The organism is Vibrio sp. Vb1026, from assembly GCF_033338745.1.
Taxonomy (GTDB): Bacteria; Pseudomonadota; Gammaproteobacteria; order Enterobacterales; family Vibrionaceae; genus Vibrio; species Vibrio alginolyticus.
The window spans coordinates 589,328-646,998 of record NZ_JAWOTH010000001.1 but is presented as its reverse complement, the minus strand read 5'-3'; the positions used below and the strand labels follow the sequence as shown (position 1 = coordinate 646,998).

The 57,671-nt window shown below is 45.0% G+C and carries 48 protein-coding genes (2 of these 48 running past the window's edge); 25 read left to right on the top strand and 23 right to left on the bottom strand.

From position 1 onward, the window contains the following. A protein-coding gene (locus R7E47_RS02965; protein WP_186585179.1) for an SgrR family transcriptional regulator crosses the window boundary here: on the bottom strand, positions 1-345 show its 5' portion. It extends 1,413 nt beyond the left edge of the window; the window shows 345 of its 1,758 coding nt (coding positions 1-345); the start codon lies at positions 343-345; its stop codon lies beyond the left edge, outside the window. Between the two features lie 564 nt (positions 346-909). Here R7E47_RS02965 and R7E47_RS02960 point away from each other — a divergent pair. After that, positions 910-1,449: a redoxin domain-containing protein gene (locus R7E47_RS02960; protein WP_005375460.1), complete on the top strand. Its 540-nt coding sequence runs from the start codon at positions 910-912 to the stop codon at positions 1,447-1,449. Between the two features lie 512 nt (positions 1,450-1,961). Further along, complete coding sequence (locus R7E47_RS02955) at positions 1,962-2,645, top strand: hypothetical protein (protein ID WP_025768479.1); 684 nt, start codon at positions 1,962-1,964, stop codon at positions 2,643-2,645. Between the two features lie 195 nt (positions 2,646-2,840). Here the strand turns inward: R7E47_RS02955 and R7E47_RS02950 are convergent, their stop codons facing one another. Together R7E47_RS02950 and R7E47_RS02945 are read right to left on the bottom strand one after the other, a co-directional pair. Then, positions 2,841-3,206: a winged helix-turn-helix transcriptional regulator gene (locus R7E47_RS02950; protein WP_005375456.1), complete on the bottom strand. Its 366-nt coding sequence runs from the start codon at positions 3,204-3,206 to the stop codon at positions 2,841-2,843. A gap of 167 nt (positions 3,207-3,373) precedes the next feature. After that, positions 3,374-3,958, bottom strand: coding sequence for an NAD(P)H-dependent oxidoreductase (locus tag R7E47_RS02945; protein ID WP_017635228.1), 585 nt, complete (start codon positions 3,956-3,958; stop codon positions 3,374-3,376). Positions 3,959-4,228: 270 nt separating this feature from the next. Between R7E47_RS02945 and R7E47_RS02940 the strand changes: the two genes are divergently transcribed. Together R7E47_RS02940 and arsB are read left to right on the top strand one after the other, a co-directional pair. After that, entirely contained in the window at positions 4,229-4,570 is a 342-nt protein-coding gene (locus R7E47_RS02940; protein WP_005375451.1) for an ArsR/SmtB family transcription factor, read from the top strand. A gap of 85 nt (positions 4,571-4,655) precedes the next feature. Next, on the top strand, positions 4,656-5,711 hold the full coding sequence (arsB, locus tag R7E47_RS02935; protein WP_005385145.1) for an ACR3 family arsenite efflux transporter: 1,056 nt from the start codon (positions 4,656-4,658) through the stop codon (positions 5,709-5,711). Positions 5,712-5,747: 36 nt separating this feature from the next. Here arsB and R7E47_RS02930 read toward each other — a convergent pair whose 3' ends face one another. After that, positions 5,748-6,527, bottom strand: coding sequence for an AraC family transcriptional regulator (locus tag R7E47_RS02930; protein WP_017635229.1), 780 nt, complete (start codon positions 6,525-6,527; stop codon positions 5,748-5,750). 19 nt (positions 6,528-6,546) lie between these two features. Continuing rightward, positions 6,547-7,080 carry a YbhB/YbcL family Raf kinase inhibitor-like protein gene (locus R7E47_RS02925; protein ID WP_158173167.1) on the bottom strand — a complete coding sequence of 178 codons (534 nt, stop codon included), beginning with the start codon at positions 7,078-7,080 and terminating at the stop codon, positions 6,547-6,549. Between the two features lie 187 nt (positions 7,081-7,267). Here R7E47_RS02925 and R7E47_RS02920 point away from each other — a divergent pair, with 187 nt between their 5' ends. The 4 genes from R7E47_RS02920 (at position 7,268) to R7E47_RS02905 (ending at position 11,245) form a co-directional block, all read left to right on the top strand. Then, the gene (locus R7E47_RS02920) at positions 7,268-8,059 is read left to right on the top strand and encodes a PhzF family phenazine biosynthesis protein (protein WP_017821512.1); all 792 of its coding nucleotides are present in this window, start codon (positions 7,268-7,270) and stop codon (positions 8,057-8,059) included. 207 nt (positions 8,060-8,266) lie between these two features. Further along, positions 8,267-9,217 (top strand): HlyD family secretion protein, encoded by a 951-nt coding sequence (locus R7E47_RS02915; protein WP_017821513.1) that lies wholly within the window; start codon positions 8,267-8,269, stop codon positions 9,215-9,217. A 4-nt stretch (positions 9,218-9,221) separates the two neighbouring features. Further along, positions 9,222-10,148, top strand: coding sequence for an ABC transporter ATP-binding protein (locus R7E47_RS02910; protein WP_054701300.1), 927 nt, complete (start codon positions 9,222-9,224; stop codon positions 10,146-10,148). Next, entirely contained in the window at positions 10,148-11,245 is a 1,098-nt protein-coding gene (locus R7E47_RS02905) for an ABC transporter permease (RefSeq protein WP_017635233.1), read from the top strand. Before R7E47_RS02910 ends, R7E47_RS02905 begins: the two co-directional genes overlap by 1 nt. 109 nt (positions 11,246-11,354) lie before the next feature. Here R7E47_RS02905 and R7E47_RS02900 read toward each other — a convergent pair whose 3' ends face one another. Together R7E47_RS02900 and fdhF are read right to left on the bottom strand one after the other, a co-directional pair. Beyond that, positions 11,355-11,726, bottom strand: a complete 372-nt coding sequence (locus R7E47_RS02900) for a hypothetical protein (RefSeq protein WP_005375433.1) — start codon at positions 11,724-11,726, stop codon at positions 11,355-11,357. A 391-nt stretch (positions 11,727-12,117) separates the two neighbouring features. Next, entirely contained in the window at positions 12,118-16,356 is a 4,239-nt protein-coding gene (gene fdhF, locus R7E47_RS02895; RefSeq protein WP_318083701.1) for a formate dehydrogenase subunit alpha, read from the bottom strand. Positions 16,357-16,667: 311 nt separating this feature from the next. Here fdhF and R7E47_RS02890 point away from each other — a divergent pair, with 311 nt between their 5' ends. The 7 genes from R7E47_RS02890 (at position 16,668) to R7E47_RS02860 (ending at position 26,825) form a co-directional block, all read left to right on the top strand. Further along, positions 16,668-17,090, top strand: a complete 423-nt coding sequence (locus R7E47_RS02890; RefSeq protein WP_318073897.1) for a hypothetical protein — start codon at positions 16,668-16,670, stop codon at positions 17,088-17,090. A gap of 135 nt (positions 17,091-17,225) precedes the next feature. After that, complete coding sequence (locus R7E47_RS02885; protein WP_318083700.1) at positions 17,226-18,617, top strand: TolC family protein; 1,392 nt, start codon at positions 17,226-17,228, stop codon at positions 18,615-18,617. A gap of 164 nt (positions 18,618-18,781) precedes the next feature. Then, positions 18,782-20,500 carry an efflux RND transporter periplasmic adaptor subunit gene (locus R7E47_RS02880; RefSeq protein WP_238970780.1) on the top strand — a complete coding sequence of 573 codons (1,719 nt, stop codon included), beginning with the start codon at positions 18,782-18,784 and terminating at the stop codon, positions 20,498-20,500. 2 nt (positions 20,501-20,502) lie between these two features. Beyond that, entirely contained in the window at positions 20,503-23,670 is a 3,168-nt protein-coding gene (locus R7E47_RS02875; protein ID WP_318083699.1) for an efflux RND transporter permease subunit, read from the top strand. 77 nt (positions 23,671-23,747) lie between these two features. Then, positions 23,748-24,314 (top strand): copper-resistant cuproprotein CopI, encoded by a 567-nt coding sequence (gene copI, locus R7E47_RS02870; protein WP_170897040.1) that lies wholly within the window; start codon positions 23,748-23,750, stop codon positions 24,312-24,314. 327 nt (positions 24,315-24,641) lie between these two features. Next, positions 24,642-25,493: a carbenicillin-hydrolyzing class A beta-lactamase CARB-42 gene (locus R7E47_RS02865; RefSeq protein WP_005375420.1), complete on the top strand. Its 852-nt coding sequence runs from the start codon at positions 24,642-24,644 to the stop codon at positions 25,491-25,493. 282 nt (positions 25,494-25,775) lie between these two features. Continuing rightward, positions 25,776-26,825, top strand: coding sequence for a sensor domain-containing diguanylate cyclase (locus R7E47_RS02860; protein WP_053303796.1), 1,050 nt, complete (start codon positions 25,776-25,778; stop codon positions 26,823-26,825). A 112-nt stretch (positions 26,826-26,937) separates the two neighbouring features. Here R7E47_RS02860 and R7E47_RS02855 read toward each other — a convergent pair whose 3' ends face one another. Next, positions 26,938-27,090 (bottom strand): hypothetical protein, encoded by a 153-nt coding sequence (locus R7E47_RS02855; protein WP_005375418.1) that lies wholly within the window; start codon positions 27,088-27,090, stop codon positions 26,938-26,940. A gap of 247 nt (positions 27,091-27,337) precedes the next feature. Here R7E47_RS02855 and speG point away from each other — a divergent pair, with 247 nt between their 5' ends. Further along, positions 27,338-27,877, top strand: coding sequence for a spermidine N1-acetyltransferase (gene speG / locus R7E47_RS02850; RefSeq protein ID WP_005375417.1), 540 nt, complete (start codon positions 27,338-27,340; stop codon positions 27,875-27,877). 47 nt (positions 27,878-27,924) lie between these two features. Here the strand turns inward: speG and R7E47_RS02845 are convergent, their stop codons facing one another. The 7 genes from R7E47_RS02845 to R7E47_RS02815 form a co-directional block, all read right to left on the bottom strand. Continuing rightward, on the bottom strand, positions 27,925-28,722 hold the full coding sequence (locus R7E47_RS02845) for a hypothetical protein (RefSeq protein ID WP_054701294.1): 798 nt from the start codon (positions 28,720-28,722) through the stop codon (positions 27,925-27,927). A gap of 176 nt (positions 28,723-28,898) precedes the next feature. Continuing rightward, a complete protein-coding gene (locus R7E47_RS02840) occupies positions 28,899-29,984 on the bottom strand; it encodes an OmpP1/FadL family transporter (RefSeq protein ID WP_318083698.1) in 1,086 nt (361 codons plus the stop codon). Between the two features lie 120 nt (positions 29,985-30,104). After that, positions 30,105-33,245, bottom strand: a complete 3,141-nt coding sequence (gene vmeQ / locus R7E47_RS02835) for an efflux RND transporter permease subunit VmeQ (RefSeq protein ID WP_182016428.1) — start codon at positions 33,243-33,245, stop codon at positions 30,105-30,107. A 10-nt stretch (positions 33,246-33,255) separates the two neighbouring features. After that, entirely contained in the window at positions 33,256-34,398 is a 1,143-nt protein-coding gene (vmeP, locus tag R7E47_RS02830) for an efflux RND transporter periplasmic adaptor subunit VmeP (protein WP_318083697.1), read from the bottom strand. 90 nt (positions 34,399-34,488) lie between these two features. Then, entirely contained in the window at positions 34,489-35,280 is a 792-nt protein-coding gene (locus R7E47_RS02825; RefSeq protein WP_318083696.1) for a hypothetical protein, read from the bottom strand. Between the two features lie 528 nt (positions 35,281-35,808). After that, positions 35,809-37,968, bottom strand: a complete 2,160-nt coding sequence (locus R7E47_RS02820; protein WP_258483889.1) for a prolyl oligopeptidase family serine peptidase — start codon at positions 37,966-37,968, stop codon at positions 35,809-35,811. Positions 37,969-38,174: 206 nt separating this feature from the next. After that, positions 38,175-39,746 carry an ATP-binding cassette domain-containing protein gene (locus tag R7E47_RS02815; protein ID WP_258483890.1) on the bottom strand — a complete coding sequence of 524 codons (1,572 nt, stop codon included), beginning with the start codon at positions 39,744-39,746 and terminating at the stop codon, positions 38,175-38,177. Between the two features lie 445 nt (positions 39,747-40,191). Between R7E47_RS02815 and R7E47_RS02810 the strand changes: the two genes are divergently transcribed. The 3 genes from R7E47_RS02810 (at position 40,192) to R7E47_RS02800 (ending at position 43,362) form a co-directional block, all read left to right on the top strand. Next, on the top strand, positions 40,192-40,617 hold the full coding sequence (locus tag R7E47_RS02810) for a universal stress protein (RefSeq protein ID WP_005375398.1): 426 nt from the start codon (positions 40,192-40,194) through the stop codon (positions 40,615-40,617). Positions 40,618-40,783: 166 nt separating this feature from the next. Next, the gene (locus tag R7E47_RS02805; RefSeq protein WP_005375391.1) at positions 40,784-41,401 is read left to right on the top strand and encodes an NAD(P)H-dependent oxidoreductase; all 618 of its coding nucleotides are present in this window, start codon (positions 40,784-40,786) and stop codon (positions 41,399-41,401) included. Then, on the top strand, positions 41,398-43,362 hold the full coding sequence (locus tag R7E47_RS02800; RefSeq protein ID WP_005375390.1) for a monovalent cation:proton antiporter-2 (CPA2) family protein: 1,965 nt from the start codon (positions 41,398-41,400) through the stop codon (positions 43,360-43,362). The genes R7E47_RS02805 and R7E47_RS02800 overlap by 4 nt, the downstream gene beginning before the upstream one ends. 92 nt (positions 43,363-43,454) lie before the next feature. Here R7E47_RS02800 and R7E47_RS02795 read toward each other — a convergent pair whose 3' ends face one another. After that, positions 43,455-43,748 carry a hypothetical protein gene (locus R7E47_RS02795; RefSeq protein ID WP_005375389.1) on the bottom strand — a complete coding sequence of 98 codons (294 nt, stop codon included), beginning with the start codon at positions 43,746-43,748 and terminating at the stop codon, positions 43,455-43,457. 245 nt (positions 43,749-43,993) lie between these two features. On the opposite strand from R7E47_RS02795, the gene R7E47_RS02790 reads away from it, so the two are divergent. Beyond that, complete coding sequence (locus R7E47_RS02790; protein WP_005375388.1) at positions 43,994-44,287, top strand: ArsR/SmtB family transcription factor; 294 nt, start codon at positions 43,994-43,996, stop codon at positions 44,285-44,287. 108 nt (positions 44,288-44,395) lie between these two features. Here the strand turns inward: R7E47_RS02790 and R7E47_RS02785 are convergent, their stop codons facing one another. Beyond that, entirely contained in the window at positions 44,396-45,745 is a 1,350-nt protein-coding gene (locus tag R7E47_RS02785; protein ID WP_033906794.1) for an alpha-amylase family protein, read from the bottom strand. A 519-nt stretch (positions 45,746-46,264) separates the two neighbouring features. Here R7E47_RS02785 and R7E47_RS02780 point away from each other — a divergent pair. Together R7E47_RS02780 and R7E47_RS02775 are read left to right on the top strand one after the other, a co-directional pair. After that, positions 46,265-46,621, top strand: coding sequence for a MerR family transcriptional regulator (locus R7E47_RS02780; protein ID WP_005375386.1), 357 nt, complete (start codon positions 46,265-46,267; stop codon positions 46,619-46,621). A gap of 58 nt (positions 46,622-46,679) precedes the next feature. After that, positions 46,680-47,057, top strand: coding sequence for a carboxymuconolactone decarboxylase family protein (locus tag R7E47_RS02775; protein ID WP_033906793.1), 378 nt, complete (start codon positions 46,680-46,682; stop codon positions 47,055-47,057). Positions 47,058-47,134: 77 nt separating this feature from the next. On the opposite strand, the gene R7E47_RS02770 is transcribed toward R7E47_RS02775, so the two are convergent. Further along, entirely contained in the window at positions 47,135-47,365 is a 231-nt protein-coding gene (locus tag R7E47_RS02770; protein ID WP_005375384.1) for a PAS factor family protein, read from the bottom strand. Between the two features lie 282 nt (positions 47,366-47,647). Further along, a complete protein-coding gene (locus R7E47_RS02765; protein WP_005385091.1) occupies positions 47,648-50,074 on the bottom strand; it encodes a M9 family metallopeptidase in 2,427 nt (808 codons plus the stop codon). A gap of 448 nt (positions 50,075-50,522) precedes the next feature. Between R7E47_RS02765 and R7E47_RS02760 the strand changes: the two genes are divergently transcribed. Next, complete coding sequence (locus R7E47_RS02760) at positions 50,523-51,500, top strand: hypothetical protein (protein ID WP_053303803.1); 978 nt, start codon at positions 50,523-50,525, stop codon at positions 51,498-51,500. 31 nt (positions 51,501-51,531) lie between these two features. Here R7E47_RS02760 and accD read toward each other — a convergent pair whose 3' ends face one another. After that, complete coding sequence (gene accD / locus R7E47_RS02755; RefSeq protein WP_017821534.1) at positions 51,532-52,395, bottom strand: acetyl-CoA carboxylase, carboxyltransferase subunit beta; 864 nt, start codon at positions 52,393-52,395, stop codon at positions 51,532-51,534. A gap of 141 nt (positions 52,396-52,536) precedes the next feature. Here accD and R7E47_RS02750 point away from each other — a divergent pair, with 141 nt between their 5' ends. Further along, complete coding sequence (locus tag R7E47_RS02750) at positions 52,537-53,436, top strand: LysR family transcriptional regulator (protein WP_053303804.1); 900 nt, start codon at positions 52,537-52,539, stop codon at positions 53,434-53,436. 148 nt (positions 53,437-53,584) lie between these two features. Here R7E47_RS02750 and R7E47_RS02745 read toward each other — a convergent pair whose 3' ends face one another. Then, complete coding sequence (locus R7E47_RS02745) at positions 53,585-55,144, bottom strand: methyl-accepting chemotaxis protein (protein WP_017635256.1); 1,560 nt, start codon at positions 55,142-55,144, stop codon at positions 53,585-53,587. Between the two features lie 550 nt (positions 55,145-55,694). Beyond that, a complete protein-coding gene (locus tag R7E47_RS02740; protein ID WP_115386755.1) occupies positions 55,695-56,771 on the bottom strand; it encodes a nickel/cobalt efflux protein RcnA in 1,077 nt (358 codons plus the stop codon). Positions 56,772-56,906: 135 nt separating this feature from the next. On the opposite strand from R7E47_RS02740, the gene rcnR reads away from it, so the two are divergent. Further along, positions 56,907-57,179: a Ni(II)/Co(II)-binding transcriptional repressor RcnR gene (gene rcnR / locus R7E47_RS02735; protein WP_005375370.1), complete on the top strand. Its 273-nt coding sequence runs from the start codon at positions 56,907-56,909 to the stop codon at positions 57,177-57,179. Positions 57,180-57,445: 266 nt separating this feature from the next. Here rcnR and R7E47_RS02730 read toward each other — a convergent pair whose 3' ends face one another. Beyond that, positions 57,446-57,671: the 3' end of a GntP family permease gene (locus tag R7E47_RS02730; protein ID WP_005375369.1), read on the bottom strand. The gene runs 1,268 nt beyond the window's last position; only the last 226 of its 1,494 coding nucleotides appear in the window; its start codon lies off the right edge, out of view; its stop codon occupies positions 57,446-57,448.

Genomic DNA, 57,671 nt, shown 5'->3' with positions numbered 1-57,671 from the left:
AGAAGCACCAGACGTTGTTTTTAACAAACGGCCAAATGCCATTTCGTCTTCATCTAATATCGCCAGTGCTTTTTCATACTTGCCTAACTTGATACGTTCAAGAGCCAAGCTCTCTTTTAAAACGTCTAACTCCATATTCAGAATAAGAGTCGATCGTTGGTTCCGCCCAGCTTTCGGGTGCCAGCTCAACCACGCCTTCTGCTGCATCTGCGTTAGCAGGCTACGAGCATGCCGAGAAGAAGTGAACATGATGTCGGCAATGTCCTGTAACGTGGTTTTTGTTTCATCACCAACGCTAAACGAGAGTAATCGTTGGTAATAGCGAAACAAATTGAGATCAGACACTGAATCAACCTTAGATCTGTGAAGTTTGTGGATAGGAATAGTTTACTTAAGTTGGCGGTAATAAAATAAGAAAACTTCCTAATTATCTGTTCCCCTTTTCCACAATTAACCTCCAAATTCGGCTTTAAAGCCCCATATATTTACGTTATTAGGAAAAAAGCCAACAAAAGCACTCTCTTTTTTATATCCCCTTTTATACACATAATTTACTCGTCAGCTAAAGGAGGAAAAAATGAAGAAGCCAATGATGGCGTACTTTTTTCAGCAACGCCTAGCTCAATCGAGTAATAAAATAGAAGTGATGACTCTGGTTTATCTTAACGATATGTTCCAGTGGTCATAGCCTAACCTCAAGCAGAACTTAGCTCCTGATACTACACCCCCACTTCGTTGTATCTTAAGTTCTGCTTTTTCATCTTTTGCACTCTACTACCTTATTGCAGGTTACTAAAAGTTAACTAGTTGAAACACCGCAAAACAGAGTCTACATTGAAGTCTCATCCCCCAATCGCTTTGTTGAGAAAGGGGCATTCATGGATATACACCACCAATTCGGGAGTCAATATGGCAACTTCAGTGAAACTTAAAGCGGGCGACAGCTTCCCTCATCTTCAAGCCACTTTGCTAGATGGTTCAAGCGTAACGTTGGGTCAGCCGCAAGGTGATGCGACTTGGCGAGCAGTATTCGTTTATCGTGGTAAACACTGCCCTCTTTGTACTAAGTACCTCAACGAGCTTGAGAGTTACAAACAGGCTTTCGCTGATGCTGGCGTCGATATTCTTGCCGTTTCTGGCGACTCAAAAGCACAGCTAGAGGGGCATCTAGAGAAACTCGAAATCAGCTTCTCTATCGCTTACGGCCTGACCGAAGAACAAATGAAAACGCTAGGCTTGTATGTATCTATTCCTCGATCTGAACAGGAAACCGATCATAATTTCGCAGAACCAGGTCTGTTTGTGGTGAATGAACACGGCGACTTACACGTGGTGGATATTTCAAACAACCCGTTTGTTCGCCCTGAGCTTGGCGCGCTATCACGCGGATTGGCATGGATTCGCGATCCAAACAATAACTACCCTATCCGTGGCACATTGGATTACTAATATCTTCTACACCCAAGTAAACTTTCTATCCTTAAATAAGCTAGGATTCTTGCCTTAGTGAGAATAACTTGGAATGCATATCAGATCCGTGAGATCTGATATGTATCAACAAGTTGGAAATAGAGTCCTTGTTCATTATACAACGCCTTGATGAAAAACAAGATCAGTGAAGCCCAGGCTCCCCTCAAACAACGTTAGTTATTTACTTCTAAGTCACTTTCACGATAAATACATGAAATTAAGACTAAAAACTTAGACTTAACGGATATATAAATCATAACGGTACCTACACAAGTAGTTGGCTAGCGATTATTATCCTATTGCAACTCACAATTGTGCAAATCTAATAATTCATACCATAAATGAAAACATAGATACCGTAAGAGACAAAATAAAAGCAAACGATTAAATTACCAATAAAACACCGTTCAATTAAAATAAAAAACATTTCACTTTATAAAAATGTAATTAATCGTTATTTACAATCACACATCTTAATTGAGAAATACAGTATGAATAAAATCTCTTTGCTTTATATGGCCGTTTGTATCGGATTAGTTGGATGCGGTTCAGGAGGAAGCGACAACGATCCAGCAAAAGATATACATCCCACCATTTCAAATCCGGAACAAGTCAACGCAATGACGGTGGACAAAGGTCATTTCTATTGTTCTGTAAACCAACAAAAACTGGAACACGGAGGGACATCTGCAAGCATGTCCTACCTGATTGAAAAGAAAAGAAATTCTACGGTTGTCGACGATTATGAATGTACCGAATACGGTTTAAAGAAAGGTGAGTCAATTATCGTCACTAAAAGTGCAATTGAAAACTTTTCATACTCAAAACATTATAAAAGCACGAAGAAGAATGACATTAATGGGTTTAAAATCATCTACCCTACAGGGCTTACGACTCCGATTAATAAAGATTATGAAAAAATTACGATCACGTATAATACGGAGAGACCTGACGTTAACATTAAGATAATTCAATATTTTGACGAAAAGTCTAAATTATATACCATCAAAAAATATGAAAACCACGTTAACGACAAATCACCAATAGGTTTAGTTGAGAAAGAGGAATTCGATAAATATTCCGATTTTGAAAAGAAACTGGAATTAAATAGTGCTTTTTTAAATTCAACTGAAGTGAGTGATTTATTCTACAACTTATTAAGTATGATAAAATAATAACTAAAAATCAAAAACTTAAAAAGTACGATTATGCTCAAGTAGCCTCGATATGCCTGACTCGAAAGAGTACGTTGTTTTACGAAACAAATTACGATTTAAATGAAGCACATCTAAGTTACTTGGGTATAAACGGCGATGTATTGTTAATCAGCTTTCAAAAGAGAGTAACGTTTGCGATTAACTACTTTGGTCTTAACGAAGCTCAATTTGATGCTTTTCAGACCAAATTCGCAAATCATCAAGAATCTTAAGTGCGGTACGGCCGAACTCTGTTAGTTCATAGCTGACTGCAATTGGGCGGTCGCTGATCACTTTACGCACCACCATACCTTCCGCTTCTAGCTCTTTAAGACGTTGGTCGATCATCTTTTTACTTGCACCGCCTAGCATGCGTGCTAAGTCATTGAAACGAACTGGGCCGTCTTTCAAATGATAAATCAGAGAACCTTTCCATTTACCACCAATTAAACGCATCCCTTTCTCGATAGCACATGGCTCCGCACATACGTTCGCCACTGACTTACGACCTTTGCTATCTACACTAATTCTGCTTTCCACAATACACCTCAAGATACGCACCTAATCTAGGTAACGAAAAGTAAGCTAGATACATTTAGTGCTTTAGAGTAATAAAAACGTCACCTCGCCGCAAACAAATAAAAATGGACCGCGTACAGCAGTCCATCTCAATTCATCATTCAGTTCGCACTATCTTTCTAAAAGGATTAGAAGTTTTCGTTAATGTGAGCTTCGAAACGAACAAAATCGTTTTCGATATCTGCGTTCTTCATCACGTCGTAGCAAGCGAATGTAGGTAATGCTGACATACCAAAGAAGCGGAAGTTAGCGTGCATGTGGAACATCAAATCATCCACGCCTTTACCTTGGAATAGGTATTCGCTCTCATCATCAAACGATTCTTCTGGCGCGTTGAATGTCAGTGAAAGCATGTATTTGCTGTTGGTTTGAGTACCGCCTGTACCATAGTTTTTCTTTGGTTCTTCTGCGCTACGGCCATCAAATGCACACAGTGCGCCGCCCATACCCGCAGTAAACACGTCGTCCATGTATTTTTTGAATGACCAAGGCACAGACATCCAGTTGATTGGGCTTTGGATGATCACGCGATCAGCCCATTCAAAGTGTGCGAGTTGCTCATCTACGTTGATCTCATCTTGCATTGTCACAACGCGAACTTCATGGCCTTTTGCTTGCAGAAGCGTCTGTGCTTTGTCGACAAGAGAAGCATTTAGACGACCTTCTGAATATGGTGATGGTTCGTGTGCATTGATGATCAGTACGTTGCTCATGGGATTACCTTTAAATAAGTTCACAAGATGACGCAGTAACCATTGTGCGTCGGATGTGGTTTATTATGGTAACCTAGAAATATAGTGCAATTAGTTAACTTTTAGTAACCTACTTAATTTTTAATTATATCACTGTTTTTAAAAGATATATTTTTTCAACTTTTTATCCATCGTTATTTCACGATTAATTTTTTCATCGATTTGTTGCATCTTCCACAGAGCAGGCGTACACTTTATCGCAATTCGACGATTAACTATTAAGGCCAGCGAATGAGTGATAAGTGCAAGGACACGTGCGAAGTCGTTTTTCAGACAACGCAACAACAGCTCGAGAAAGAACAAACTCTAGCAGCGCAAGCAAAAGCTTTGTCGCATCCAGCACGTTTGCGCATTCTGCATATCCTGCACACGCTCGATACCATGGGCGGTTGTTTGAACAGTGATTTGGTTTCTGAACTGGGTCTTGCGCAATCTACTGTTTCCGAGCACTTGCGTATTCTAAAGCAAGCAGGCTTTATCAGCGCCGAGCCAAACCCACCTAAGGTGTGTTACCGCATTCAACGCGACGCGTTTGATCAGTTCAATCTAGGATTTTCCAAGTTATTTGATTAATGCCCTTTGCACGCTGTTCAGGCGTGCAGAGATAAACTATACCTTTAACTATCGCCTTTCGACGATAAACGAATAAGAGAACACTATGACTACTCAAGTTTTAAATAGTGCCAGCGACAAAATGAGCTTCTTGGACCGTTACCTAACGGTGTGGATTTTTGTGGCAATGGCAATCGGTGTAGGTATTGGCGCAGCATTCCCTCAAGTTGCTGAGTGGAACGAGTCAATGTCAGTTGGTAGCACAAACGTACCGCTAGCGATTGGTTTGATTTTGATGATGTACCCGCCACTCGCAAAGGTGAACTACAACTTGCTAGGCACAGTGACGAAAGATAAAAAAGCGATCACGCTGTCTTTGGTCATGAACTGGATTGTCGGCCCTATTTTGATGTTCATCCTTGCATTGACTTTCCTAGGTGATCATCCGGGTTACATGGTTGGTATCATTCTGATTGGTCTTGCTCGTTGTATTGCCATGGTATTGGTATGGAACGATATCGGTGGCGGTAACAAAGAATACGGTGCAGCCCTAGTTGCACTAAACAGCGCTTTCCAAATCGTGACTTACAGTGTGATGGCATGGTTATTCATCACTGTGTTGCCACCAGTCTTTGGTTACGAAGGTTTCGTGGTTGATATCTCGATGATGGACATCGCGGAAAGCGTTCTGATTTACCTTGGTATCCCATTCCTAGCGGGCTTCCTAAGCCGTAAATGGCTGGTCGCTGCGAAAGGTGAGCAATGGTACAACGACGTATTCATCCCACGCATTTCACCAATTACGCTTATCGCCCTGCTTGCGACCATCGTACTGATGTTCAGCTTGAAAGGTGAAATGATTCTTGAACTGCCAATGGATGTATTCCGTGTAGCAATTCCACTGGCTATCTACTTTGTGTTGATGTTCTTTGTCAGCTTCTTCGTTGGTAAGAAAATGGGCATCGACTACGACAAAAACGCGTCAATTGCTTTCACGGCAACAGGCAACAACTTTGAATTGGCAATTGCGGTTTCTATCGCGGTGTTTGGCCTAAACTCAGACCAAGCTTTTGCTGGTGTCATTGGCCCGCTGATCGAAGTGCCTGTATTGATTGCTTTGGTGAATGTAGCATTGCGAATGAAAGCCAAATATTATGGCTAACCTAAAAAGCACAAAAAATACAAAAGCGGTAAAACATTAACTCACTACCGTTTTAATATACTCGCTGGGCGTTAGGCCGAACTTACTTTTAAAGCGTTGGCTAAAACGCCCCTCTGACTGATAACCACACAACTGTGCGAGCATAGCAACGTTATACGAGCCATTTTGCATCAAGTAAAGTGCGTGATTTAAGCGCACTTCTGCCAATACTTCACGATACTGGGTACCTTCTTGTTTCAGTTTGCGTATCAATGTTGCTCGGCTCATAGCAAAGTGCCCCGCGACCATGTCTAATGGATGCTCCTCCCCTGGAGAGCGCGATAAGTAACGACTAAGTTTCTGACTAAAAGAGATATGTGAACTCGAGAACAACCGATGCAATAACCCTCTCTCAGCTAGCTGCTGATATAGGCCCATAATCCAATAGCGTTGTGTCGCTTCACTTAAGCTTTCCCGCTCAAACGAAAACAAAGCATTTAACGTCGCTTTCAATGCTTTATCTGTCTCAACAACGGGTACATAGTTTCCTAATGCGTTGCTCATGCTTAGCTCCAACATTTCATCGCTAGGCACACAGTGAAAACTGAACATTCGAGAAAGAAATCGCCCTTGTAGAGGAAGGTTTTCAAAATTTAGGGATGCATTTGCTTCACAAAGCATGATATTTGGATCATGGATGTCGAGTACTTCATCTTTCCAGAAAAGATGTTTACTCCCCTTAACAATCTGAATAAGGCTTGGGGAGTGAATCCTGACATTACGAAGCTTCTGCTGCTGCTCCGCACGAAACAGCGTAACCTGATATTGGTGACCCATTCTCTCCCCTTATATTCAATTATCGCGTGTAAGTCGTGGTTAATGTCGCTTTACCCAAAGCAACACTATTCAAAGTAAACCCTACAATGGCTGGAGGCGTGTTTTCAGCCAAATTCAGTTCTTCAGTTGGCAATGACCACACCGTAAACTGGTAACGATGCATCCCATCATTCTTTGGAGGACACGCGCCGCCGAACCCCGTTGTGCCGTAGTCAATACGAGATTCTTTGCCGCCTAACTTGTTCATATCAATGCCTCGAGGCAGCTCGCTAACGGTGGATGGAATATTAAACGCTATCCAATGCCAAAAACCACTGCCTGTTGGCGCATCGGGGTCATACACGGTGATCGCAAAACTTTTTGTGCCCTTTGGAGCTTCTTTCCACATCAATTGTGGTGATTGATTCCCGCCATCACATCCCCAACCAGAGTATTCAAATGTCTTCGCCATCGGGTGGCCTTCTTGAATATCTCTACTCACGAGTTCAAATGCATGGGCAGAACCGACCGCAAAAACACTCAATACCAAAACTGATTTGTAGATCGCTTTCATGTTTTTCTTCCTTTCAATGAATTCAACACTAGTGTAAGTACCCAGCAGTCCGAATCCTTGTCAGTAAGTATCAAAAAACACAAAATAATCTATAATTTTGACACTTTAAGATTCTAACACAAATTTCTTACTCTCTTAATTGCACTTGGTTTATGCTAATTAATCGCTCACGGAACAAGGAAGGAAAATGGAATTGGATATCTACGTGGTGGACGCCTTCACCGATACGCAATTCAAAGGCAACTCAGCAGCGGTGATACCGTTAGAGGAATGGCTAGCCCCAGAATTGATGCAAAATATCGCGACAGAAAACAACTTATCAGAGACGGCTTTCCTAAAGTCCATTGGCGCAAACCAATATGAGATTCGTTGGTTCTCTCCGATTACTGAAATCGATTTCTGTGGACACGCAACACTGGCCTCTTCGTTAGTTCTGTTTGATGAGTTTGGCATTAATGGCACGATTGAATTTCATACTCTGGAAGTAGGGACCCTCACCGTAGAGAAGAATGCGCAAGGTAAGATCGAGATGACGTTCCCTGCTCGTCCTCCAAAAGCCGTTTCTGATATTCCCTCGGCATTGATTGAAGGCCTAAGTTGCGATGTGGAACGCGTACTGCTTAGCCCTCAAGCGTATTTCGTGGTGGTCGGCAACCAGCAGGAGGTACTTGAGGTTCAATACCGTTCAGAGCACCTCAAGACACTCGCTCCTTACGATGTGGTCGTTACCGCAAAAGGCGATCAACAAGACTTTGTATCTCGTTACTTTTGGCCTGCAAATGGTGGTGACGAAGACCCCGTAACTGGCTCGATTCACGCTGGGTTAGCACCGTTCTGGGCAGAAGCGTTAGGCAAAACATCACTGGTCGCTTACCAAGCTTCTCAGCGCGGAGGCATTTTGCACTGTGAAGTTACTGGCGAACAAGTAAGAGTATCTGGCGACGGCGTGCTCTACATGAAAGGCAAGATTTTTGTTTAAATGATTTTCATGTAATCAACTTAAAAGAGCCAAGTAAAGCACGGCTTCCGCAGGATCAAGCCAGCTTCAATAATTAATCAATTGATGAATATTGAAGGAATTAACTTCCTAGCCGGACAAAACTGACTCACGTTACACTGAATGCAGTCCCATACTCTTCTATAGCTTGATACGAGTTCGAGCTCACCTTCTTAGAGGAAGCGTCGCATGATGAAGCGAATCATTCTTGGCACCCTAGCCCTGACTCTTTTAACTGCCTGTTCCAAAGATGACGGACAGCAAGCCCTTGGCACATTAGAACGTGACCGCGTAACCTTCACTGCCACCTCTAGCGAGATAATTCGTGCCCTACCCATTAAGGAAGGCAGCCAAGTCACCGAAGGAGAAGTGCTGGTTCAGCTCGATACAAAGAACCAAGAAGCCGTTTTAGCTCACGCAGTTGCCGAACAAGCCAAGGCTGACGCCTATCTTTTGAAATTGACCAATGGTGAGCGACCAGAAGACATTGCCGCAGCGCAAGCACGCGTTGCCAGAGCGGAAGCTCAATTGGTTGAAGCGCAAAAGAACTACCAACGTAAAGCGGAGTTAGTCCGCAAGAAACTCATCAGCCAATCAGAAAAAGACACCGCTTTAGCAGCCAGAGATTCTGCCCGCGCTGAATTGGACTCCTCACAAGAAGAGTTCAGTAAACTGACGGCTGGCTCTCGCCCTGAAGATATTGAACAAGCGAAAGCCGCACTCATGGCTGCAAAAGCCGATGTAGCACTGCAAGAACAAAAGCTGGCAGAACTCACCATCACGGCCACGCGAGATGGCTTGTTAGATAACCTACCGTTTAACCTTGGTGAACGCGTTCCTGTTAATGGTATTGTTGCCGTAATTCAAGCCAGCCGCGTCCCATACGCTCGCGTTTATGTTCCTGCTAACTATCGAGTCGACTTTGTGCCGGGTAAAACGGTTAACGTGCATGTAGATGGCGTTGAGCAACCGTATAGCGGTACCGTTCGTTGGGTAGCAACTGAGCCTTCATTCACGCCTTATTTCGCGCTTACCGAGGAAGAACGTTCGCGTTTGATGTACTTAGCAGAAGTCGACCTTCAAGACTCCGCACAATCCTTGCCTTCAGGTATCCCAGCGCAAGTGGATTTGGTGGAGTAAGCCAATGACCGAATACGCGATTCAAGCTGAAAATGTAGTGAAAAAGTTTGGTGACTTCACCGCCATCAACAACATCACGCTTAATGTGCCCAAAGGCAGTATTTATGGTTTTCTTGGCCCCAACGGTTGCGGTAAATCGACAACCATTCGTGTGTTGACGGGCTTGCTTAGCCCAAGCGAGGGCAATGTCGATGTACTCGGGCTAGAGATCCCAAAACAATCTGAGCTTCTGCGCCTCAAGATTGGCTACATGACACAAAAGTTTTCCCTCTATGATGACCTGACGGTTCAAGAGAATCTTGAGTTTATTGGACAAATCTTTGGTATGGAAACCAAGACTCTGAAAGCTCGCATCGAAGAACAACTAGCCACCTACGGGCTCGACCAACTGCGTAAACAGCGCGTCGGCGGAATGAGTGGCGGCCAGAAACAACGCTTGTCTCTCGCCGCAGCCACTATGCACAAACCAGAGCTATTGTTTCTCGATGAACCCACATCTGCGGTTGACCCAGAAAACCGACGCGATTTCTGGGAGCAATTGTTTGATCTCTCTGACCAAGGTACGACGATTTTGGTCACTACGCACTACATGGATGAAGCAGAACGCTGCCATCGTCTGGCGATTATGGAAGCGGGCGAAATCCGCGCCGATGGTGAGCCAGAAGAACTCATGGCGCAAATGGGCGTTAACATCGTCGAAGTCAAAGCGGATAATTTACGCGAGCTAAAAGAGAAAGTCATTCGACGCGAAGAAGTACGCTCAGCCGCACAGCTCGGCATTCGCTTACGCATTTTAATCCACCAGCACATCGAAGAACCGATCGAATGGTTAACCCAGACCTTTCCTGAGCTTGATGGCTGCGAGATGAACATTGCTCGTCCTAGCTTGGAAGATGTGTTTGTCAGCGTTACGGGAGAAGGTCGCCAATGATGAAATCTATTGCCCGTATGAAAGCGGTAATGATCAAAGAGATCCGTCAGCTTTCACGTGACCGCATTACCTTTGGCATGGTCGTGATGATCCCGTTGATTCAGCTCCTGCTGTTCGGCTTTGCCATAAATACCGATATTCGCAACATTCCCGTTGGCGTCGTCGATCAAAGTGGCAGTACTGCCGGGCGTGTGATCACCGAGTCCGTCAAAGTCACGCAAGTGGTCGATGTGGTCGAAACCTTCGCTACCGCTTCAGAAGCCGAGCAAGCCATTCAAGACGGTTTGGTGCGAGCGGCTTTAATTCTGCCTAGCGACTTAACCCAACGTATGGTGCAAGGCAGAGAGCTTGGGCAGTGGATTGTGGATGGTTCAGACACCATGATCAGTTCTGCGATTCTCTCACTACAAACCATGCCGTTAACGGATTTTGATTTTGAGATACGCCCTGCCCCAACCAAAACCTTTGAAGTTGCGCTGTATTACAACCCGAGTCGGCGCTCGGCGGTAAACATTGTCCCTGGTTTGTTGGGTGTGATTCTGACCATGACGATGATCTTGTTCACCAGTGCAGCCATTGTCCGAGAACGAGAACGTGGCAATTTAGAGTTACTGATTACCACACCCATCCACTCCATCGAACTCATGGTGGCGAAGATCATTCCCTACATCTTTGTTGGTCTGATACAGGTGTTTATCATTTTAGGCTTGGGTCACTGGATATTTGGCGTGCCGATAAACGGCGCCATTAGTCAGATACTGTTTGGCACACTGTTGTTTATCGCCGCGAGTTTAACCTTAGGTTTGGTGATATCCACCATTGCAACGACACAGCTTCAGGCCATGCAGATGACGGTGTTTATTCTTTTGCCGTCGATTCTTCTGTCCGGATTTATGTTCCCTTATGAAGGAATGCCCGTCGCGGCACAATGGATATCAGAAGCCCTCCCAGCCACTCACTTTATGCGCATTATTCGTGGTGTGGTACTGCGCGGTGCAGATTTAATGGAGCTATGGCGAGATACAGTCTGGTTACTTGGATTCACTGTTATCGGCCTTATTGTCGCTTCATTTCGCTTCAAAAAATCACTCGACTAATCCCACGATATTGCGTTCATTCCTTAAAAACAAAAATAGCCCCAACGAAGGGCTATTTTTTGTTTGTGTATTCATACACTGTGCTATCGAGCTCAACTCTCAGACAATATTAATAGTACTCACCGTAGGAACAATCTCGTAAATCGGAAATATTGTAGTTTTTCAAAGAGTTTATTTTAAAGTTGAACACTACCTGTTTACAGACAACGCCTTCGCGATCCGTATACGTGATAATACCTTCACTGTACGCTCGCTGACCATCAGAGGATGTCACGTCAGCAACAAGTTCCAAATGGCCCTTATGCGCGTCTACGCGATTCATCATCTCAAACACATCTACCCACTCTTCGCGATTTGCCATTTGTATTAGCATCGATTTCGCCTGTGTTTCCAACTGCTGGGGGTATACATAATAACGGTTGTAACCAAAGTATGCGCACATAAGTAATAAAACGAGTGCAAATGAGGTTGTTCTTGTCATACAAGCTTCCTCTTGTTGTTATAAAAATCTTGCTTCGTTAATTCAGTATAGGAAGCGAGCAAAGTTTAGGTTATAGAACTTGCCCAAATAACAGGGGACAGTCAGAGACAGTCAATTCTATGACAAGCTCAACAACAAACTTTATTGCACTCTCATCATGGGCTTGAACAAAAATACGCCACAGAGACAGCAAGAAGTAAGAAGTAAGAAGTAAGAAGTAAGAAGTAAGAAAGGAAAACTAACCGGAGCGCGGTGATAACAGAAAAGTAAAAGGAGTTTGAAGAAAAAGACAATCCGAGTGAATGTAGTGAGAGCGGAAATCAAGAGTAGATTATCCGCCCATCAACTAGGCTCAAATTGTCAGTGCCCACAACAACGTGACTCGCCGAATTTAAACGTGTTGGTAACTATCTTCGAGAGACTCTGTCTGCGTTGTCTTTTCGCTCACTTCCACTTTAACCGCAGCGACCTTGAACTCAGGGATCTTCGCATGCGGGTCAGTCGCCGTTGTCGTTAAACGGTTCACCGGCGATTCAACAAAGTGGAATGGAATGAACACCACTCCTTTTTGAATACGCTTAGTCACAAAAGCATCAATCTCAATGCTGCCGCGACGTGTAGACACCGTCAGACGCTGACCATTACTGATGCCAAGCGCTTCTGCGTCTTCCACGCTCACCATCGCACGAGGGCCAGCAAGATTATCCAACCCTTTGGTTTTGCGCGTCATGGTGCCGGTGTGGAACTGCTCAAGCACACGACCAGTCGTTAACACAAGCGGATACTCCTCATCTGGCAGTTCAGCCGCATAACGGAACGGTACGCCCACCATTTGCCCTTTACCACGAGTAAACTGGGTTTGGTGCATGATGCGAGTACCGGCAGGGTTGTTCTTGTTGCTCGGCCATTGCACACCGTTTGGCGTAATGGCATCCCAACGAAGACCCGCGTATTGAGGCGTCACTCGTGCGATTTCATTGGTGATATCAGACACGCAATGGTAATCCCAATCACTGCCCATGGCATTGGCGATTTCTTGAATAATCCACCAATCCTCTTTCGCTTCACCCGGCGCCGTTACGACCGGATTCACACGCTGAACACGACGCTCCGTATTGGTGAAGTGGCCCGCTTTCTCTGCAAACGAGCAAGAAGGCAGAACTACATCCGCGTATTGCGCAGTTTCCGTTAGGAAGATGTCTTGAACCACCAAGAAATCGAGTGCTTCTAAACCTTCAATCACATGCGCTTGGTTCGGGTCGCTCAATACTGGGTTCTCACCCATGATGTACATACCACGAACGTCACGATGGCAAGCCGCATCAATGATTTCTGTCAGGGTTAGACCTTGTTCAGAAGGCAGATTTGGTGCGTTCCATTCAATCGCAAACTTCTGACGCACAATTGGGTTATATACCTTTTGGTAGCCCGGGAAGCTGTTTGGCAAAGCACCCATATCACACGCGCCTTGCACGTTTGATTGACCACGCAACGGGTTGATACCACCACCTTCAATACCGATGTTGCCACACAGTAATTGCAGGTTAGCGATAGAACGCACGTTGTCATGACCTGTCGTATGCTGAGTGATACCCATCGAATAGTAAACAGCCGTACGATCTGCCGTACCGATCATGCGCGCCATTGCTTGAATGTCTTCGGCTTTTACGCCCGTAACCAACTCCACTTTATCGAGGTTGTAAGCTGGCGACATCACCTCTTGCAACAAGGTATCAAAGCCGTCGACACGTTCTTCGATGTACTCTTGATCGTACCAACCGTTCTTGATGATCTGCTGCATGACGCCATTTAGGAGCATCACATCCGTACCCGGACGGTGCGCCATATACAGCTCAGCATGCTCTGCCATATCAACACGTTTCGGGTCAGCCACAATCAAACGAGCACCGTGGTGACGAATTGCTTGTTTGATATGTGAAGCGATAATCGGGTGCGCCGCTGTGGTATCCGAACCAATAATGAAGATCACATCCGAGTGCTTAATGCTTGGAATGTCGTTGGTCATTGCACCACTACCCAGTGACGCCTCAAGACCGGTTACACTCGATGCGTGGCACAAACGCGCACAATGGTCGACGTTGTTAGTGCCCAGTTCACGACGGACAAATTTTTGGAACGCGTAGTTGTCTTCGTTAGTGGTTTTCGCTGAAGAGAAACCCGCCAATGCGTTGCTGCCAAAATCTTGCTTGATGCCAGAGAACTTGCTCGCAATCAGTTGAATCGCCTCTTCCCAGCTCGCAGGCTGCAACCAACCATCTTTACGGATCAATGGCGTGGTAAGACGCTCTTCACTGCCAATGAAGTCAAAACCAAAGCGCCCTTTCACACACAGCATGCCTTGGTTAACCGGCGAGTCACCGCCTTTCACGTAACGAATCGTATTGGTTGCTTCGTCCACGAACATGGTCAACTTACAGCCCACACCACAGTATGTACAAATGGTGTCAACCGCTTTCAGATCTTCAGTACGGCCTTGCGAACGGTCACGACTATCGACCATTCCGCCCGTTGGACACACTTGAACGCACGCGCCACATTGCACGCAGTTCGAATCACCCATTAGGGTTAAGCCATTCTTGTTACTTCCAAAGTGTGGACGATCGTCAGGACGTAATGCCGGACGACCTTGTTTATCGCACACGAAGTTCAGTACACCGTGTACGGCTTTGTCGCGGCACGCTTGGATGCACTGACCACAGCTAATACAGCGGTTAGCATCAAACTCAATAAACTCAGAACTGCGGTCAACTTCGTACTTATGACGCAAGTCTTTCGCACGAAGATCTAACCAATCTTGATGCGATTTAATCTGCAAGGAGAAGTCAAAGCTTTGCTCAGCCTCATATTCGGTGGAGTAATCACGCAGCGCACAATCGGTATTTGCCTGACAGCCACATTCTAGACAGCGCGCTGCTTCTTTCATTGCTTCTTCGTTATCAAAACCCAACTCCACTTCAGCGAAGCTTTGCTCGCGTTGTGCTGGAGTCAGCTCAGGCATGATAGATCGAGCGACTTTCTGGATGTTCTCGAAGTGAAGCGGATCGACTTGAGAGAGCTTCTTCTCTTTACGCGAGTTGAACGCTGCCTTTGGCATATCCGCCATATCACCATTCAAAAACAGGTCAATCGCTTTTGCCGCAACGCGGCCATCACCCACCGCTTCAACTGCCGTTGCTGGACCACGGCGGAAATCACCAATACTGAAGATATTGCCCGTGCCGGTGTGCATGGTCTTTTCATCTGCATCAGAGGTGTTCCAGCGCGTAAGTGGAATCGACAAATCTTCACCTTCGAGGAAGCTCAGATCTGGCTTTTGCGATACTGCTGCAATCACGGTGTCGAACTCTTCGGTGAAGAACTCGCCGGTTGGTTTAGGGCTGCGACGACCAGATGCATCCGGCTCACCCAACGCCATGCGCTCTAGACGAATCGCATTCACGCGTCCGGTTTCATCGGCAAGGTTTTCTGCAGGATTGGTCAAGAAGTGGAATTTCACCCCTTCGTGTTCCGCTTCGACAATCTCGTAGTCTTCTGCCGGCATTTCGTCACGGGTACGACGGTAAATCAACGTGGTGTCTGCACCAGCACGACGCGCAGTACGAGCACAGTCAATTGCCGTGTTACCACCACCGATCACCGCGACTTTCTGACCCGTTACATAGTTTTGCTCGGTAACGTAATCTTTTAGGTAATCAACGCCTAAGTAGCATCCCTCAAGATCGCTGCCTGTGTAATGCATTTCGACCGCTTGAGACGCGCCGACAGCCAAACACACTGCGTCGTATTCTTCGCTCAATTGAGAAAGCGTGAAATCCACACCCAGCTTTTGATTGGTGTGAACTTGCATGCCATTGCGGCACATCAGTTCGATTTCTTTATCGAGAATGTCTTTTGGTAAACGGTATTCTGGAATGCCATAACGCAACCAACCACCCGCTTTTGGCATGGATTCAAAGACCGTAACGTCGTAGCCTTCGTTCGATAGGTAGTAGCCAGCTGTCAGACCACCAGGACCACTGCCGACGACAGCAATGTTCAAACCTTTGCTTGGTTTCTTTTCTGGTACGTAGGCTTCATGCGCAGACAAATCCGCATCCGCGGCATGACGTTTTAGCTGACGAATTGCAATAGGCTCATCGACTAACGAGCGGCGACATTCACTCTCACAAAATGCCGGGCACACACGGCCAATCGATAACGGCATAGGAAGCGTACGCTTAATCACTTCAATCGCTTTTTGATGATCGTTCTGTGCGATGTGATAAAGGTACGATTGGATATCCACGCCCGCAGGACACGCGGTTTTACATGGCGCTTCACAATCGGCGTAATGGTCCGTCATGATGCGGTTAAGTGCTTTTCTGCGGTGCTCGCTTAATTGTTCTGATTGCGTGACCACATTAAGGCCGCGGTAAACTTCGAGTTCACACGCACGCTTAGTACCGCCGCTTTCGACTTCAACTACACACAAGTCACACGGTACTTTTTCATTACTTTTGTTCATTCCGCACAGCGATGGGATCTCGACCCCACACACTTTTGCTGCTTCTAAAAGGGTTAGACCCTCTTCTACAATTCTATATTTTCCATCGATGACAATTTCTATCATGCAACCCCCGCAGCAAAGCAAATCCAAATCTGCACAAGCAAAACCATGCATTCTATAAGGATAATCATTTGTAAGACAAGTTAGTGTGATGTAAAACTTATAAACCACATTTTTCACGTGTCATAAAAAGCGAGAGCTTCTTTCGCTAACTTTCAACACTCGGTGTTTAACAAACGTTTTACTCCCTCGAAAGTGCGAAAACTGAAGGGGTGGACTATTTTGATAATAAAATAAATGATTGACCTTACCCTTAGGTTAACCTTTAGAATCGAAGGGTTTTCATCATTTTCATCAAACACATGGGAAAAGGTATGCACTTAAAATCGCTGCATACAATCTGGTTAACTCTCTTCACGACGCTAGTACTATTGGTATCTAGTGTGGCGAACAGTGAGCCGTTGATGAATATTCAAATGATGTCTACTGGCATGGCTCACCATCCTTCTATGATGAGTGACAGCGAACACTGCGGTATGCCTGGCATGATGGACGTCTCCATGACTGACGCTTCTATGTCCGAAGATGGCGATGCAAGAGAAACCAGCATGAACTGTGGTGGAGGCTCCGGCATGGTTCATACCTGCTGTACTGCCGCGTGTACGATAGTTTTCGTCTCCCTACCGAATCCTGTCAATAGCCCGATTCCCGTCGTCTATCGCGCAACTATTACTCCTGAAGTTGCTTCCCCAGTCGTACACGTCAGCCGCGACCTGTACCGACCTCCGATAGCCTAAATCCGTCCTAGCATTCGACCCTGCGTATATCTCGCAGGTTGTTTTAATGCGCCTGAACGATGAGGTAACAAGGCTTTACTGTTCCCGCAATAAAATCCGCACCTCCATCGATCCGGCGAACACTGGATTTAGATTATGGATATCAAACCATACCGCATAGCTGCACCTATTTTTATGGTGGCTCTGGTCGCTGCGCCAACCTTGGTTAACGCCGCAGATAAAGAGACGCAAGCAGCGCAAAATTCCGCTTCAAGTGAGCGAGCTTCAACGACCAAGCTTGCCCAACTGATCAACGTCGCTTTGGGTAACGATGGCAATCGTAAGCAATACTCTGCGCAATCTGCTGCCATGCGTGAAACGGGCGTCGCGAGCGCGACCTTGATGGACCCAAAACTGAAAGTGGGTTTTGGTGGCTTGCCTGTCGACAGCTTCAAATTCGATGAAGACCCAATGACCAATATCTCCGTTGGTTTAATGCAACAGTTTGAGCGTGGATCTACCCTTGATTTGCAACAGAAGAAAGCCAACCAACAAGCCGACGGCCTTGGGCTTCAAGTGCATGCTCGTGAGCTTGAGGTAGCCAACAGCATGACTCAACTTTGGTTAGAACTTGGTTACCAGCAACGCGCTGAACAAATCATGCTTGAGAACCGCAAGTTGATGAAGGAGATGGAAAGCTTTATTCAAACCAACTATTCGATTGGTAAGAGTGAAGCGCAAGATCTGCTTAACGCCCAACTTCAAGTCAGCAAGTTGGATGAGAAACTGCAAGCCAATGCACAAATGCAACGTCGTCTTATCTCTCAACTCTCCGAATGGTTGGGGTCAGATTGGTTGGCGAACGAAGAGGCTCTGCACGCGAGCAATCAACTTAATTGGGACACACTGAACAGCAAACTTGCTGCAAGTCAGGGTTCCACCAAGCATTATCAGCAACTCAGCCAACACCCGATGGTTAAGATGGCCGACGTCAGCATCTCTGCCAATAAAACTCAGGTGGAAATTGCTGAGCAAGCCTACAACCCACAATTTGGCGTCGAAGTAATGTACGCCTACCGCCAAGCCGACAACATGATGGGTGAACCCGCATCAGACTTGGTCAGCGCTTACCTCACCATGGACATTCCACTGTTCACCGGTGACCGCCAAGATCGCACTCTCGCGGCCGCTCAATACCAAGTTGGCGCGGCACAATCACAAAAGGACACCTTACTGACGCAGATGAATGCCAAGGTGAACACTTTGCTGGTTGATCGCGGCAACTTAACCCAGCGTTTAGAACGTTATCAATCCACCTTATTGCCTCAAGCGAAAGCGCGCATTCAAGCCGTTGAGCGAGGTTATCAAAACAACACAGCGCAGTTTAACGATGTGATTTCTGCCACGACTGACGAGTTGGCTCTGCAATTAGAGCAACAACGTCTGCTGACCGATCTCAATGTCGCAAACAGCAATTTAGCCACCCTACTCGGTGGTTTCGACTACCAAGTGGCTTCACCGGAAGCTCGCTCTATTTCGACATATTAATTTGTGATTCCCCAAGACAGTTGGGGCTACAGCTAGGCGGCAAACGAGAGAATCCCATGAGCACTTTCCCTAACAAACTAAGGGATCCTCTATGTGATTTGGGTGAACGAGAGCAGGCAACAACGCTGTAGCGTCAAATGTGAAGGGGAAAATAAGGTAAAACAATGAAAACATTTAAGATTGCAACCATCGCGCTGATTGTTGGTGGTGCTTTAGGGTTTGGTGCTAATCATTTTCTTACGGGCTCGGCTCACGACATGAGTGCGATGGGTGGCGAACCTGCTTCAAGCTCTAATGATCCGCTTTACTGGGTTGCCCCAATGGATCCGAACTACAAACGCGACAAGCCAGGTAAATCCCCAATGGGCATGGATTTGATTCCGGTTTACGCAGAAGACCTATCCGGTGAACAAGACGCACCGGGTACAGTGACTATTGACCCTTCAGTAGAAAACAACCTCGGGGTTAAAACCGCAAACGCGACACTACAACAGCTATCACCACGTATCGAAACGGTTGGCTATATTGCCTTTGATGAAAGTCTGTTATGGCAAACCAACGTTCGTGTGGCGGGTTGGGTAGAGAAGCTTTACATCAATGCTGTGGGTGAGAAAGTGAAGAAAGGCGATGTGCTTTTCACGCTCTACTCTCCAGAACTGGTTAAAGCACAAGAAGAATTGCTGAACGCTTACCGCACTGGCCGCAAAGGTCTTGTAAAAGGGGCGACCGAACGCTTGGTAACACTTGGTGTTGACCGTGCTCAAATCAAATCCATTACTCGTAGTGGTAAAGCATCACAAACAATTGAAATCAAAGCGCCTGCTGATGGCGTTATCGCGAGCTTAAACGTGCGTGAAGGTGGCTATTTGTCCCCTGCTCAAGCGGTGATCAGTGCAGGTCCCTTGGACAATGTTTGGGTTGATGCGGAAGTCTTTGAGCGTCAAGCGCACTGGATGAAAGCGGGCTCTCAAGCCACGATGACCCTTGACGCGATTCCGGGCAATGAATGGCAAGGTGTCGTAGATTACGTGTACCCAATCCTCGATCCGAAAACACGTACGTTACGTGTGCGTCTTAAATTCCCTAATCCAGATGGCGCATTGAAGCCAAATATGTTCGCCAATATTGCCCTGCAGCCTGTCACTGACGATGCAGTATTAACGATTCCTAAATCATCTGTTATCCGCTCTGGCGGTATGACTCGCGTTGTTCTGGCGGAAGGTGATGGCAAATACCGTTCTGCTCGAATTGAAGTTGGCCGCGAAGCCGGCGAACAAATCGAAGTATTACAAGGACTTAAGCAAGGCGATAAGATCGTTACTTCATCTCACTTCATGCTCGATTCTGAATCAAGCCAGTCGGCGGATCTGTCTCGCATCAATGGTGTAGAAGCAGCGGCAGAAACGGCATGGGCTAAAGGTGAGATCACGGATGTGATGAAAGATCACCGCATGCTGACCATCAACCACCAACCTGTACCAGAATGGGATTGGCCGGGCATGGTAATGAACTTCACTTTCGCAGATGGCGTTGAAATGGGTGACTTGAAAAAAGGTCAGGCTATCGAATTTGAAATGCAAAAGACGGAGTCCGGTCAGTACCAAATCGTTGACTATAAGGCAGACAACAGCGTCATTGCAGCAGAAGTTTGGCTAACTGGTGACATTAGCATGCTGATGGCTGATTTTGGCATGATCACCTTAAACCACCTACCGGTTGCAGAATGGAACTGGGATGCAGGTGAGATGAACTTCTCTGTGGGAGAAGACGTTGATCTATCGGGTTTTGAAGAAGGACAGAAAGTTCGGTTTCTAGTTGAAAAACAAGGATCTGACTACGTTCTTAAACAGCTAGTTCCTGCAACAACAGCCGTCGAGGGTTAATTATGATCAATGCTATTATTCGTTGGTCACTGAGCAACCGATTCCTAGTGTTGGTCGCGACCTTAGCCCTTGTATTAGGCGGACTTTACAGTGTAAAGAATACGCCTGTTGATGCGATTCCGGATCTTTCTGATGTGCAAGTGATCATCAAGACAAGCTATCCGGGTCAAGCTCCTCAAGTCGTCGAGGATCAAGTTACTTACCCACTCACCACCGCCATGCTTGCCGTGCCGGGTGCTGAGACGGTTCGTGGCTACTCCTTCTTTGGTGACTCTTACGTTTATATCATTTTCAACGATGATACCGACATGTACTGGGCACGTTCACGCGTGTTGGAGTACTTAAGCCAAGTAGCACCAAAGCTGCCACCGAACGCAAAACCGACGCTAGGTCCTGATGCAACGGGTGTGGGCTGGGTTTACAGCTACGTATTACAAGACAAAACCGGCAAGCATGATTTGGCGGATCTTAGCAGCCTGCAAGACTGGTTCTTGAAGTACGAATTGCAAACCGTTGATGGCGTTTCTGAAGTCGCGACCGTGGGCGGTATGGTGAAGCAGTATCAAGTGCAGATTGACCCTGCCAAGCTTCGTGCTTACAACCTCACTCTGCAACAAGTGAACATGGCAATCCAAAACGGTAACCAAGAAACCGGCGCGTCCGTTATCGAAGTGGCCGAAGCCGAGCACATGGTTCGTACCACGGGTTACCTAACCAGCATTGAAGACATAAAATCACTGCCGCTAAAAGTCACCGAGAAAGGCACGCCGTTGCTATTAGGAGACATCGCAGACATTAACCTTGGTCCACAAATGCGCCGTGGTATCTCAGAGCTGAATGGCGAAGGTGAAGCGGTCGGTGGCGTTATCGTGATGCGCTTTGGTGAAAACGCCAGTGAAGTGATTGCGAAAGTCAAAGACAAACTCGCAGACCTACAACGCAGCATGCCAGAAGGCGTGGAAATTGTTGCAACCTACGACCGCTCTACCCTTATCGATTCAGCGGTAGAAAACCTATGGAAAAAGCTTGCAGAGGAGTTCATCGTCGTTGCGATTGTGTGTGCGTTGTTCCTGTTCCACATTCGTTCTTCATTGGTTATCGCTCTGAGCCTACCGGTCGGTATTCTCACTGCGTTTATCGTAATGCATTGGCAAGGCATCAACGCCAACATCATGTCCCTTGGTGGTATCGCGATTGCCATCGGTGCGATGGTGGATGGTGCAATCGTGATGATTGAAAACGTTCACAAGCACATTGAACGAACGCCACTGACCGACAAAAACCGCTGGCAAGTAATAGGCAAAGCCGCAGAAGAAGTTGGCGCACCGCTGTTCTTCTCGTTGCTGATCATTACTCTTAGCTTCGTACCGGTGTTTGCCTTAGAAGGTCAGGAAGGCAAGATGTTCTCGCCGCTTGCGTTCACTAAGACGTACGCCATGGCAGCAGCAGCAGGTTTGGCAATCACACTCGTGCCTGTTCTTATGGGCTACTTCATTCGCGGTAAGGTGTTACCGGAACACAAAAACCCGGTTAACCGCGGCTTGGTCGCGCTGTATCGCCCGCTGTTAAACACCAGCTTAAAATACCCTAAGACCATGATTGTTATCGCATTAGGTCTAATGGCATCGGCTTACTACCCAACCAGTAAACTGGGTAGCGAGTTCATCCCGCCGCTGGATGAAGGCGACTTGATGTACATGCCAACGACCTATCCGGGTATCTCAATTGGTAAAGCGCGCGAGCTTCTACAACAAACCAATAAGCTGATCAAAACCGTTCCAGAAGTGAAAACCGTATGGGGCAAAATTGGCCGAGCTGAGACCGCAACCGATCCAGCGCCACTCACCATGATTGAAACCGTGATTCAGTTGAAGCCACGCGACCAATGGCGTGAAGGGGTAACAACCGAGTCACTGCGCAAAGAGTTCGACAAGCTGGTTCAGTTCCCTGGTCTTACTAACGCTTGGGTAATGCCGATCAAAACGCGTATCGACATGTTGGCAACGGGCATCAAAACCCCTATCGGCATTAAGATCGCCGGACCTGATCTGAAAGTGATTGAGAAGATCGGTTCTCAGCTAGAGCCAATTCTTAATGGTGTACAAGGCACGGCATCGGTTTATGCAGAACGTGTAGCAGGAGGCCGCTATGTCACGATCGACATTAAACGTCGTGCGGCAGCGCGTTACGGTTTAAGCATCAAATATGTTCAGCAGGTGATCTCGACCGCGGTGGGCGGCATGAATGTGGGTGAAACCATCGAAGGCTTGGAGCGTTACCCAATCAACGTTCGTTACCCACAAGACTACCGTGACTCAGTGGTAAAACTGCAAAACTTACCGTTAGTGACACCAAATGGCGCTCGTATTGCACTGGCTGACGTAGCAGACATTCGTTACGAAGACGGTCCTCCAATGATCAAGACGGAAAACGCACGTCCAAACGGCTGGGTGTTTGTCGACATCGATGGTCGTGACCTTGGTTCTTACGTCGTGGAAGCGCAACAGGTCGTGGCAGATCAACTGGAGCTTCCTGCAGGTTACTCGCTGGCTTGGTCTGGTCAATACGAATACATGGAGCGTGCGAAAGATCGCTTGAGTGTCGTGGTACCAATCACCATCGCCATCATTATGCTGCTGCTTTACTTCAGCTTCCGTCGTGTAGGTGAAGTGATGATCATCATGCTTACCCTACCACTCGCTATGGTTGGCGGTTTGTGGCTCATGCATATCCTCAACTACAACTTCTCGATTGCCGTTGGGGTCGGCTTTATTGCCCTAGCAGGCGTCGCGGTTGAAATTGGGGTCATCATGCTCGTCTACCTTAACCAAGCATGGCACTACAAAAAGCTGGATGCGGAAGAGAGCCAACAGAAGCTTGAGGCGAAAGACCTAACCGATGCCATTCGTGAAGGTGCAGGCCTTCGTGTTCGCCCAGTAATGATGACGGTACTGACGGTCATTATTGGTCTGATTCCGATCATGTACGGCGAAGGTACAGGATCAGAAGTCATGCAACGTATCGCTGCGCCAATGATTGGTGGTATGGCATCAGCACTGCTACTGACGCTGTTGGTGCTTCCAGCCATCTTCAAGCTGTGGAAACAAAGCGAGTTGCGCCAAAGCAATGCGACTAATCACCAAGCTAGTGATGTAAACAACAACGCTTAATCCCTACCTTTCTCTCAAACATGCCGTTTTGAGAGGAAGCAACCAAGTTATTAATGAAGTAAAACAAGGATATAAAAATGAAAAAGACACTAATCACTCTTGCTCTAGCCCTAACAACAACGACTGCGTTTGCCCAAATGGATCATTCAAACATGGATCACGCGAACATGGATCATAGCAACATGAAGCATAAAAATATGGACCACAGCAGCATGAAGATGGACCACAGTAAAATGGACCATTCAAACATGATGGATATGCCGGGCATGTCGGCAGTAGGTATGCCAGCAAAAGGCGCAAAACCAGACAAGGTGGTACACGTTATCTTGGGTGATGACATGACCATCAAGTTCAAGAAAGACGTAAAGATTGAACCAAACGATGTGGTGCAATTTGTCGTGATGAACACCGGTAAGATCAACCACGAGTTCACAATCGGTTCGGCCAAAGAGCAGCTAGAACATCGCGAAATGATGAAGACAATGAGCGGCGATCACATGCATGACTCAGGCAACGCTGTTACGGTAGAACCGGGGAAAGCGAAGCAGTTGTTGTGGCATTTCCACGGTGACAACAACGTTGAGTTCGCGTGCAACATTCCAGGCCATGCAGAAGCAGGCATGGTTAAAAAGATTGAACTGTAAGTAATTACCCAAAGAGACAAAAGGAGCTGATGATTCAGCTCCTTGTATTTCTCCGGAGCAAACTATTCGTTAGCTCATGACAAGAAATTCTGAGTCAGTGTCTCACGCTAAGATATTTTTGTGACCGAATCACTGACGTAATATATAAGCCAAACTACAGGCCTTGATAGCAACACTCTTCTCCCCATATTGAGACCGTTTAAGCGTATTGCAAAGAATACTACATAAAATAGACATAGATTTAACAGTGTTTAGAGTATTGGCTCGTTATAGTTTACGTGACATCGCTACCGTGCGAACTAAAACTAAAATTGAAGAACACGATCCATGAAAAAGTTATTTTTGTTGGCTGGGCTAATGGTTTGCTCAACCCTAAGTTACGCGTCCCAACTGAATGAGGACATTTCTCTCCTCGAGCAACAAACCTCAAGCAGAATTGGGGTTTCAGTTTGGGATACCCAAGCAGACGAGCGTTGGGATTACCGCGGCGATGAACGCTTCCCACTCATGAGCACATTCAAAACCCTAGCTTGTGCCAAAATGCTAAGTGATATGGACAGCGGTAAGCTAAGTAAAAATGCGACCGCAAAAGTCGATGAGCGCAGTATTGTTGTATGGTCTCCAGTGATGGATAAGCTCGCAGGCCAAAACACACGCATAGAGCACGCGTGTGAAGCCGCTATGTTAATGAGTGATAATACCGCAGCCAACTTAGTATTAAATGAAATTGGCGGCCCTAAGGCCGTAACAATGTTTCTGCGAACAATTGGAGATAAAGCAACGCGCCTAGACAGAATAGAACCTCGCTTGAACGAAGCCACACCAGGCGACAGCCGCGACACAACCACACCTAACGCCATACTAAACACTCTTCGAACTTTGGTCGAAGGCGAAACGTTGTCTTATGAGTCTCGTGTACAATTAAAAATCTGGATGCAGGACAACAAAGTTTCAGACTCGTTAATGCGTTCTGTATTACCAACAGGTTGGTCTATTGCAGACCGTTCTGGTGCGGGAGGTCATGGTTCGCGTGGCATTAACGCGATTATATGGAAGGAAAATCATCGACCTGTTTACATTAGTATTTATGTCACAGAAACCGAGCTCTCACTTCAAGCTAGGGACCAACTCGTTGCGCAGATAAGTCAGTTGATTTTACAAAAGTACAAAGACAATTAAGTCACCACTCACCTGACCCTATTTGTATCCTTTTCTAGCCCTTCTATTCCAGAAGGGCTCATTCTGTACTTCCATCTTAAAAACACCACTTATTGAGTAATGACTTACTTATAAATAGGTATAAGATTTACTTATTTAGGGTGAGTTAACGCCCACATTAAGCAACCAAATGCACACAGACGGCGATAATTGAACCATACTCTTACCAAGAAGCACATTTTCTACAAAATAGCTTCACGTAATTTATTGTTGGTATTTGCAACATTGCCAAGGAGATGTCTATTGAGACTTGAAAGAACTTTTAACCCTGATGACTTATCGATGCAAAACATGGAAAGTCCGATATGTATGCCGATAGGGTTTGTTCACTTTTTAGCTCAATCGGAAACACTACAGCAAGTACTTGATACGGTGGCAGAATGGATAAATCGTATATTTAATTCTGACCGTGCGAGTATCACACTTTATGAAAACAATGATCATTTAAAGGTCTACTCTTTCTCTGGTAGTAAAGCGATTCCCGCTGAATTTTTAGTGCCCATTCATCAAGCGTTTGTTGGCCGAGTGTTCAAAAAGCAACAACTGATGATCTGCGACGATGTTACGCAATCTGATGAGATCGATTGTGTGATGCTCGCATCCAATGGTATGGGTACGTGTATGGACGCGCCTTTAATGCACGGTAAAGTCTGCCTAGGAACGCTTAACGTTGCGCATCATCAAACGCACATTTACACAAACGAACAAGCGGCACAGCTTCAGTGCATCGCTAATTGGATTGCTTTAAACATTGCCCTTCATATACAGATTATGAAAATGGAGCACCTCGCCACGACGGATGATCTAACAGGTATTCCAAACCGCAGAGAGTTCATGCGACAAATCGAAAGCCGCCTAAATGAATACCGAACCCAGGGCATTGACTTCCATGTTGCTATTTTAGATCTCGACAATTTTAAAAGCCTCAATGACCGATTTGGTCATGACGCAGGCGATAAATCACTGATCCATGCAGTTAATACTATTAAAAGTCATCTACTTGATTGTGACTTACTTGCCAGAGTTGGTGGTGAAGAGTTTGCCATCGTATTAAGAAGTCGCTCATCACAGCAAGCTCTAGACACATTAGAAACAATTCGTAATGCACTAGAAACGACGACCGTTCAACATTCAGGTTGTGATATGAGCTTCACCGCGAGTATTGGGGTAACTCAAGTCTGTCGTCTCGACGACTCATTTGAACCATTAGTTAAACGCGCAGACTTAGCACTTTACAAGGCAAAGGAAACCGGAAGAAATCGCGTTGAGTTTCATATTGGTGAAGAAAGGTAGAAAAAATAAAAAAAGGTAGCGACTCATTGCGCTACCTTTTATCGATTCTAACCCGCTTAAAATAACTAGTACGAACTTTAAGCCAGTTAAAAATAAGAATGAGCAAATTTAATTATGCTTTCTTAAGATCTTTAGCTGGGTAAGTTAGTGTTTTTTCGCCTGCTTTTACATGTGTGTAAAAACCGCCACTGCTTAAACCTGTAACAACCATTTCGCCAAGATCGATACCTTTAGTCGCTACTACTACGTCACCGATTGAAAACATATTGAATACCTTGTTTGTTTAGATTAAGACACTAAGTCGTTGCGCGGTATTTAATACGATATTAGGTAAAGCACCTAATCGAGTTTTTTATCGTAAAGATTAATTTATATTTGTCGTGAACTCTAAGTTTCCACATTGAAAAATCACAGGATATTTTCCAAAAAAAGATGCGCTATTCTTGTGAAATACGGTAATATTTTCTAGCATCAAGTGCGGAGGTATTCTCCGCCCTCATTGGAGAAAAATGATGAAGAAAGGCCTAAAAATGCGTGCATTAGAGCGTTCTGATTTGCGCTTTATTCATGAACTGAATAACAACCGAAATATCATGGCCTACTGGTTCGAAGAACCTTACGAGTCTTATGACGAGCTCGAAGAACTTTATCGAAAACATATACATGATGACGCTGAAAGACGTTTTGTCGTCGAAGATGAAGACGGCATCGTAATTGGCTTAGTTGAGCTGATCGAGATTAACTACATTCACCGCAGCGCGGAATTTCAGATAATCATCGCCCCAGAGCATCAAGGCCGAGGTTATGCGACAGAGATGATTAATCGTGCGTTAGATTACTCATTCTCAATTCTTAATCTACGTAAAATCTACTTATTAGTCGCAGTGGATAACGAAGTCGCTATTCACTTATACAAAAAGTGCGGCTTTATCGAAGAAGGTCACCTTGTAGAAGAATACTTTATTAACGGCGCTTACAGCGATGTTAAGCGCATGTATATATTAAAACACCAGTACCAGAAAAAGATCGAAGAAAACAACTCAATTCACTAGTTCATTCTATCAAAGTAAAAACGCAGCTATTTGGACTGCGTTTTTATTTATTCAAATTGATATTGATATGATAATACGATGCGCTTGTCTGCTTCATCCAGATAGGTGTTGTTGTCCATGACAAACGTCATTACGTTAAAAGAGTGGCGTTTGCTCACGAGGTAACCAAGACCAATACCACCAAAGAAGCCTTTGTAGTTCTCTCCTTCACTGTTTTCTGAGCCGTAAGTGCCTGCTGCGAAGCTGATTAACGTCAGCTCTTTGGTAAACGATTTCAGCGCAAATGCACCAACGTAACCGCTACTGCCTGAAGAGCTCATCATATTGAAGCCATTCTCTGCACTTGGCGTCCCCGTAAAGTTAGGCTCGCTACAGAGACTACTTTCTGCACCGTCACAAACAGGAACATCACCAGTGTTGTACGTATAGCCTGCCATTGGGAAAATTTGGAAGCCTGCTGGCTCAATCCCGAAATAACTTAGCGGCATAAAGGTACCAAAGCTGTAGTTGGTTTGATCCGCGCCGTTTACGTATTCATTTTTACCGAAGTTGAAGTTCACGATACCGACCGGAAACAACCACGAGCCACCAATACGCCACTCGCTCGCATCATCATTGATACGCAGGTTAATTTTGCGCGCTTGGTCAAGCGCAAGTGAGCCCGAGAATGAGATGTTTTGATCATCAAAATCGTAGTTGTTTGCGTACGACGCGCCAAATTTCGTGATGACTTTTGTTGGGTCATCCGCCAACTTGTTTTTATTGTCTTTTACTCGATGCTCGGCACCATGAGCCAGCGTACTGACCAACAAAGTCGTACACACTAACGCTAGTTTATTTTTCATTTTTTTGTCCTTTGAGATGTTGAATACCCGCACTTAGCTGCGCAGATACTTTTTGAATCATCACTCACTGGATGTGACAGAAGCGCCCTAACTACCTTAGATGGTGTGACAGCATCCAGTGCAGGTAGTTAGGGTAGAATGGCCTGTAAGGAAGGCGTTTTAGCGATTAGGAATGATTAGTTTTTCCAGTTGTAGCTCATGCTCATGAAGTACAGTGCAGGCTCATCAAAGCCCGCTTGGAAGCATGGCGTTTCTGAAGACTCCATCAAGACCGCTTCAAACGCGAAACCAATTGAGTTTTCTGAATCCAATTTGTAATCAATGCCTGTACCAATGCGGTACGCCTTGCCAGTAGGAACGGTAATGTCACCGTTTGATTGGCTTTCATACATGCTGGTATCGAATGCAAAACCTGCATTCCACATCATTTTTTCATTCAGTTTGTACTGAGCACCCAATGCGATTTGGTAAGTGTCTTGTGTCTCTACGCCCAGCGTGGTTGTGTATTCGCTCCAGTCTTGCCAGTTCACGTTCCACATCACCGCTAGGTCATCATTCACTTCATGGTAAGCACTGAAGATCAGTTGTTGTGGAGCAATGGAGTTACTCTTGTCGAATTCAAATTCGGCTTCAGAAGAGTAAGACAGACCAAGACGCGTGCCTGATGTTGCCTCATAAAGCACACCTACTCGACCGTTGACCTGAGTATCTTGGTCTTCGTCATTGAAGTTCAGGGCTCCCTTCGTTTCCACTTCATACATACCGTACTGAATGCCAAGCGCCGCACCCACAGACCAGTGATCATTGATGCGGTAAGAAGCGGAAGGTTGAATGGTCAACGCTTGTGTCGTTGCTGTAGGAATATCTAAATGATTATTCAAAAGACCTTCGTACTCGAGGCCAAGGCCGTAGTTGCCATACAGACCAATACCCAGCGTCCATTTGTCGTTCACTTGTTGGCTGTAAAATGCCGACGCCATAGGAACAAAACCAATCACGTTGCCCGCATCGCTAGTCATCGTGTCTAGTTGCGCGTCACCGTAAAGGCCAATCAGGTTACCAGAGAAAGATTTACCAGAAACATTCGCCAGACCAGCCGGGTTTGCTGCCATTACTGAGGCATCTTGCGCACGAGCCGCCATACCAGCGGATGCCAAACCAATATCCGATGCTGTAGTTTCATAAAGGTATAACCCACCCGCTTGCGCAGCAGCACACGTCAGTAGAGAGCTCGCTACGACGATTTTTGAAAGATTTTTCATGCTAAAACCTATTATTGTTAGGGGAACCCACGCTGCGACGGTGGTTGTATATCAATGAAAGGCATTGGCCAATCGCACACAGCGTGGGGGTGTTGTGGAGTCAGTCAGTTGAAATCAGCGTTATTGCTCGCTCACCTCAAGTTCAGTGGGTTTCTTTCGCTTAAACTTCTCGCGCAGAGATTGCATCATCACGAAGAACACTGGCGTCAGTAACGTGCCTACAAACGTAGAGAGAATCATGCCGCCGAATACTGCAAAGCCCAGTGAGTGACGAGATGCCGCACCGGCACCCGATGCAATCACCAACGGGAATACCCCCCAAATGAAGGCGAATGCGGTCATCTGTACTGCACGGAAACGAATTCGAGCAGCTTCTTTGGCAGCATCAATGATGGATAAGCCCTTTTCTTCTCGCAGAACTTTGGCAAATTCCACGATAAGAATCGCCACTTTGGCGGACATACCGATCAAGATGACCACACCAATCTGCACGTACAAGTCGAACGGTTGTCCCACCAGCAGTAGCGTGCCCATTGCGCCGAGAATCGCGACTGGAACCGCCATCATTACCGCAGCAGGAATAGTCCAGCTTTCGTACTGAGCCACCAAGAACAAGTAGGTGAACAGCAAAGACAATGCGAACGCGATTGGCGCCATGTTGCCTGCTTTCATCTCTTGGTAAGTCATGCCTGACCACTCGTACGAGTAACCACTTGGCAAAGATTCCGCAGCCAGTTTTTCAATGGCTTTTACAACATCACCCGAGCTGTAACCTGGCGCTGGCGCACCGTTCACGGTTGCAGAACTGAACATGTTGTAGTTCGATAAGGTATCAGGGCCGAAGATCGGCTTCACTTTCACTAGCGTTGCCAGTGACACCATTTTTCCAGAGCTTGAGCGAACAAACAGATGGTCGATGTCGTCGATGTTGTCACGGTATTGCTCTTCTGCTTGCACTTTCACTTGGTACGAACGACCAAACAAGTTGAAGTCAGAAATGTAGGCACCGCCCAACTGCGCTTGCAGTGTGCTGAAGATTTCATTCAACGGTACGCCCATCGAAATCGCTTTATCGCGGTCAATATCGATGTAACGTTGCGGAATGTTCGCACGGAAAATCGAGAACGCACGCGCCACTTCAGGCAGTTGATTGATTTGGCCAACAAAATCAGCGGTTGTTTTTGCCAACTCTTGTGGAGAACGGCCCAAGTTGTCTTGCAGCACAAGGTTGAAACCATCCACCGCACCCATGCCTTTGATTGCCGGCGTCGCGAAAACGAACGAAGCGGCATCTGGCGTTGAGTTCAGCATTTGGTTAACTTTGCTCATCAACGCGCGTTGGTGTAACTCAGGGTCTTTACGTTTGCTCCAGTTATCCAGTTTGATGATCAACATGCCCGAGTTTGGAATCGACGCCATGTTAATTACCGAGAAGCCCGCAACCGAAACCACGTTCTCCACACCTTCCATCTGTTTTAGCTCATCAACGTACTTCTTCATTAATGGTGCAGTACGCTGCAATGCTGCTGCGTCTGGCAAACGCATTTCGACCATGAACACGCCTTTATCTTCGTTCGGTACGAAAGAAGAAGGTACGGTCATGAACGCAAATGCCAGCACCGCAATAAGCGCGCCATACACACCGATACTCAGCACAATGCGGCGGCTCAAGAAGCCAACTAAACCTTGGTATTTGCGCGTTATTGCTTCAAAACCGCGGTTAAACGCACGCAAAGGCGCAATAGGTTGCGAGTGAGTAGATTTCAACATCAACGCACAAAGCGCTGGCGTTAACGTTAATGCGTTGATCGCAGAGATCAGCACCGACACACAGATGGTGACCGCGAACTGGTTGAACATCCGACCAGAAATACCCGGCAATAGCGCAACCGGTACGAATACTGCCAACAAAATGAGCGTTGTTGCCAATACTGGCCCCGTCACTTCTTTCATAGCTTGGATCGTGGCCGGAATCGGGTCTAAATGCTCTTCATGGATAACCCGCTCCACGTTCTCTACCACGATGATCGCATCGTCCACCACGATACCGATGGCGAGGATCAAGCCAAACAACGAGATGGTGTTGATGGTCATGCCCATCACGCCCATGATTGCGAACGTCGCAATGATGGAAACCGGAATCGCTAAGGTTGGTATGATGGTCGCTCGCCAGTTCTGCAAGAAAACGTACACAACGAAGGTTACAAGAAGTACCGCAATCACTAGCGTCTCGTACACTTCATCAATCGATGTCTCTACGTATTCGGTAGAGTCATACGCGATGTCGTAGACCAAATCATCTGGGAACGATTTCTCGTACTCTTTCATGGCCTCTTTCACGCGTTCCATCACGTCTAGCGCGTTCGCTGTCGGCAACTGGTACAAGGCCAGAACGGCGGCTGGTTCGTTATTCATACGACCATCAGCTTCGTAACCTTGTGCGCCAACTTCGACACGAGCCACATCTTTCAAGCGAATCAAAGAACCTTTCTTGCTCGCACGAATGATGATGTTCTCGAACTCTTCCGCAGAAGTGAGGCGGCCTTTGGTTTGCAAAACATATTGATATTGCTGGTCACCCGGAGCTGGCATACCACCGATCTTACCCGCCGCCACTTGGATGTTTTGCGTTTTAATTGCGCCAATAACATCGCTAGCAGAAAGCTTCAAGGTAGCCAGTTTATTTGGGTTCAACCAAATACGCATTGAGTAGTCTTTCTTACCCAGCAGCGTAATGTCACTCATACCTTCGATACGTTTTAGACGCTCAACGATATTGAGATCCGCGTAGTTAGAAAGGTAGATACTGTCGTAAGACTGTTTCGGAGAACGCAGTGTGATAACGCCCAGCATGTCGGAAGATTTCTTCTTAACCGTCACACCGATTTGGTTTACTTCTTGTGGTAGAGACGACGTCGCCTGTGCCACCAAGTTGTTCACACGAACCTGCGCCATATCGCCATCTGCGCCCACTCGGAAGTAAATACGCAATGTGTATGAGCCATCGTTACCAATCACAGAAGACATGTAAATCATGTCTTCAACGCCGTTGACTTTGGCTTCTATCGGTTGTGCTACGGTCTTTTTAACCACGTCCGCATTTGCACCCGGATACATGGTGCTCACCGTAATTACCGTTGGAGAGATTTGAGGATACTCAGAAATTGGCAAGACTTTCAGGGCGATCATACCCATCAATGTCATCGCCAGTGAGATCACCAAAGCAAATTTCGGCCGGTGAATGAAAAATTTACTTAACATCAGTACTCACTCAGCCTTGTTCACTCTGTAGCTCAACGTCTTTCACCGTTGCACTCGGACGCACTTTTTGTAGACCATGGACGATGACTTTTTCGTTAGCCGCCAAACCAGTCAGCACAGCACGTTTCACACCGTAGGTCTGACCGAGTTCAACGTTACGACGAGACACCACGTGATCATCACCAACCACCATGACGTAGTCACCCGCTTGGTCTTGTTGAACAGCCGCCGATGGGATAAGCAAACCATCAATGGTTTTGTTGCGCAGCTTGATGGTCAAGTTGCCATATTCACCCGGCATAAGCGCGTAAGTTGGATTATCGAATTGTGCTTCTGCTCGAATTGAGCCTGTTTCTAAATCGATCTTATTGCCAACGGCGTAGATCTTGCCTTCAAGCGGGTACAATGAACCGTCTGAAAGCGTCAGTGTTAAATCAACATCCAGTTTGTCATCGTTACGATGGGCCACATCAATCGCACTTCTTACGCGGCGGTAGAGCTTCTCATCCACATCAAAGCCAAAGCGAATTGGGTCTACTTGAGTGATCGAAACAAGAGGAACGAGTTGAATTTTCGAAATACGGTCACCCACTCGGAAGTTGCTGAAACCCACGCGGCCAGAGAAAGGAGCACGCACAGAGCTAAACTCAAGATCGAGCCTTGCTGAAACCAGCGTCGCTTTCGCCTCTTCTACCGAAGCAATCGCTGCGGCGTGCGCGGCAATGGCGTCATCGTATTGCTGCTCACTGATGCTTTTATCTTTGATGAGTTTCTTCACACGTTCTGCATCACGCATAGTTTGAACGAGTTGTGCTTTTGCTTTTTGCAACGACGCTTTTGCATACGCCAGTGCCGCTTTGTAAGGACGGTCGTCGATTTCAAACAGCAATTGGCCTTTTTCGACCATATCGCCATCTTTAAAATAAATCGCGGTTAATTCGCCACCGACTCGAGGCATAATATCAACGTCATTTACCGCTTCAGTTCGACCGATAAAAGTATGATAAGGAGTGATTTTTGTTTCGGTTAGGGTAACGGTTTCAACAGAGGGTGCTTGGGCAGTTTTCGTTGCGATATCGCCAGTTTTGCATCCTGATAGCAATGCAGAAGATATAGCAATAGATACCAACGCAAATTTATATTTGGCTTTCATGATAAACCTACTTTATTTAGAAAGTGCCCTAGCCTAAACATTTAAATATATGGATAAACACACTTTCTATTCTGGAAATAAACGAGGGAGTTAGAATTGGTAGTTAAATTCGATACGGTGATCACCATCACCGAAATTAACGTGCTCATTCCAGTTTGCAAAGTAACGAATATTTGCGCGAGAATTAATTTGATAAGACAACGCAAACTCATGAGCCAAGATATTATCTTCACCTGAATAATAAGTATCTTTATATTGACTAGACCCTGACAATGTATGCATATACATTGGGTTGTAGTTAATCCAGATTTTATCGGTTAATTCAATTTTTGAGTACATACCAACAACGGTGAAAGTACCTGGAATTTCATAACCTTTGTCATCACCACTAAAATCATTAGCAATAGTGACACCCGCACCAGCTAAAGGAAATAGCTGCAACATACCAAACTTAGGTAGACCTTGAATAAAGCTATAAGATGCATCTAATTTATCGTTATCAACGTCGTAGTTTACATCTAATTGACGGCCTAGACCTTTTGCGACTTCTACTTGGAAATTACGTAGTCGGAAAGAGTCAATGCTGTCATCAACGTTGGCATATATTGGATCGTCATTGTCGCGAATGCCAAATAGCTCACCACCAATGCCTTTCATTTCAATGATGTTCATCGCCATGGTACCAGGCTGGCTAGATTGGTAAGTTTGACCGACTTTGATGTTCGCGCCTTTATCGGTAATACCAAAGCCCGCTTGGGTGTATACCGCAAGTGGGTCAGACATATCTTGTAGTTCTTCGTTATTGTTTGTCTGCGCATAGGCAGAAGACGCGAGTTGTAGGGCTGCAACCATAATGGCAACAGACGGTTTCACTAAATTCATAAAACTGTATCCATTTTAATGATTATAAAATTATTCACGTCATGAGGTCATCATAAATAGCAAGCAACACAACTCGCTTTGGATAACATAAATTATCAAAGCAAATTCAATAATGACGAAACATTCGACGTTTTAATTAAAATAAAATAAAGCATCGTAAAAGTTCAATCACCGCTACTTATATCTTATATAACTTGAAATTTGGTAATAACAATGAAGAAGGAAATATTAAAACTTATGAAAATTCAATTATCATTAGAACGAATGATTAATTAATTTCACCATATAAATAGAGAGTGCAATGGATTTAGGTGATCGCGATCAATGTTTCATTTCGTTCGTACAACACTCTTCAGATTAATTAGAACATTATAATAATTTAAAAAACCTTAGTTTGATTAGCCTAGCATCAGATTAGAATAGTAGGCCTATAATAAATAAAAAGGGAATCACTCTCTGTGATTCCCTTTTATTATCGAGCGATAAAGCGCCGATGCGTTTCGATAACTAAAACGCAAACAATTCGCACTATTGCAGTTTCTCTATTCCCATATTGAACAGTGCAAAACTATAAATATCTGCATTTGTCTCAATTATTTTACGCGTTGGTGTGCCTGCACCATGTCCTGCATTGGTTTCGATGCGAATTAAGGTCGGATTTGAACCCGCTTGCTTCGATTGCAACTCAGCAGCAAATTTGTATGAGTGAGCAGGAACAACACGGTCATCATGATCACCGGTTGTAATCAATGTTGCTGGGTATTCCACCCCTGCTTTTACATTGTGCACCGGCGAATAACTTTTCAGATATTGGAACATCTCTTTACTTTGCTCTGCCGTGCCGTAGTCATACGCCCAACCAGCACCTGCGGTAAAAGTATGGTAACGCAGCATATCCAGTACGCCGACTGCTGGCAGCGCCACTTTAAACAGCTCCGGACGTTGCGTCATAACGGCCCCCACTAACAAGCCACCATTCGATCCACCGTTAATGGCTAACTTGTTTGATGACGTTACCTCTTCATCAATTAGGAATTCAGCCGCAGCAATAAAGTCATCAAACACATTTTGCTTTTGCATTTGAATGCCAGCGTTGTGCCATTCTTTGCCATATTCCCCACCACCACGAATGTTCGCTACCGCGTAAACACCACCAAGCTCTAACCAAGCCGCACGTGTCGGGCTAAAAGATGGCGTGAGGCTAATGTTGAAACCGCCATAACCATATAGGATGGTTGGTGCACTGCCGTCCATCGGTGTCCCTCTTTTATAGGTGATGATCATCGGCACTTTTGTTCCGTCTTTTGAGGTGTAAAACACCTGGCGAGATTCATACAAAACAGGGTCAAATGGCGCTTTAGATTTGTAGTACACCTCGCTATCACCATCTTTGATGTTCAGACGATAGGTAGTGCTTGGCATCTTGTAGTTGGTGAAAGAGTAGTAGACTTCGGTTTCTTCTTTTTTCCCCGAGAAACCGTATGCGCTGCCAATATCAGGCAATTTGATTTCTCGGATGAGTTTGCCGTTCATGTCGTATTGCTTCACCATTGAGATCGCATCAACAATATAGCTCGCAAACAAATTGCCACCCGCGGTAGAAACACGTAACACGTTCTTTGTTTCAGGAATCACATCTTTCCAGTTTTTGGGTTGCGGCTGACTTGCATCCACCGTCACGACGCGTTTGTTCGGCGCATTAAGGTTCGTAACCAAGTACAGTTTCGTGCCTTGGTTGTCTATAACCCAAGTATCAGAACTGGTGTTATCTAAAATGGTTTTCAGCGGGCTATTTGGCTTACTCAGGTCTTTGAAGAACAGTTTGTTGCCCGACGTCGATACGCTGGCTGAGATAAACAAGTAGCGTTCATCTTCCGACGTGTAACCCCCAACGTAGCGATACTTTTCGTCCTTTACACCACCGAAAATTAATTGGTCTTCACTTTGTTTCGTCCCTAGTTTATGAAAGTAGAGCTTGTGTTGGTCTGTCTTCGCGGAAAGTTCACTCCCTTTTGGCTTGTCATAACTTGAGTAATAGAAGCCTTGATTGCCGAGCCAACTGATGCCGCTGAACTTAATATCCACCAGCGTTTCGCCGACGGGCTTTTTGGTTTCTGTGTCTAACACAATGACTTTGCGCCAATCGCTACCGCCTTCCGAAATGCTGTATGCAACCAAAGAACCATCACGTGAAAAGCTCACTCCCGCTAACGATGTGGTGCCATCTTCACTAAAAGTATTTGGATCGAGGAAAATTTCTGCTTCGCCATCACCTAACTGCCGATAAAGCACATCTTGGTTTTGTAGCCCGTCATTTTTGTAGAAATAAGTGAACTTACCCTCTTTGAACGGTTGGCTTTGCTTTTCGTAGTCCATGAGCTTAGTGATGCGCTCTTCAATCTGCTCGCGGTAAGGGATTTTCGACAGATAATCAAACGTCACTGCATTTTGTGCCTTAACCCATTCTGCGGTTTCTGGGCTGAGATCGTCTTCCAACCAGCGATAAGGATCACTCACTTTTGTACCAAAGTAGTCATCGACAACATCCACTTTTTGTGTGGTTGGATACGTGATGGTTTTCGGGGTTACCTGTTCAACCGACGATTGCGCCGCTTCATTTGCATACGCCACAGACAACACACTTCCGAGTGCGAGAGCCGTTGTGAGTGCTAGGGTGTTCTTTTTCATGAAATTCCTTTTTATGTTTCTGTTGTCTTTTTGTGCAATACATCAGAACTCTACTATATATCGACAAAATGAATCTAATTTCATTAAACGAGTTGTGAAAGCCATCCTAACTCCCTCATTTCCTTCCAGTTCTACAAACTAGTAAGTGGAAGTGTAGAACTTGGGAACAATACTGAAGAGCTACGATGACGTTTACTCTCTTTCGTCTAAGTCAGCTCGATTTGGCGCAAAACCCCAGACTCAGAAGCGAAATCTTGGTCGTGACTAATCAGAACAAATCCACCTTTGTATACATTTAACGCCTGACTAAGCATTATTTTTGACTCCAGATCGAGATGATTATCTGGCTCATCAAGCAGCAGCAAAGGCTGAGAGTTTTGGTGGCTGACTATCAGCATCGCGAGCTTCATCTTCTCGCCACCGCTCAGTAGGCGCCCCAATCGAAACACAGCATCTCGACGAAAACCGATCCCGGCCAATAAGGTCCTCGCTTCACTTTCCGTCATCTCTTGGCAGCTCTCCATTACGTTCTCAAGTAACGAAAGATTTGGATTCACTGCACCAAAATGTTGGTCGAGATAGTACAAAGGCGTATTCACTTGCAACTCACCACTCTGCAACGATAACTCGCCAAGCAACGTCTTTAACAAGGTTGATTTTCCGCAGCCATTTCTCCCTTTGAGATGGGCTTTGTCGTTCGCAAAAATCTGCAATGTGATAGGCGTAGAATTCCCAAAAGGTAATATACCTTCTTGTATCGACAATACTTTTCGCAAACGGTTCGGATTATCTGTAAGATAAAGCTTTTGCGCCTTGAGTTGCTCATGTCGCGATTGCAACGCCTGTTCTTTGGCTTGTAAATGCGCTTGTCTGAGTTGCTCATTCTTATTGCGATTTGAGGCGCTGGCGGTCGCGCTATCCTTTTTTCCATCAAGCAAAATTTTGGGCTGACTGCCGTCTTTGCGCAGTTTGTTCCCTTGCGCGGCGCGTTGGTCTGCTTTTTCGCGATTTTTCTGGGCTTGCTCGGCTAACCGTTTTTTCTGTTTATCGACTTGCGCTAACTGCCTCTCGATCGCTTGCAGTTCAGTGCGTTTTTTCTCGGCGTACACATCGTAATTTCCACCAAAAACTTGTAAGCCTAGGCCCGAGAGTTCCCAAGTTTCCTCCATCTCTCGCAGCAGCTCACGATCGTGACTGATGAGTAAAATCGCGCCGCTGAAATGCGTCATAGACTCTATCAGCCATTGTTTCGCCTGGGTATCGAGGTGATTGGATGGTTCATCGAGAATCAAAAGCTCCGTTTCGTTTTCAAACAACTGCCATAGCTGCAAACGTGCCAACTGACCACCACTGAGCCGAGCACAAGAGAAATCAGGGTCTTGCGGTAATCCCATCGCAGCGAGCTGCTGTTTGAGTTTTAATTCAATATCCCACTGCTCACCAACCAGTTCGAACCAATGTTCAGAAACATCACCTTGTTCAATCTGCTTTAAAGCATGCAAGACCGCATCTTTGCCCAGAAACTGGGCGATCGATTGCTGACCTGAAAGCAGATCAGACGGCTGCTGGCGATACATCATGAAAGAAGAGGGAGCATTCACAACACCGCTGGCAGGCTGAATTTCTCCCGCTAAAATGGAAGCCAAAAGCGACTTGCCGATGCCATTGCGCCCAACCAAACCAACACGTCGTTTAGTCATGGAACAAGAAATAGACTGGAATAGCGTATCGCCATTATCAAACTGATGGCTAACATTAAAAGCTTGTAAAACTGGCATAATTTGCCTCCTGTATGACAGGGGCAACAGCCGTAGCTATGATTTGAAATTGCAACAAAACGCGTGCACAAACGCATTAAGCTCTATGTAAAGTTCGACGATATACGTCAAATCAAAAAGTCGTCTTGTTGCAAAGAAATATCGGAAAGTGAGCTACGCCTACTAACCCTGCAGATCCAAAAAATAAGTAAAAATATGGATGACAGGTTTAGTTCTTCATGTTGGCGTAATCTCCTAGAGAAATGATGCACAGAGTGTAGCCGCTTTTTTGTTCAAAAAGCAAGCTTTCTAACCAAATGTGAACAAAAAGAAAGTTTCACAGTAAGTTGTTATATCACATTAACTTTTTAACAAGTCTTTGAACAATTTCGAGATCTTAGCAACACAATTTTTATCCAAGCCATACTATGCTTAGAGTAAAGATAATCCACATAAGGGCGTGGTTATGAAATACAAACATATCCTTGTTGCACTCGAACTGTCAGATGAAAGCACCGTGCTTATCGACAGAGCGGTATCAATGGCAAACTATCTCGACTCCGATATATCCTTTATTCATATTGATGGTACGCACGGAGAAATCTATCGTGAGCTTGTAGACATCAAAGAAAACCCGGATCAAAGGCCGTTGAATGAGCATTCAATGGAATGTTTAAAAACATTTAGTGATTACATGGATTACCCACTTAAACATTTCTTCGTAGGTACTGGCGACTTGGCTGATAAATTAGAGGTCACCATTAAAGAGCAAGAAGTGGATCTTCTGATTTGTGGTCACCACCAAGATTTCTGGAGCAAGATTATTTCTTACTCCAGACACTTAATTAACAAGTCACCGGTGGATATTCTAGTCGTCCCTATTCATGATTAGTAAAACGTAACGCTTCCCAAAACCACCAATTTATTTGGTGGTTTTTTATTGATATTGAAACAGCTTAAACAGTTTTCCAAACTAGCTTGGCGATCATTTATGAGTTACATTTTCTAACCAACCCGCGCTCCTACTGGGCATGGTTATTTAGATAGCAAGGATCCCTATGGCAAATAAAAAAGTACTCATTCTCTTTGCTCATCCTTCCCAGCATCGTTCAGAAGTGAATACTCCACTTTTCAAAGAAGCTCAAAAAATTGAAGGCGTGACATGTGTTGATCTCTATGGCGAATACCCTCGTTTCGATATTAATATCGACCGTGAGCAGCAACGCTTACGTGAGCATGACGTGGTGATTTTCCAATTCCCACTATATTGGTATTCAACGCCTGCAATTTTAAAAGAGTGGCAAGATCTGGTTTTGGAATATGGCTTTGCTTACGGTACAGATGGCACAGCACTGCAAGGTAAGACCATGCTTTGTGTGCTGTCTGCAGGGGGTAAAGAAGAAGCTTATAAGGCAGAGGGCTACAACCACTTTACGATTCGTCAACTGCTTGCGCCTATTGAACAAATGTCCGCACTGACAGGCATGAACTACATTGCCCCTCTCGCGATGTTTGGCGCACGTACAGCAGATGAAGAAGGGCGAATCCCTCGTCATGTTGAGCGGTACAAGAGCCTGCTAACAGCTTTAGTCGAAGATAGGTTGGATGTTGAAGCTGCGGCGTCATTAATCAAGCTTAACAGCGCATTGCCAGAGCTCATTAAGGAGGCTTCATGACAGGGATATTCTTACAAGCCTTCGTATATTTGATTGCTGCTGTAATTGCAGTCCCACTTGCTAAGCGTTTGGGACTTGGGTCCGTTTTAGGCTATCTCATCGCAGGTGTGGTCATTGGCCCAATTATCGGTTTAGTCGGTGAAGAAACAACAACAATCCAGCACTTTGCCGAGTTTGGCGTGGTGATGATGCTGTTTCTCGTTGGCTTAGAGCTCGAACCCAAAATGTTGTGGGCAATGCGCAATCGCTTAATGGGCTTAGGAGGTCTGCAAGTCGGCGGTACCGTCGCGGCGATTATGGGTATTGCCTTGTATTTTGACCAGCCTTGGACCATAGCCTTAGCCATAGGTTTGATCTTCGCCCTCTCTTCTACTGCGATTGTTTTGCAAACTTTTAGCGAAAAAGGATTAACGAAGACGGAAGGTGGACAAAACGCTTTCTCCGTGTTGCTTTTTCAAGATATTGCAGTGATACCAATGTTGGCGTTCATTCCTCTATTGGCCTTACCTGAATTAATTGAACAGGCACAGTCCGCGGCTCAAACAGCCGCAGCGCACCATGAAGAATTAAGCCTCGTTGCGGGGTTGCCCGGCTGGGCATACGGCATCGTAATCACAGCATCGATTGCAATCGTCGTCGTTGGTGGACACTTTTTAAGTCGACCTCTGCTCAATTATGTGGCTAGCTCTGGTTTGCGAGAAATCTTTACCGCAACTGCACTCATGCTGGTCATTGGTATCGCTGCGCTGATGAGCTTAGTGGGCTTATCTCCTGCCTTAGGAACCTTCTTGGCTGGCGTTGTATTGGCGAACAGTGAATTCCGCCACGAGTTAGAATCCAACATCGAACCATTTAAAGGCCTATTGTTAGGTCTGTTCTTTATTACCGTTGGCGCAGGGATCAACTTCTCGGTCCTTTTTGGTGATTTCTGGTTGGTCATGGCATTGACCATTGGCGTGATGGTTTTGAAAGCCTTGGTGCTGTTTATTCTTGCACTGATATTTAGGGTGAAAGGCAGCAACCGCTGGCTGTTTACCCTAAGCTTGGCTCAAGCAGGTGAATTCGGCTTTGTGCTTCTAAGCTTTTCAGTGCAAAACCACGTCATCCCATTTGAACTTTCACAAACTCTTGCGTTAGTGGTTGCGATTTCGATGTTCCTGACACCAGGTTTGTTTATTCTGTTTGATAGAGTGATTCTGCCGCGCTTTGAAAGCCAGTCAAATGAACGCGAAAGCGATACGATTGAGGAAACAGGCACGGTGATCATCGCCGGCATCGGCCGCTTTGGACAAATAGTGAATCGTCTATTGGTATCAAACGGCGTGACTACCGTGGTACTTGACCATCAATCTGACCAAGTCGATAACATGCGCCAGATTGGCACTCGCGCCTATTTTGGCGACGCGACTCGACCAGATATGCTACATACAGCCGGCATTGAGCACGCCGCTGCGTTGGTTGTGGCGATTGATAACCAAGAATCGAGTGTAGAACTGGTGAAGTACGTTAAGCACACGTACCCAAAAGTAACAGTGATTGCACGTGCCTTTGACCGTGGACATGGCTATCTTTTGCGTCAAGCGGGAGCTGATATTATTGAATCAGAGACCTACCATTCTGCATTGGAGATGGGCGGTCACACAATGAAAGCACTTGGCATTCACCCCTTCTTTGTTGAACAACAGAAGGCGACATATAAGCGTGTTGAAGCACGTAAGTCAGAAATACTCTACAAAGCTTGGGAAGATGATTCTGAAGGTGAACGCTATGACAACAATTTCCGACAACTGTTTATTCAGTTAGAGGAGAAAATGGCGGAAGAGATGCAAAAAGATCGTCATGACAAACTATCGCGGTCAGAACGTGGTTGGACACCGCCACCTAAAGGTTACGCCGATGACTTTAATGAAGATAACGTCCAAGAGCTAACACCACCAAGAGAAGAGCCTATCCAACGATAACGCACTCCATATTAAAAACCTCCCGCTTGGGAGGTTTTTATTTTTTCAGTACAGAGCCACACGCCGTGCAGGATAAAATGGTCTTCTCGATATTACATAAGATCATTCATTAAAATCTCATACTCTTCGTTTGCTTCTTCCACTAAATGAGAAAGCTCTAACGCATCAGTAACTGCAAGATTGAACTGCCACGGAGTTGTGTCTTCTTTACCACAGATTCGAGTTTCACACCCACGACTCTCAAAAGACAAATCATCAAACTCTGTGGTGTGGCGCTCTTGAAGTTCAACAATCTCAACTTCTAATTTACCGACAGGATTGACTTTAACGTGGGCATGTAACTCCGAACTGTTAGACAAACAATAATCTCTATGAACCGCAATCATGGCCGCCTCCTTGGTCTGCCAACTGACAACTCAACAGTGAGTGTAGACGAGGGATTTTGAACGTGGCGTGAAATAATAATGAAGATTGATCTGTCTCATTAGAACAGACAATTGTTGTCATGAAGGCATGAGCCAGCATGAATCTCATCTGATTTAAATTGTTCTGAGATCGTAATAGTTGGCATTTACCGAGACTTTCCCTATTATCGAAACAAAATTACTGTGGTCATTCTTTAGAGGTCAGTATGGAGCTTGAAGCCGTTGCTAAAGCACTAAAAGAGTTAGGGCATCCGACTCGTTTAAGTATTTACAAAGAAGTCGTCAAAGCGGGATACAAAGGTATCGCGGTAGGCGGCGTACAAGAAAAGCTTGGCATTCCAGCATCCACTCTCTCTCATCATATCTCGAGCCTTGCTTCAGCCGGTCTTCTCACCCAGCGCCGTGAGGGTAGAACCCTTTTTTGTGTTGCAGAATATCAGTGCTTAGATGACGTAATTGGTTTTTTAAAAGCAGAATGTTGCGTTAACGAGTGCTCATAAATTTCTAGCAAAAACGAGAGAGTTTGAGTTTATATTGAACTTCAGCAGAACGTGAATGACGATGAAAAACATACACACCGAAGTTGCTAACCTCGGTGTGTACATCTTCTACTTCGCGACGAGTAACATCGACGACTTAGATGGTACGATTAACTTACCGTCAGTTGGAATGATTTGTTCTGTCATCAAATCAACCCAATTACCATCGATTTTTAATGTCAAAGACTGTTGACGCTGTGATTTATTAAGCACCACAATACCTTTGTCACCTCGCTTCAGTACGAGCATGTCATCGTTACCTTCAAGAACACTCATCGGCTCGCCATGCGTCATATTATGGAACTGGATCATTTTTGCCATTCTCGGATCGCTCCATGCACCTTGCCATCTTGGCTGACCATTTTTACCTTTAATACCGCTGGTGTTTAAGTCGGTATAAATCAACGGCACACCACCATCTCGGCCTAGAATATAGGCATAAGCTAACCATTCATTTTCCTCGTCCATGATGAGATCAAGAAAGACATCATTGTTAGGAATATCATGTGTGATAGCAAATGTAATCGCACGACCGGGGGACAGAGCCTGACCAAAACAATAGGGATCAATCAGAGACTTGAAGCTGCCCTTTTTAGCAAACGCCTTAAACATGGTTGAGAACAAAGGGAAATCGTACGCACCTAGGCGAGTTTCCTGTAGATACGGCTCAAGAAACAGCTGATACTCTTCTTCCGTCGCACCGCCATCGGTAATAATTTCACCAAATATATGCACATCCCGCGTGATGTCGTCTGTCCAAACACGCTTAAGATGCTCTAACGTCATGTGTTTCGCAGCGTCAATACGAAAACCTTTCACACCAATAGCTTTCAGCGCCTTTAGGTACGCTCGCTGCTGTTCAACGACATGGTCACAAACACGAAGAGTTGGCAAGCCAGGGTCGGTTGGCCCACCGGTGATACGTCCGTTTTGAACCTGCCACTTATCTTTCCAGTCTTTGATGCCGAATGCTTCAACAAAGTCCTCTTCATCAAAAAGTGGTTGAGATAGATCGCCAAACAACGCTAGCGACTGATATTTCTGTTTGTCGTTCTGGTATTCCTCCAAGACCTCTTGTCTTGGGTACTGAAGGTCTCTGCGAAGGTGGGCCTCATTTGCCATATGGTTAAACACTACGTCGGCATAAACCCACACACCAACTTGCTCCAGTTCACGAACCATATGAATAAAATCTTTGGTATCACCCAAGGCATTATCGATAACACGATAATCTTGTGGTTGATAACGCTGCCACCAGCGCTCATCGTGTGCGCTTTTCATTGGTGGCGAAACCAACACAGAGCCATAACCAAGCTCGCGGATTTCTTTTGCTCGTTGGGCAATGTCAGCATACTTCCAATCAAACGCATGTAAGATAACGTTTGCACCGAATGATTGTGTTTCCTGTGAGCCACTCATGTTGTTCTCCTGCTCGTTTCCACTCACGATTACTTGTTTGCATTTTTTTGTGAGTGAATTCAATAATCGAAATTATAAAAGCTATTCATCAGAGGCACTCACCCTTTTAGCACTAACTCAAGGCTGAAATCGAAGGCGTAGCGACTCATCCATTGCACAGCGATAAATCGTTCTGAGTGAATAACGGGCACACAACATACACCCCAAACAGCCCAACAAAACACTAAGTCATTGTTTTATTTAACAAAAATTTCAATTGAAAAAGATAAAATATAAGACCTACGTACGCCCTAAAATAGGCCCAAAGGATAAAAATAGCCAAGCCAACCCGTTGAGTAACAATTGTTAATAAAACGAAACTGGCAGATGGATCACGTTTGGCGCGTTTCAAAAATCCAGTAAATCACCATACCTAGCGTTAAAAGACTAAAGATTTCTGTTTGTATCTGTCCCGAAATGACTTCAAAATGCGAAACTTAGCTTATCTCTATGGGGTATGCTCTACCTTGGAGGATAATAATGAATATCAAAGAATTTTCTGACCTCGTCGGGCTATCTGCTCATACTCTTCGATACTATGAAAAAATCGGTTTACTTAAACATGTCCATAGAAACGCGAGTGGACATCGAATGTATAGTTCGAAAGATCTAAACTGGATAAGCTTTGTTAAGCGTTTAAAAGAAACTGCAATGCCACTTGAAGAGATTCTAGAGTATGCCAAATTAAGGGAAGTCGGCTCTCAATCTGTACCACAACGTCAAGCCCTGTTAGAACAACACCAAGAAAACCTCAAACGCCACATTGAGCAACAGAAAAAGCACTTATCGGCTCTAGAAGAAAAAATTGCCTTGTATAAAAGCGGAAAAGTTCGTTGACTTAGAGTTAACTCTAACGATTAAGGTGTGTTTACGTTTATTCACTAGGAACATACCGATGGAACAATCACGCTTTAACAAAGGATTAGAACTACTCTCTCAAATTGATGGCGACGCTGGTCATAATGTCATCGAAACCTTACAAGATATTTGTCCAGATTTAGCTCAGTACACCATTGAGTATCCGTTTGGCGATATTTATGCTCGCCCGGGCTTAGACCTAAAATCGAGAGAAATCGCAACCGTCGCCGCGCTAACGGCAATGGGGAATTGCGCGCCGCAACTAAAAGTGCACTTAAATGCAGCGCTGAATGTAGGCTGTAGCGAGGATGAGATTAAAGAGATCATTTTGCAGATGTCCGTCTACGCAGGTTTTCCCACGGCATTAAACGGCATGTTTGCATTCAAAGAAGTGCTAGCGGAAAGAGCAGAGTAATAACGACGTTGAAATCAATTTAACCGCAATTAAAAACGGCCCTTGGGGTTCGGGCCGCGATTAAAACAACGAGTGAATTAGCGCTCAGGAGTTTCAAGCAGTTTAACCGCGCAATCTACCGCGTTGTTAATGCCTTGACTGCTCTCCAACTTGCCTGAACTTGCAGGACCAAGGGCACAAGAATACAAAGCCAGCTGCTTATCGAACGGCAGATCCAACTGTTCATAGAGATTTTGTCGGATTCTTGCATGTTGTTCTGGTTCTTGGTTAGCAAGGCTAATCAACGTTTCATAAATAAGCGTTTTCATGTCTTTCCCTTTTCACTTTATTGCACGGGGTGCATATATATTGTATCCATTTGGGAAGCACAAATCAGAAGCTAGGTCACAGAACGCGTCGCTAAAAAAGTTTATGTACTCGGTAAATTGCAATACAAACTTAAAGTCGTTTAGAAAAAGGGCAACTGATAACTCGATAGATCAGCCGATTAACTAGCATTCGCCGCTGTTTGTTTATAATCGTGTCCGATATAAACAAAAACGTCGCTGTATCAGCGACGTTTTATCTCGACTTTAGTTAATCGAATTTTTTTAGTTGAAGTGCACTAGCATTTCAACGTCATCGCCTTGCTCTGGAGCCTGAAGAGCGAAGTGCACGTACCCTGCTTCAGTCATAGGAATCGCAAGGTATTCATTGCTGCCTGCATAGTTGGACGCATACTCGTGCTGCTCTACTGTAGGCCAATGCTCCCTACTCGCGTATAGATCGACATTACCAGTTTGAGAGTGAGCCGTTAGCCATACACGAACCTCTTCAACACCTTCAGGCACATAAACTGCTGCATAACGCTGCTTGTGAACGGTAAGCATTTTGGCTTCACCAGACTCTAATACCACAGGTGCTAAATCATCTTGCACTTGGGTTGGCGGTGTTTGCGCTTCCACTTCTAACGCAGCCACAAGATTCACTGAGTCATAGCTATCACGTCCAGTTAAGCTGATGTAGTAACGACCCGCTTTAACGTAACCATCTTGCTCTGGTTCAAACACAATCTCTTCATTGCTGCCATCAGCATATTGACTCATTTCGAAATCATAGTAATGCGCGACTTTGTTGTAGCTCATGTAAAGATCCGCATCACCCGCACCCTCAATAGATACATTGAAGTTAACGGTGTTGGCTGGAACATCAACGTAGAACAGTTTTTCGCTGTATGCTTCGCCACTGAGCTGAAGGCTTTGGTTCGCCGTCAATTCAGTCACTTTTGCTTCAGGGCTTGTTGGTTCTGTTGGTTCTTCTGGGTCTGTACCAGGTTGCTCAGGTTCCACTTTTAATGTGTCCAACCAACGTTCAAACTCAGCATCGTATTGTTGACCTAAAGACGTCACCTGCTGTGCCCATTGTTCGAACTGGCCAGAGCGCGACAATGCCAACAAGCTTTCGACGTCTTGTGGATGATTTTCTAACATGAATCGAACAGCTAGATAACCCCAACGATAGATACGATTGGTATCGTGAGAGTACGTGGTATCAAACACAGTGGAAAGGCTCAGTTTACCATCTGCAATCAGCTCAATCGCAGCTTGGTAACCTTGCTTGTAATGCATGTATTCAGCAAAACCTTCTAGCCACCAAACAATATGACCATGAGCCAAGTTATCGCTGAACGAACCGTATTGGTTAAATCGTGCATCTAAATAGTGCGTGTATTCATGTTCTAGGTTCAAGATAGAGAGATCTTCACCATTCGCGTAGCGATAAGCGACGAAACGCGCAGTATTGTCCGCTTTTGAAGGGTCACCTTCTAGGTACTGACCACCGTTGTCCGTTGTATTACCAAATAGGAATGAAGAGTAATCAACGTAACTAGCGTTACTCGCGAATACCGCCACTTCAACACGATCATTCAAATCATCAGCGACAGGTTGATTACCCGTATTCGCAACTCGATGGAAGTCGGCTTCTTTTGCCGCTAGCACTTCACACGCTTTCGCTGCTTGAGCATCGGTCAGATCTTCAGAGCGAATAATGGCAGGTCCCTGACATTCAAAACGATTTGGCATTACACGTGCAGCTAAATCTTGCTTGGCTTGCTCAATATTCAGACCATTTAGGCCTTCTGGTGCGTAGTAGCTCATCATTTCAACGGCAGCAAGCCATAGTTTGTCATGCTCACTACCCAGTGGATAACGCTGCATCACCTGTTGCATTACTGCCAATGCTTTGCGTTTGGTCTCCTGATCTGGGCTTGCGAGCAAACGACCAGTTTCACGTAATGCATTGAAAACGATAAAGCTTGCATCCGTATCTAATGCCCAAGCATTATCAGATGCGAATTTCACCAACGTATCAATATGGTGTGTATTGTTTGCCATGTATCGGTAGAACGCATCGTTCGCCGCATGGCCTGCCATAGAGCGGAACAAGTTGTTTAAACCATCGACCCATTGCGTGTCCTGCGCGGTTTCACGATTAAAGTGCATCAACGCGGCCATCATGCTATCCATGGTCAGCGGCAACTGCTTAACGTTATCAACCATCAAAGTCAGGCTCTTCATTGCACCAACTTGTTCACGACCTTGATCCAAAGCATGAGGGTTGTTTAGGAATAGGTTCGTCGACTGAGCAAAACGCTGACTCAACGCTTGCGAAAACTCAGGTGTACCAGTACCAGCGTTGTAGCGAACGTAGTAGGCCGCTCGAATAAATTCGCCTAGGTTCTCTAGAATACGAGCTTGATCTGCTTCACCACGATAGCGAGCGATTTCTTGATCCAGCGCGACTTGGATACGGCTTAGGCTCGCTTCACTATAGATATCATTCAGCGTTTCTGAAGGTGCTGAAAACCAAGCGTGGTAGCAATCATACTCAGCACCAGAAACGGCAGTAGCCAGATCTCGCGATTGTTGTAAATCAGCAACAGCACACTGATTTTGTGCAAAAGAGAAGCCAGACACACTCGCTAGCATACAAGCAAGCGCCAAACGATGGCGCGGGAAAAAACGGATATGAGACATAACAACACTCATTGATTATTAACATACATTGAGTGGGGATTTATATTCTTTACAGCTCAAACAGTGAAATCAGTATCATAAAATTTATGAAACCGCTCCCAAAAATAGGTCTTTTACTCTAATTAAATGGGAGCAATCCCACTCCAAAAAAACTCACAATTATCAATAAAAACATTAATTTACCTTTTTCTAAATAACGACTTTATGAGGAAAATTGCCCTTAAACGCCCCCCTTAACTCTTCCAGATAGAGTTCACGACAATCAAAGGTTCTAAATTAAATTTTGATGCTTGATACCATCTATTTTTATTTGTGACTCATTCCCAATAAGTCACAGAGTGCATATCAAAAAGTTGGCATTAATGGTAAATTCTCCGCCAAATCAAACACATTTACTCCTCGAGTCATTGATGAGTGAATAAAGCAGATATTTGGCTAGGGATAATACATGTCACTTTGGGGATTTTTGGGAGCGGGGATTGCCTACTTCATGACAACGTTTGCCTTTGTTTTTGGCGGCATTTTTTGGTTATGTGCTGAAGGTAATACATTAAGAGAAACAAAGCGCCAATCATCAATAATGTCCGGGGTTATTGCTTGTACTATTGGAACTTGGGTGCTTGCTTTTGGTGTTTACGTTTACGGTTACTTTTGGGATAACTCTTCTCACTATTATTTTTATTTGCTCGCTCCATGGGGACTTGCCATTTTTGGGGTAAAACTTCGTAACCGCTGGGTTAAGCAATACGCGCGTGTAAAACACGCAAAAGAAGAACAGTGGCAAAAGCGCTGGCGAGAATTATTAGGGGAAGATACTGAAGAGCTTCCACCATATACACATGATTACGAGCTCTACTCGGGCATTTGGCAAGCCAATGAAGCGCTCCAAGAACAGTGTTTTGCAGCCCTTCCTCACGGGAAAGCAGTCTACGAGAGAGTGAAAGCCTTCCAAACGATGGCCTCCCCCGCTGGTGACATAAACAATCAAGTTTTGCTGAGTAAACTCGATCAACTAGAGGATGAAATCATTCAAGTTCTTGAGCAACACTCGCAAAAGAAAGTAAGCATTGAAACTGGCGCAGGTACTTTACACAAAGAGTCAAAACGCAATGTTTATCACCATGAGAATGGCCCAACAGAAGAGCAACTGTACGACTCAATCAACCTCCAACATGATTTGGATCGAGAGCTACGCAACATTATCTATGATCGGCTCGGTTACGATGGCGAAGATGAGTACTTTTTCCTCCAAGCGCCACTCGAAGAGCTTACCGAGAATGAAACCGCAATCAACTGGATGCTCTGGGGGTTAGTAAGCGACCATTTTGCTGTTGACCCATACCAAACGGCGTTGGATCTCAGCCTAATGAATGCGGAACCAAGATGGGGGCAAAATGAACGGTTTGTAATGATTACGGCTCAATAAACGCAAGTACTAAGTCTAACTTTAATACAACCTATTCTGAGACCACCCTCGCGTTGGTTAACTTAGCCAGTAAGCGGCCAACGCGATCGCGCATTTCACGTCTATCGACAATCATATCTAGCGCACCATGCGCTAGTAAAAATTCACTTCGCTGAAACTCGTCTGGTAGCTTTTCACGTACCGTTTGCTCAATGACCCGTCTTCCCGCAAAGCCAATACTTGCTTTAGGTTCACCAATATTGATGTCTCCTAACATGGCTAAACTCGCCGAGACGCCACCATAAGTTTGGTCCGTCAATACTGAGATATAGGGTAATCTGTGCTCAGATAAGTGGTTTAACGCGGCGCTGGTTTTTGACATTTGCATGAGTGCCACCAAAGACTCTTGCATGCGCGCCCCTCCGCAAGCGGAAAAACATACTAACCCAGATTTTGTATTAATTGCGCTTTCAACTGCTCGGACAAACTTCTCGCCAACCACTGCGCCCATCGAGCCTGCCATGAAAGAGAATTCGAATGCACACGCAACAACAGGCAGCCCCAATAACTTGCCCTCCATCACCACCAACGCATCTTTTTCTCCAGTCGTTTTCTGTGCTAAAGCAATTCGCTCTTTATATCGCTTTAAGTCTTTAAAACCCAAAATATCTTGTGGCTCCAACTCACTTGCCAACTCTTGTTGTGTTCCATGGTCCAGAAAAGAGATCAACCTTTGACGCGCAGCCATTCTCATGTGATATGAGCATTTAGGGCATACTTCCAAATTTTCTTTTAACGCGGCACGATAAAGTATTTGTTCACACTCAGGACACTTTGTCCAAACGCCCTCAGGGATAGACGCTTTGCGCGAACCTATTATATTTTTATTCTCAAATAACCGTTCTAACCAGCTCATAAATTCACCACTATTGATTACGTTCTAGCGCGATATCTCGTTGTTTGTTCGCTTAAACTTGTAAATAAAATTGTATGTAACTTAGTACAGAGATAAAGTGCGATATGCTGGCTTGATAATCCAATAAAGTGGGATAATGAAATGTTTGATAACGTTGACCAAATCTGGTTAAAAAGTTTTCACTGTGTTTATGAGAACAACAGCTTTAAGCGAGCCGCTGAGTGTTTGAACATACCAACATCAAATATCAGCCGACACATTGCCCTGCTTGAAGAAAAGTTAAACATTAGGTTGTTCAATAGAACAACAAGGCGAATGACGCCTACCGAAGCTGGAGAAGAGCTCTATAGCAGCACTCATCCGTTATTGGAGCAACTCAACGCCGCACTAGAAACGGTAACGCGCCACTCACACACGGTAACAGGGAAACTGCGAATTCTTATGCCAGACACACCTGTACTGGCCAAAGCGGTTGTCACCTTTTGCACGCAATACCCGTCAATCTCTTTGTCTTGCGATACAACGCTAAACCCTAAAGATGATGTTATTGACAGCTTTGATGTCATTTTGAGTTTTCATAGAGGGACTTTGTCAGACAGTAACTGGGTGGCGAGAGAGATAAAACGCTGGCCCAGTGCCATTTTAGCCGCGCCTCAACTAATTGAGAAATACGCCACCCCTTACAAAATTACGGATCTAAGTCATGTTCCCTGCATCACGACGCTTACCGCAGTAAATGGTGCACCATGGGTATTCAGAAACCCTGTTGGGGGCCATATTACTCAAACTGTGCAATCTTCATTCAAAGTAAACAGCGGTCATCTCGCCAGATATGGCGCGTTATCAGGGCTTGGATACGCAATATTGCCAATTGAGTCATGCCAAAATGAGATCAAAAATGGTGAGCTAGAAATCGTCACTCTAGAGTACGAACCTGAGGATTTAGTGCTTTACGCCTTTTACTCGTCTAGAAAACATGTAGCTAAGAAAATATCTATATTTGTTGAACATTTAAAGCAAAATGCGAAACTTAACGCTTAGCTAAGCTTTACTCAACTAATTTATCATATTTTGTTTTATCGTTTAGAAAGGACAGACACCGCTAAGCGATTTGAGACTCGATTTTTTCAAATAAAAAAGCCAGCAATTAACATTTACTGGCTTTTTATTAAAGAGGGTCAGTTGGCGTTTAGATTCTAAACGCTCCCACGTGACGATCGAGTGTTCGCGATAGCTCCGCGAGTTGTTGACTTGATTCTTCTAGTTGCTCACTCGCCGTTAGCGCACTTTTCACTGAGTGGCTGACGGTATCCATGTTCATATTAATTTCGTTTGCTACCGTTGATTGCTGTTCTGTTGCGGTTGCTACTTGAGTATTGATATCTGAAATAGTCGTCACTTGTGCAGCTATTGCTTCTAAAGCCTGTCGAGCTAACTCAGTTTCTGCCGTTCCTTCTTCAATAAGAGTCTTACTATTACTCATTGAATTCACCGCACTTTGAGCTTCAGTTTGTAGCTGGTGAATCATATTGTCAATTTCATCGGTAGAATGAGCCGTTTTAGTCGCTAGGTTGCGAACTTCATCAGCGACTACTGCAAAACCTCGGCCGGCATCACCAGCGCGTGCAGCTTCGATAGCCGCATTGAGAGCCAATAGATTGGTTTGCTCCGAAATACCTCTAATCACCTCTAGAATACTACCAATCGACTGAGTATTTTCAGCAAGACTCACGATAATGTTGGAAGTGCTGTTCATCTCGTTTTCAAGATTAGTCATCGCCGTTTTGGTTCTTTCTAGCGTCGTGTAGCCATCTTGCGCTTCATTACTTGCTGCACTCGCAGCATTTGCCGCTCCGGCAGCATTGGAGGCAATTTCATTGACCGTCGCAATCATTTCGTTCATGGATGTGACAACCAGCATGGTTTGCTCGTTCTGCTCTTGCCCTCTTGTGAGCGCTTGCTGAGATTGCCCACGCAAAGCGACAGCTGAACTATTAAGCTCCACACCAGTATTTACAACTTGTGTAATAATCTCATGTACTTTCCCAACAAAAACGTTGAAAGCAGAAGAAATTTGCGCGACTTCGTCATTACCTTTCGCTGGCAAACGAACGGTTAAGTCTCCGTCTCCTTTTGAGATGTCTTGTAGAGCGTCTTTAAGCGCAGAAAGCGGTCTCATCAGTTTATTTAGCAGAAGTGACAGAATCAAAACACACATAACGAAGATCGCCACCATAGAGATCAACTGGTAAGTAATAATTCCATTCGTCGCTTGGCTCACTTCGGTAATAGGAATACCAATATCAAAAGTACCGTATAACTGACCATCCACATAAATTGGTGCCATGATGTCAAACACCCATACTTTCTGGACATCGGCATACCACTTTGAGTACTGTTGAACACCTCTCGTCGCGCCTTCAACAGTATATTCATCGTTATAGGTTTTGTTCAGCTTGTGCTTATCACTGTGGGCTACTGCCGTTACGTTACGGTCAATTACAACGGCATAACTCACGTCTGAACGTTGTTTCAGCCCCTCAACAAGCGATTGTAAATCTTGCATTGGATTGGCTGAGTTCTCCAAAATATAACTCGCATTTCCCGCTAGAAACTCAGCTTGAACTTGGGATTTGTTTAAGATGATGTCATCGATTTTCTGACTCGAAATTAGGTACGTTGATGCCATACTCGCCACGACAGCAATACCAAACATGGCGCAGACTGCTAATAAGATGATTCTTTTCATTATAATTGTCTCAATACAATTCAATTGATGCTCATTAATCGAGCGCTAAGCCTTTCTTCTCCAAAACCAACCAAACTGCATTTTGGGTCTGTTTGGCAGAGCAAGACATAACTTTATAACTATGTATCTGCTTGGTTCCCGATTACTTTAGACAGAAGGAAAAAAAGTCTTCAAAACGTCACATTTCTACGAGGTTTGGCGAAGGGACGAGTACGCAAAAGGAAACGTTTGCATAGTTAAATTTAACTATGCGACCAAATTGGTATCGAACATTAAAGAAAAGACTTCTAATTAGCGTTTTGACCGTCGGGAGCGCTGTGGTCAGTGCTCCCGTTTTATCATTTAGTATCTCAGGTTCAGATATTAGAGCCACAATCGCAGCGGTTGTAATACGAGATGTTTGGTGAAGCGAGAATGACTTGGTTTGTAGATATGGCAGCGATGTCAGATCGAGTAATTCTCAATCAAGAATCGGCAGCAAAATATGCAAACCAAGGCATGAAGCCATTGCCCATAAAAAAAGAAAGGAAAAAAATCTTTACCACAGAGTTTAGCTCGTCAGCGATATGTATCCATGCATACCCATGTATAAACCAACTGCACTGATCAAGACGCCCGATAAGTAAGGAGCTCGACGTGCAACATCATTCAAACCGCTCCATTTAGATGTCGCTTTTTGCACGCCCACTGCTGCCACAACGCCAACAGCAACCAGAGTCAAGGCTAAGCCAATACTGAATGACACAACTAAAGTCGCACCAAGAGTCATTGCCTTAAGCTGCAAACAGATAAGCAAAACCGTTACCGCAGCAGGGCATGGAATCAAACCGCCCGTTAATCCAAACAGCAGAATTTGCCCATTCGTCACGTCTCGATTCTCAAAGCGCTTTTGAATGTCTAAAGCGTGAGCGCGCTCGTGAGCATCTTGATATTCCTTATCTTCGCTTTCTAAATGAGAACCAGGACGGAAATGTACATCAAAGTCATGGGTATGATCATGGTGCCCGATGATCAAAGTGACAGAAAGTCCATTAGAGACTTCAATGCAAGACGCCGATTCCAAGTATCCATCACGCTCTATAAAGTGATAGATATCAGCAGGTTGATAACCATCACTCGATACCGAAACCTTGATACCTTCAGCAGTTGAAGGTTTACCGCTGAGTGTTCGCAATTGGAAACGGTGATGCTCCCCTTCCTGTGTAATCGAAAGCGAAACATGCCCATGTCCTGTATCCACAACTTGCGTCGTCCAGTCGCGAGCATGATCCTGAGCTTCGTTCCAAGCTCGCTCATCGCTCCATGTCCGCCAAAACATCCATACGCCGGTTGTCACGATAATGACCCCAGAGATAAGTTGCATCCATGGTTCAGCCGCTTCAGCGGTGAATTTCTGGCTAATATACATCCCGCCAACAGCGATTAACCATACAATTGCAGTGTGAGAAAGTGTGGCAGCTAAACCCAGCATCACGGCTTGTTTGACCGTTCCTTTCACAGCGACAATGAACGCCGCCATCATCGTTTTAGAGTGCCCAGGTTCTAAACCATGCAAAGCGCCAAGCAAAATGGCACTGGGAATAAAGAACCACCCATTACCTTGTTGTAGTAACGCGACAAAATCCATTGTTGTTCTCTGTTGTTGATTCTAATTTATCGCAAACTATACTCCCCCCTAGTATTAAATACTACCCCCCAGTATAAATTGAGTGCTACATTATCAGTTAGAATAACTCGGCCCGTAACTTAAAGAAGATAAGACATGTCGCATACAACCAGAGATCAAAAGAAGCTCAACACTCGAGTCAGTAAAATACAGGGTCAGGTGAATGGACTTAAAAAAATGCTGGAAGAAGAGCATGAATGCCAAGATGTGTTGCAGCAGATTGCCGCTATTCGGGGAGCAGTAAATGGTTTGATGCGAGAAGTAATTAAAGGTCACTTACTTGAGCACGTTGTACTTGAGGAAGATAAAACTCAACGTGAAAAAGATATGGAAGTCGTATTAAAAGTACTGGACTCTTATATAAAGTAACCCTACTTCGCTAGAGTAAAGTCACTAGGGTTAAACTCGAATATATCCTTTATAGGTAATCGCTTACTAAGCGGGAAATAACAATTCCATTTCATATTGATTAAGTTGAAAACGGAACCTATATCGGTTCAATTTAAATAGTTTATTTATAAGAACTAAAACGGCCCAAACATAGGGCCATTCATATTATTAACAATCTCTAAACCATCTGATAAAAATACATGTTGTGATAGGTTTTTACTTTATGGAAGAGTACAAGTAAACCTTTATACCTCTTGTAATTCGACGTGCTTAGCGCTGTAAGATTTTGTAAATGCAACACACCCCAAAAGTACAGCAAGTGGTAACACGGGATCAAAGATTGAACCATGAGATCCGAAGAATAAGTTAAGAATCATGACTAATGAACCACCAATAGCCCAAGCAATTGTTGTTGGAATAGTCCAAATAATGAGTTGTTTCTTAACCTCAGTCACCCCCATTAGTCGATTA

Coding starts and splice junctions, on each gene's coding strand:
- R7E47_RS02960 (WP_005375460.1), top strand. CDS start 910: ATGGCAACTTCAGTGAAACTTAAAGCGGGCGACAGCTTCCCTCATCTT.
- R7E47_RS02955 (WP_025768479.1), top strand. CDS start 1,962: ATGAATAAAATCTCTTTGCTTTATATGGCCGTTTGTATCGGATTAGTT.
- R7E47_RS02945 (WP_017635228.1), bottom strand. CDS start 3,958: ATGAGCAACGTACTGATCATCAATGCACACGAACCATCACCATATTCA.
- R7E47_RS02940 (WP_005375451.1), top strand. CDS start 4,229: ATGAGTGATAAGTGCAAGGACACGTGCGAAGTCGTTTTTCAGACAACG.
- arsB (WP_005385145.1), top strand. CDS start 4,656: ATGACTACTCAAGTTTTAAATAGTGCCAGCGACAAAATGAGCTTCTTG.
- R7E47_RS02930 (WP_017635229.1), bottom strand. CDS start 6,527: ATGGGTCACCAATATCAGGTTACGCTGTTTCGTGCGGAGCAGCAGCAG.
- R7E47_RS02925 (WP_158173167.1), bottom strand. CDS start 7,080: ATGAAAGCGATCTACAAATCAGTTTTGGTATTGAGTGTTTTTGCGGTC.
- R7E47_RS02920 (WP_017821512.1), top strand. CDS start 7,268: ATGGAATTGGATATCTACGTGGTGGACGCCTTCACCGATACGCAATTC.
- R7E47_RS02915 (WP_017821513.1), top strand. CDS start 8,267: ATGATGAAGCGAATCATTCTTGGCACCCTAGCCCTGACTCTTTTAACT.
- R7E47_RS02910 (WP_054701300.1), top strand. CDS start 9,222: ATGACCGAATACGCGATTCAAGCTGAAAATGTAGTGAAAAAGTTTGGT.
- R7E47_RS02905 (WP_017635233.1), top strand. CDS start 10,148: ATGAAATCTATTGCCCGTATGAAAGCGGTAATGATCAAAGAGATCCGT.
- R7E47_RS02900 (WP_005375433.1), bottom strand. CDS start 11,726: ATGACAAGAACAACCTCATTTGCACTCGTTTTATTACTTATGTGCGCA.
- fdhF (WP_318083701.1), bottom strand. CDS start 16,356: ATGATAGAAATTGTCATCGATGGAAAATATAGAATTGTAGAAGAGGGT.
- R7E47_RS02890 (WP_318073897.1), top strand. CDS start 16,668: ATGCACTTAAAATCGCTGCATACAATCTGGTTAACTCTCTTCACGACG.
- R7E47_RS02885 (WP_318083700.1), top strand. CDS start 17,226: ATGGATATCAAACCATACCGCATAGCTGCACCTATTTTTATGGTGGCT.
- R7E47_RS02880 (WP_238970780.1), top strand. CDS start 18,782: ATGAAAACATTTAAGATTGCAACCATCGCGCTGATTGTTGGTGGTGCT.
- R7E47_RS02875 (WP_318083699.1), top strand. CDS start 20,503: ATGATCAATGCTATTATTCGTTGGTCACTGAGCAACCGATTCCTAGTG.
- copI (WP_170897040.1), top strand. CDS start 23,748: ATGAAAAAGACACTAATCACTCTTGCTCTAGCCCTAACAACAACGACT.
- R7E47_RS02865 (WP_005375420.1), top strand. CDS start 24,642: ATGAAAAAGTTATTTTTGTTGGCTGGGCTAATGGTTTGCTCAACCCTA.
- R7E47_RS02855 (WP_005375418.1), bottom strand. CDS start 27,090: ATGTTTTCAATCGGTGACGTAGTAGTAGCGACTAAAGGTATCGATCTT.
- speG (WP_005375417.1), top strand. CDS start 27,338: ATGAAGAAAGGCCTAAAAATGCGTGCATTAGAGCGTTCTGATTTGCGC.
- R7E47_RS02845 (WP_054701294.1), bottom strand. CDS start 28,722: ATGAAAAATAAACTAGCGTTAGTGTGTACGACTTTGTTGGTCAGTACG.
- R7E47_RS02840 (WP_318083698.1), bottom strand. CDS start 29,984: ATGAAAAATCTTTCAAAAATCGTCGTAGCGAGCTCTCTACTGACGTGT.
- vmeQ (WP_182016428.1), bottom strand. CDS start 33,245: ATGTTAAGTAAATTTTTCATTCACCGGCCGAAATTTGCTTTGGTGATC.
- vmeP (WP_318083697.1), bottom strand. CDS start 34,398: ATGAAAGCCAAATATAAATTTGCGTTGGTATCTATTGCTATATCTTCT.
- R7E47_RS02825 (WP_318083696.1), bottom strand. CDS start 35,280: ATGAATTTAGTGAAACCGTCTGTTGCCATTATGGTTGCAGCCCTACAA.
- R7E47_RS02820 (WP_258483889.1), bottom strand. CDS start 37,968: ATGAAAAAGAACACCCTAGCACTCACAACGGCTCTCGCACTCGGAAGT.
- R7E47_RS02815 (WP_258483890.1), bottom strand. CDS start 39,746: ATGCCAGTTTTACAAGCTTTTAATGTTAGCCATCAGTTTGATAATGGC.
- R7E47_RS02810 (WP_005375398.1), top strand. CDS start 40,192: ATGAAATACAAACATATCCTTGTTGCACTCGAACTGTCAGATGAAAGC.
- R7E47_RS02805 (WP_005375391.1), top strand. CDS start 40,784: ATGGCAAATAAAAAAGTACTCATTCTCTTTGCTCATCCTTCCCAGCAT.
- R7E47_RS02800 (WP_005375390.1), top strand. CDS start 41,398: ATGACAGGGATATTCTTACAAGCCTTCGTATATTTGATTGCTGCTGTA.
- R7E47_RS02795 (WP_005375389.1), bottom strand. CDS start 43,748: ATGATTGCGGTTCATAGAGATTATTGTTTGTCTAACAGTTCGGAGTTA.
- R7E47_RS02790 (WP_005375388.1), top strand. CDS start 43,994: ATGGAGCTTGAAGCCGTTGCTAAAGCACTAAAAGAGTTAGGGCATCCG.
- R7E47_RS02785 (WP_033906794.1), bottom strand. CDS start 45,745: ATGAGTGGCTCACAGGAAACACAATCATTCGGTGCAAACGTTATCTTA.
- R7E47_RS02780 (WP_005375386.1), top strand. CDS start 46,265: ATGAATATCAAAGAATTTTCTGACCTCGTCGGGCTATCTGCTCATACT.
- R7E47_RS02775 (WP_033906793.1), top strand. CDS start 46,680: ATGGAACAATCACGCTTTAACAAAGGATTAGAACTACTCTCTCAAATT.
- R7E47_RS02770 (WP_005375384.1), bottom strand. CDS start 47,365: ATGAAAACGCTTATTTATGAAACGTTGATTAGCCTTGCTAACCAAGAA.
- R7E47_RS02765 (WP_005385091.1), bottom strand. CDS start 50,074: ATGTCTCATATCCGTTTTTTCCCGCGCCATCGTTTGGCGCTTGCTTGT.
- R7E47_RS02760 (WP_053303803.1), top strand. CDS start 50,523: ATGTCACTTTGGGGATTTTTGGGAGCGGGGATTGCCTACTTCATGACA.
- accD (WP_017821534.1), bottom strand. CDS start 52,395: ATGAGCTGGTTAGAACGGTTATTTGAGAATAAAAATATAATAGGTTCG.
- R7E47_RS02750 (WP_053303804.1), top strand. CDS start 52,537: ATGTTTGATAACGTTGACCAAATCTGGTTAAAAAGTTTTCACTGTGTT.
- R7E47_RS02745 (WP_017635256.1), bottom strand. CDS start 55,144: ATGAAAAGAATCATCTTATTAGCAGTCTGCGCCATGTTTGGTATTGCT.
- R7E47_RS02740 (WP_115386755.1), bottom strand. CDS start 56,771: ATGGATTTTGTCGCGTTACTACAACAAGGTAATGGGTGGTTCTTTATT.
- rcnR (WP_005375370.1), top strand. CDS start 56,907: ATGTCGCATACAACCAGAGATCAAAAGAAGCTCAACACTCGAGTCAGT.